This window comes from Streptomyces sp. NPDC015125 (genome assembly GCF_043080045.1).
GTDB lineage: Bacteria > Actinomycetota > Actinomycetes > Streptomycetales > Streptomycetaceae > Streptomyces.
Window position 1 is genome coordinate 171235 of sequence record NZ_JBIBVF010000010.1, and the last position, 56859, is coordinate 228093.

The window sequence follows — 56859 nt, forward strand, 5'->3', positions numbered from 1 at the left end:
TCTTCGGCGACGACGGCGGTGCCGATGCCGCCACCGAGGCCGCCACCGGGACGGTGACCGGAGCCGCCGCCGAGGCCGCCACCACGCCGGACACCGCGAATGCGGTGGTCGTACAGCCCGACCCGGTGGCACCGGGCGCCGCCTTCTCCGTCTCCGACGGCGGGCAGTGCTCCGGCGACACCGCGGAGGCCACCTTCGACGATGCGAACATCCCCGCGCTGGAACTCTCCGACCGGAGCGGGCGGCTCGGCGGCACCGCGATCCTGCCGGAGGGCACCGCGCCCGGCTCCTACCGGGTCACCCTCACCTGCGGCGGCACCTCCCGAGCGCGGCAGAGCGCCCTGGACACCGGCCGGGCGGGCGACGAGGAGGACGGCGCGGTGCGCGGCGGGGAGGACGGCGAAGGCCGCGGCGGCGGACGCGGCGAGGAGTACGGGACGCAGTCCGGCGACGGCCGGAAGACCCTCACCGGCACCATGAGCGTCTCCGGCGGTGCCGACGAGGTCGTGCCCCAGGGCGGCGCGGACACCGGCCTCGGCGGCGCGAGCGGCACCGGCCGGGCGGCCACGACCGCGGGCGGATTGCTGTTGCTGGCCGCGGCCGGCTGGGGAGCCCTCGCCCGCCGACGGCACCCCCGCGGCACCGGGAGCTGACGGCGGTGAGCGCAGATCCACCACGGCGCGGCCCGGTCATCGGCCTCGTCACCGCCCTCATCACGGCTCTCACCCTCGCGGGCGTGTGCACGCTCGCCGCCGTCCACCTCCGCGCCCGCGACGCCACCAGCGAGGTCGACGACGGTACCCACACCGTGCTCCGCACCGAGATCGCCAGAACGCTCAGCGGCCAGCTCACCCTGCCCTTCCGCAACGGGCCCGATGCGGTGCACTGCTCCGGCGACCTCCGGCCCGTGCCGTACGAGGTGGTGCGCTGTACGGCCCACTTCCCCCTCGGCCTGGACCGCCACCTGACCGTCGAGGTCACCCAGGTCCGCCACAACAAGGTCACCTACCGGCGCCACGCCCTGCCACGCTGAGCCGCGCCCTGCCACGCTGGGCCGCGGCGGCCGTGCCGGCCGCGCCGAGCGGCGCCTCGTGCACTGGCCGGGGGCGGACGCCGGAGCGGGCAGGGATGCCCCGTTTCCTACGGCTTGAGGTCCAGGGCAGCGCGCCCCGACCCGTCCATCAGGAACGGCACCGAGCTATGCGTATGCGTGATCTTCCAGGTGCCGTCGATCTTGCGGAGGCCGACGGTCGCCCGGCTCCACAGCTCCACCTCGGAGCCGTCCGTCTTCGTCCCGTGCATCCGGTTGATGCTGTGGCCGAAGGCGACATCGTCGCCGACCGTGATCTCGACCTGGGTCAGCGACACCTCGATCGGTCCCTCCCAGGTCGCGTACCAGGCCTCGACGGCCTGTTGGTCCAGCGCCTGTGGCCCCGTGAACTGCAGCGGAGGAGCGAGACTGAAGTCCACCAGGTCCGGCGCGCAGACGGCGAGGAACCGCCGCGCGTCCCGCTTCGTCGTCGCGGCCGCCCGGTCCTCCAGCAGCTCCCGGATCTGCGCCTCGTCCGCTCTACGTGCGATGTCGGTGCTACGGGCGGTGTCGGTGGTCATGAGAGGCCCTCCCGTCGGACGGCGCCGCAGCGCCCGGAATATCTGTACAACGGGTAGACGCCGCCACCCGCACAAACTCATCGGCGGGCCTCGCGCGAGCATCGGTGGGAGGTGACCCGCCCGACCCGGTGCAGTCGAAGCTGTTCCTCACCGACCTCACAGGCCCCTCGCGAGGACCCTACGGCGCGAGTCGCAGCGCCCTCGGCTCCCGGGTCAGCCAGGCGTTCGCCGCCTCGACCCGGCCGCCCACCTGCAGCTTTGCGTAGGCGTGTTCCAGATGCTTGTCGACCGTGCGCGGGCTGATCGCCAGCCGGCGGGCGATCTGCTGGTTCGTCAGACCGCGGGCGAGCAGGGTGAGTACGGCGGACTCGCGGCGGGTGACGGGGGACGGCGCAGGCGTGGGCGTGGGCGGTGCCAGCCGGTTGAGGACGCGGCTGAGCCGGGTGCGCAGCAGGGCAGCGGCCGCCACATCGTCGTCGGAGAAGTCGCTGCCGCTGCGGCTGATCGCCACACACACCTTCCGCGGAACACCGGCCGCGTAGCCCGCCGGAAACGACATCGCGAGCTGCTGCTCGGCGTCCAGCGGCCGGTAGACGTCGGCATAGGCGGCGAGGGCATGGAAGGCGCTGCGGGTCTGCAGCGTGGAGCGACGCATCGGGGTGCCGGGGCCGAGCGTGGTGTGGGTGACGAGCGAGTCGGCCGCCGACTCGCGGGCGAACGCCTCCCGTATGTCCTGGGTCAACAGGCCGGCGGGCAGGGTGAGCGGCCGGTCGGCGCAGCCGGCGCGGGGGGACCAGATGATGCTGTCGCCGGGAATGGCACCGAGCAGCAGCGGCAGCAGCGCCGGGACAAGGGTCTCCTCGTCGACGGCATCGATCAGGAGGTCCACGACGGCGAGAATGCGCCGCAGGCCGGCCTCCGCGGCCGCGCTCATACCTCCAGCGTGCCGACGGGGCACAGGCCCGTCAAACGAGGGCCACCCGGCCGGCCGGGGGAAGACCGGCCGGGCGCGTCAGGCGCATCAGCGCCCGACGGCATAGACGCGGTTGACGAGGCTCTGTGCGGCGAGTCGCCAGTGATGGAGTCCGGCTTCGTCGGCGAGCTGCCGCATCACCTCCTCACCCGCGTGGTTGCCCAGTGCCTGCGGGCCGTGCTGGGCGAGCGCGGACGGCAGACAGATGGCAACCGAGCTTGCGGTCAGCGCCCGGCCGACGGGGTTGGCGTTCTCCTGGGCGTTCGCCGAGGCGTTCGGCTCGACGACCATGCAGGTGCCGCCGTCGGCCAGGGCCTGCTCGGCGTGGTGCAGCGCGGCGCCCGGGTCACCGGTGTCGTGCAGGCAGTCGAAGAACGTGATCAGGTCGAAGTCCTCGCCCGGGAAGTCCTGGGCGGTGGCGACCTGGAAGCTGACCCGGTCGTCCAGTCCCCGCTCGGCCGCGATGCCGCGGGCCGCTTCGATGGACGGACGGTGGAAGTCGAAGCCCTCGAAGCGCGACCGGGGGAATGCCTGTGCCATGAGCGTCGTGGAGTAGCCGTAGCCGCATCCGACGTCCGCGACCCGCGCGCCGCGCTCCAGCTTCTCCACCACACCGTCCAGCGCGGTCAGCCACTCCGGTACCAGCGCGGCCGAGTAACCGGGGCGGAAGAACTTCGCGGTGCCGGCGAACAGCGCCGTTCCGTGTTCCTCCCAGCCGACGCCCTCGCCGGTGCGGAAGGCCTCCATGAGGATGTCCTCGGTGGCGTAGACGGCCTGCAGCACGGTGGAGAACCCCGCCGCGTACGTCGGCAGATCCGGGTCCGCCAGGACGGCGGCGTGCTCGTCGGGCAGCAGGTAGGTATCGGTATCGGGCGCGTAGCTGACGTACTCGCCGGCGACCTGGGCGGTCAGCCATTCGCGTACATAGCGCTCGACCAGCCCCGTGCGGGCGGCGAGTTGTGCGGAGGTGAGGGGGCCGGCGCCCGCCATCGCGCGGTACAGGCCGAGCCGGTCGCCGAGCGAGGTGCACAGGCCGGCGACCGCGGCGCCGCTGTCGGCGATCACTCTCTCCAGGAACTGCTGCACCCGGTCTTCGTCCACCGTGGCGCCGGGGGTGACATCGGCGGAGGCCGTCATGGCTCTCACCTCCTCGTCCTCAGCTCACTGCAGCAGGCCGGCCGCCCCGCGCGCCATACGGGATTCGCCGTATACAGCGGGTGGTGGCCCCGGCCGACACTGGGGGAGAGGAGGGGATGAGGAGGGGATGAGGAGGGGATGAGGAGGTGCACCATGCGCAAGAAGATCGACTGCCGGGATCAGCCCAGCGAGATGAACTGCACCCTCGTCATCGCCGGCGAGGAGGAAGAGGTGCTCCGCGCCGCCGGTGAGCACGCGGTATCCGTCCACGGACACAAGGACGGCCCGGAGCTGCGGGAACAGATCAAGGCGGCCATGAAGGACGAGGTTCCGCAGCACGCCTGAGGCGCGGCAGTGGACGCCGTCCCTGTTACGGGGTTAAGGGGTTACGGGGTTACGGGGCGGCGATGTGGTGGTGTCCGGATGCGCCGTCCGGAGGTGGCTGTCCGGATGCGGCCGCGCGTGGACCGCGGCCGGCCCGGGCTACGACCGGCGGCGGGGCTTGCCGCGCTTGGCGCCCCTCGCACCGCCAAAACCGCTCCGTGGACTCTTGCCGACCGGCTTCCCGGCCGTTTTCCCGGCAGATTTCCCGGCGGTCTTCCCGGCCGCGGGCTTCCGCCCCGCACCGCCCGTATCGGGGCGCTTCCCCTTCGATTGCGCCGGGGCCGAGGCCGGGGCCGGGTCCGGGCGGCGTCCGCGTGAGCTGTTGACCGTCCGCCCGCGGACGATCCCGATGAAGTCCTCCACCAGGTCGGTGGTCTCGTCCTGCGGCCACGACAGCGCGACCCGTGACACCGGGGCGTCCGACACCGGCCGGTAGGTGAGGTCCCTGCGGTGGTGCAGGCGGGCGAGCGACTGCGGGACGACGAGGACCCCCACCCCTGCCGCCACCAGCTCCACGGCGTCCGCGGTCGTGGCGGGGCGCTCGTTCGCGGGCCGCCCCGGCCGGTGCTCCCAGTCGAGGGTGTCGTCGAGGGGATGCAGCACGATCTCGTCGGCCAGGTCCTCGGCGGACACCTCGTCGGCAGCCGTCACGAGGTGGTCCTTCGGGATCACGACGACGGTCGTCTCGGTGTAGAGGGGGATCGCGCTGAGGTCCGCCCCGTCCACCGGCAGCCGCACAAAACCCGCGTCGGCGCTGCCGTCCCGCAAGACGTCGAACGCCTCGGTGGCGGACACCGCGACGAGGGTCAGGGGAACGTCGGGAAGCCGCTCGTTCCAGATCCGCACCCACTTCGCGGGCGTCACCCCCGGGACATACGCGAGACGGAACGAAGGGGGTACTTCCGAGCCAGTCACTTGGACAGGTTACCGGTCGTGGTCGGAGGTAGCGCACACGATCGATACCCTTGACACCATGACGTCGCACCAGACCACCCAGACGATGAAGCCCGCGACCGCGGCGAAGAAGCTGGGTGTGTACCTCGAGGCCACCCCCGCCGAGTTCCAGGAGGGTGTCGTCTCGCGCACCGAGTTGAACGCCCTGCAGGCCGATCCGCCCCAGTGGCTGCAGGATCTGCGGCGCAACGGCCCGCACCCCCGGCCGGTGGTCGCGGCGAAGCTGGGCATCTCCATCTCCGGCCTCGCGCGGGGCGGTGTCACCGAGCCCCTCACCACGGAGCAGATCGACGCGTTGAAGGAGGACAGCCCCGAGTGGCTGCAGCAGGAGCGCGCCACCCAGGCCGGGGTCCGCAAGGAAGCGGCCCGTATCAAGGAGAAGAACGCGGCCCGAGGCGAGCAGCCCGGCCGGCCGCGTTCCTGATCCCGCTCCTGCCCCCGCTCCTTTCTCGCCGGGCCGCCCCGGTCCCGTAGCGGCAGTGGGGCGTGCTCAGGCGTCCGTCGGGGGAAGGAGGTGCGCGAGCCCCTCCGCACAGTCCTTGGCGGCCTCGGCCGAGCGCGGCAGCATGACGCTCTCGTACGCACGGACGGCATCGTCGACGCCGGGTTCGGCGACGAGGGCGTGGGCCAGTTCGGTGCCGTCCAGCATGGCGAGATTGGCACCCAGCCCGAGCGGCGGCATCAGGTGCGCGGCGTCGCCCAGCAGGGTGACGCCGGGGACGTGCTCCCAGGTGTGCGGGACGGGCAGCGCGAAGACGGGCCGGTGGACGAAGTCGCCGTCGTTGTCCCGCAGGAGAGCGAGCAGGCGCTCGTCCCAGCCCTCGAACATCGTCAGCAGGTGCGCCCGCACGGCGGCCGTGTCACCCGGCTCCACGCCCGCGGTCACCTGCCAGTCTTCCGGTCCGCGGAATCCTATGTAGGTGCGGATGTGGCCGTTGCTGTTGCGCTGGGCGAACAGGACCTTGCTGTCGGCCTCGGCCACCATGGTGCCGGCGCCGACCATCCGCGCAAGGCCGGGATGACGGGTGTCGCAGTCGTCGAAGCCGGCCTCGACGAGGGTGACACCGGTGTAGCCGGGTACGGCGTCCGACAGGGCCGGGCGCACCCGTGACCAGGCGCCGTCGGCGCCGATCACCAGGTCGAAGTCCTCGGTGGTGCCGTCACCGAAGAGCAGGCGGCCGGTGCCGTCCCCGAGCGGGGTGACCCCGCTGACGGCACGGTCCCATCGCACGCTGCCCGCGGTGAGGGACTCCAGGAGCAGACCGCGCAGCTGACCGCGGTCGATCTCCGGCCTGTCCTCCTCGCCGTGGTCGTCCGGTGGGCCCTGAGCAGGCAGGACGGCGGCGGTGACGGGGTCGAGCAGGCGCCACTCCTGGCCTTCGGGACGGGAGAGGGCGTGGAAGCGGTCGAGCAGCCCCGCCGCGCGCAGGGCGGCCTGGCCGGTGCCGGCGTGCATATCGAGAGAGCCGCCCTGCGGGCGGGCTCCGGTCGAGGCCTCCCGTTCGAAAACGGTGACGGTGCGGCCGTGGCGCTGCAGGACCCGGGCGCAGGCAAGGCCGCCCAGGCCGGCGCCGACGACGGCGACGCGGGGGTCACGAGTGGAGTTCATGGGGTTGGTCCCCTCGGAAGTGGCTGATCCGCCGGGAGGTCCGGCAGCACCAAGAAAGCACACCCACTAAATAAGTGCAATCAGTTAACTTTCTCAGTGGATACGCTTTATGGTGCCCTTCGGGATACGCTGCGACGGTGACCGAACCGACCGGGCGCCGTGAGCGCAAGAAGGCCCAAACCCGCAAGTCGCTGGCCGACGCCGCCCTGGAGCTCTTCCTCGACCGCGGCTACGACCAGGTCTCCGTCAAGGACGTTGCCGACGCCGCCGACGTGTCGGTGACCACCCTGTTCAAGCACTTCCCCGGCAAGGAAGCGCTGGTTTTCGACGAGGAGGAAGACATCGAGGCGGCGCTCGTCGCCGCCGTGCGGGAACGCGCCCCCGGACAGTCGATCCCGCACGCGCTGCGCGAACACCTCCTGCTGACACAGGACCTCGCCAAGGATCCGCGGTGCGCCCCGTTCCTGCGCATGGTGGCGGACACTCCGACGCTTCGGGACTACGCCCACCGCATGTGGATGCGCCACGAAGCGGCCGTGGCACAGGCCATCACCGAGGAGAGCGGTGCCCCCGAAGGCGACGTCACCTGCGCCGCCCTGGCCCGTTTCGCACTGGAGGCCCGCGTGCTCATCCAGCGGCACACCGACCCGCGCCGCGCCGCCGAAGAGGCCTTCGCCCTGCTCGAACACGGCTGGGCGGCGAGCCACCCGGAGGGCTGACCAGCTCTTTCCGGGGCGAGAAGATCGGGAATCCCGCACGGACCGGCGTCACACGCGGAATACTTCCGGCGTCACACACGAAATACCCGAGGTCCCTGTGTCGGAAGTTTCTGGGGGTACACATGGAAGCCGGTCAGCCGAGCCGGACCGCGATGATGGCAGCGCACGCCCGTGCGCGCCACCAGGCCGATCCCCAGCGGTTCTTCACCGACCCGCTGGCGTCGAAGATCCTCCACCTCGATCCCGACGCGTTGCTGCCACCGCCCGACGACCCGATCGCCCGGCACAACATACGGTTCGTCGCCGCGCGCAGCCGCTTCGCCGAGGACTCGCTCGCCTCCGCCGTGACCGCCGGCACCCGGCAGGTCGTGGTCCTCGGTGCCGGCCTGGACACCTTCGCCTACCGCAACCCCCACGCCGGCCTGACGGTGTTCGAGGCCGATCATCCGGACACCCAGGAGTGGAAGCGGCAGCAGATGGCCGCGGCCGGGATCGCACTCCCGCCCTCATTGGCCTTCGCCCCGATCGACTTCGAACGCGACACCCTCGCCGATGCCTTGGACGCGGCCGGGCTGGACCGCACCCGAGCGGCGTTCTTCATCTGGCTCGGGGTCACGCCCTACCTGACACGGGACGCCGTCCTCACCACACTGCGCTGCGTGGCCGGCCACACCGCGCCCGTACAAGTGGTGTTCGACTACTACCCCGAACCGTCCTCGGCGATGGCGCCGGAGCTCCGCGCCGCCTACGAGGCCTCCACACGGCGGGTGGCGGAGTTCGGCGAACCCTGGCTGAGCCACTTCACCCCGGACGGCATCGCCGACGAGCTGCGCGCGATGAAGCTGGACGACATCGACGACCTCACGGGGCCGGAACTGCTCGCCCGATACCTGGGCGAACCCACTCCCGGCGCCGGTGCCGACGCCGGTGCCGACGCCGATGCGTTCAGCGGCCATGTGATCCGCGCCGGGCGCTCCACCGCCCGATAGACGCTCCACGCCCGGTAGGCGCTCCACCGCCCGATAGGTACCGCACCGCCCGGTAGACGCTCCGCCGCCCGGACGGTGCGTCATCCGGCAACCGAGCTATCTCTGCCCGCATCAGGGCATGCCCGACGCATGCCCGACGCATGCCCGCCACCCGCCAGGAGATACGCGGGCGGGTGGCCGCCGGGGCCCGGTGAAGGCGAGGCGTCCGAATCGGCCGAGGCCTCGATCAGTTCGGTCCGGTGGCCAGTCCCCGCCCCGGCCCGGGGGCCGGAAGCGGGCCGGACCGGTCGCGCCCCGATGGATCACTCGCCGGGCGGAGCCCGGCCCGGTGGGCGAGGCTGAGCCTGGAGGTGGGTCATGGAACGGGTGCAGGCAGACGTGTGCGTGGTGGGCGCCGGGTTCGCCGGACTCGCAGCCGCGAGACGACTGGTCCAAGCCGGTCATGAAGTGGTGGTGGTCGAGGCAAGGGACCGGGTGGGCGGCCGGGTGTGGAACCGTGAGCTGCCCGACGGGACCGTGGTGTCGGCCGGCGGCACCTGGCTGGGCAAGGGGCAGGACCGGATGTTCCAGCTCTGCCGGGAACTGGGACTTGAGGTGTACCGCCAGTACGAGCGGGGCGATCACATCCTGCGCCTGGACGGAGTCAACCACCGGTACCACGGTGCCCTCCCCGCCACCGGCCCCAGGACACTCCTCGCCCTCGGCCTGGCGCTGGCGCGGCTGCATCTGATGGCGCGGCGCCTCCCGGCGGATGCCCCGTGGTCTGCCCGGGGCGCCCGGGCGTGGGACGCCCGCACCCTCGGGCAGTGGCTCTCCGACCCGCTCAATGTGCCCTCGGCCACCGCCCGCACCCTGCTCAGATCGACCATGAACCTGCTGTTCTGCGCCGACCCGGCGGAGGTCTCGCTGCTGGGCGCCCTCACGCTGGCCCGGGGCGGCGGCGGTTTCGGCTACTACACCGACACCCGAAAAACCGAATCGCACCTCGTGGACGGCGGAGCCCCCGAAGTAGCGAGGCGCATGGCCGCGCACCTGGGGGCAAGGGTGCACCTGTCCAGCCCCGTTCAGCGGATCGCGCACGACGGCACCGGCATCGAGGTCGTTTCCGCCCCGCTCACCGTGCGGGCGCAGCGGGTGATCGTGGCGACGCCCCCGGTGCTGGCGGGGCGGATCGCCTTCGATCCGCCGCTTCCCGCTCGCCACAGCCATCTGCTGCAGCGCGTGGTGCCGGGGGCGATCATCCGGGTGCACACGGTGTACCCACAGCCGTTCTGGCGCGAGCAGCACCTGTCGGGACAGACACTCGCACCCCGGTCGCCCGTCCCGATCACCATCGACCAGACGCCGCGGTCGGGAGGACCAGGAGTGCTCAGCAGCTACGCGTTCAGCACCGGAGCCCTGCGCCTGGGACGCCTGGACCCGGCCCGGCGGCGAGATATCTGGCTGGACGCGCTGGCCGAGCGGTTCGGACCCGAGGCGCGTCACCCCGCCCAGTATCTGGAGACCGACTGGTCCTCCCAGCAGTGGTCGCTGGGCGGGATGATCGGCTACTTCCCGCCGGGCACCCTGACCAACTACGGCAGTGCGCTGCGTGAGCCGGTGGGACGGATCCACTGGGCCAGTACCGAGTCGGCCACGCTGATGCACGGCCTGATGGAGGGAGCGGTGCGTTCCGGCGAGCGAGCCGCCCAGGAAGTCCTGGTCGCCCTGTCGCGCGGCCGGCACCCCGTCGGCCTGCCGGACCGTTCTCCCTGACCGCCTGCTCCGACCGCCTTTGCGGCTCGATGGAACCCCGCAGCCCTCGCCTGCCCACCCCTCCGCGCACCGACGTCAAAGGAACCGCTCGGCGAACGGAAGCACGACCATCATCACGAGCGCGGCGGCTGCCGCGACCGCCGCACCCACGGACAGTCTGCTGAGCAGCCACAGCAGTGCACCCCAGGGTTGCGGATTCGCGCCCAGCCGTGCGCCCTTCCCGAAGGAGACCCGCAGTGGCATCAGACACAGGAAGAGCAACAGTGCCGCCGCGCCGCTCACGATGCCGAAGACGACCGCGAGATCCATCGCGGCACGCGACGAAAGGGGCTGGGTGTAACCGCCGTCGGACCGGCGCTGCAGCCTTATGGCGCTGTTGTCGATGCGCGCGACCTCGTAGGCGCGTGCCGAGGTATCGGTGAAGGTGCCCTTCCGGGCGACGAACGTACCGGTGCAATCGCGTCTGCTGTACTTTCCGCTGACGGTGACGTGGCAGTGGGCCGCGGTGAGGGTGCCCGGAGTGCCGGCCAGGGCCGTGCGATAGGTGAACGGGCCCCAGGCCAAGGACACCAGCCATGCCGCAAGGGCGATCACGCCTGTGGCGAGGAGCAGGCCGAAGACGGTCAGCGGCAGGCTGGGCGACAGACCGGGCTTTTCTTTCCTTCCCGCGTTATATCCGCTGTCCGCCGAGTGTCCCGGCGGTCGCGTGGCGAATCTGTACAGGACATTGACGCGCGCGCCTCCGTGATGCGGCGCGGGGCCGGGACAGGTCCCGGCTCTCCGGGCCAACCGCTCGCTCAGCCGGCGGCAGCGCCGAACCACCGGGGCAGCCGGCCGAGCAGTTCGTGCTGATCGTCACCGACCCACGCCACATGGCCGTCCGGCCGCAACAGCACCGCGGGCACGTCCAGTTCCGTACCGACGTCGACGACGTGGTCGACCCGGTCCGCCCAGCCCGCCACCGAGAGCAGGCCGGTCCGGTCGAGCAGCAGCCCGCGGCCGTCGTGCATCAGCTCGTAGAGGCGCCCCTGCTTCAGCTTCACGTCCCGCAGCCGCCGGCCGAGCAGTTCGTGGCCCTCGCCGAAGTCGTAGCGGACCCCGACCGCGGTGATCATCCCGGTCACGTACCGGTTCACCTCCTCGAAGTCCATCAGCTTCGAGAACAGCCCCCGCAGCGCGGTCGCACCCGGATCGGTCCCCAGCAGTGTCATCTGTGCGCGGGTGTTGTCCAGCACGGTGGCGCCCACCGGGTGCCGTTCGGCGTGGTAGCTGTCCAGCAGCCCCTCCGGCGCCCAGCCGCCGACCTCGGCGGCCAGCTTCCACCCGAGGTTGAACGCGTCCTGCACGCCGAGGTTCAGCCCCTGCCCGCCGGTCGGCGGGTGGATGTGCGCCGCATCGCCGGCCAGCAGGACCCGGCCCACCCGGTAGCGCTCGGCCTGCCGGGTGGCGTCGCCGAACCGGGACAGCCAGCGCGGCGAGTGCACCCCGAAGTCGGTGCCCGCGGTCGCCCGCAGCTGCTGTGTGAACTCCTCCAGGGTCGGCGCGGTCGCACGGTCCTCGGCCACCCCGTCGGCGGGCACGATGACGCGGCACACCCCGTCCTCGGCGGGGCTGACGCCGAACCGCAGTTGGGTCTTGCGGACTTCCTCGACGACGGCGGCGATCGTCGCCGGATCCTCGGTCACCTCCATTTCACCCAGCAGCGTCTCGACCGTGGCGGGTTCACCGGGGAAACCGACGCCGAGCAGCTTGCGCACCGCACTGCGGCCGCCGTCGCACCCGACGACGTAGCGCGAGCGCAGGCGGGCGCCTCCCCCTGTCCCGGTGGCTACGCCCCCATTGCCCGGGGTGCCCCCACTCGCCAGCTCGACGGTCACCCCGTCCTCGTCCTGGCTCAGCCCGACCACTTCGCAGCCGCGCCGGATCTCGGTACCGAGTTCGACGGCGCGCTCGTGGAGCAGCCGCTCGGTGACCGGCTGCGGGGTGGCGAGGGCGTACGGGTGAGCCGTGTCCAACCGGTCGGGCCACGCCTTCATGATGCCGCCGAAGAGCCCGCCGGCCTGGAACTTCTCACTGACCGCGAGGAACCGGTCCAGCAGGCCGCGCTGGTCCATCAGCTCGACGCTGCGCGCGTGCAGCCCCTGCCCGCGGGACTCCCCGGTCGGCTCGGTCAGCTTCTCCAGCACGACCACCTGCACGCCGTGCAGCCGCAGCTCGCAGGCCAGCATCAAGCCGGTCGGCCCGCCGCCGACCACGATCACGTCAATCATCAAAATGCCCCGTTCCCACGAGATGGGATGTCGACCGGCTACTCTGCGCAGTCCGGCGGCCCACGCACCTCGCGAATCTGTCATTTCCGCAGGTCCTGGCCTTGGCCGAACATTCTGCGGCACCCCCCGGGCCTTGCCGCAAGCCCCCCGGTGCGCTATAAGTTAAGAGTGGCAAGGAGTGGCTGATCTCCTTGCCTTTGCCTTTTGTTGCCGGTGCCGACCGTGAACGGTGGACGGACAAGCTCCTCGGCGATGACGCCCGTTCCCGCGGCCGCGCGGCGCTGCCGTTGGGTCCCGTGAACGTTTGTCTCAACGGCACCCACGGCGCGGGCAAGACGACGACCAGTGCACTCGTGCTGCAGCTGATCCCGGATTCACGGGTGTTCGACGCCGAGAAGGTCGGCGAGACGCTCATGGACATGACGCCGGGGCTGTCCAGGACGGACAACTTCGAGTACTGGCCGCCGTGGCGGCCGCTCGTGGTCGAGACCGCCCGCCGCGTACTCGACTACACCGGCGGCACTCTGGTGATTCCCATGGCTGTCCTGGTCGAGCAGTACTGGCGCGAGATCAGCACGGGCCTCGCCCAACATGCCATTCCGGTACGGCATTTCGTCCTCCACGCTGACCAGGACACCCTCCGCAGACGCATCGCGGGTGACCCTGTTCTTGGCCCCAACCCCCCATTCCGTCTCAAATACCTTGAGTCCTACAGGGGGCTGGCCGGTTGCTACGCCTGGTTCGCTGCCTGCTTGACGGTCTTGATCACTGGTGCCGTTTCGAGGTGGGTGATGGCTGGGAGTGCCGCGACCCGGGTGGTCAGGTACCGGTACAGCTCCCGTTGGTTCGTGCACACCACGCTCGCGTACAGGTTGGTCGGGCCGGTCGTGGCGGCGGCGAACGCGATCTCCGGATGTCCGGCCAGCGCCTGACCGGCCTCCTCCAGGTGCGCGGGGGCGACCGAGAGCCAGAGCAGGGTTCGGGCGTTCACGCCGAACATGCGCCAGTCGACGTCGATGTCGAGATAGAGCAGGCCGTGTTCGCGCAGCTCCGTCATCCGGCGCCGGACCGTCGTCGGCGACCAGCCGGTGGCCGCGGCCAACTGTTCGAACCCGGCCCGGCCGTCGGTGGCGAGCAGGGCGAGGAGCTTGCGGTCACCGTCGTCGAGCCGCACCGGTCCCCGTCGATGCGGCACCGGAGGCGGGCGCAGTCGCTCGATCGCCTCCGCGTCCAGCGACCCGAGCTTTCCGACCAGGTTGTCCGGACCACCGTAGAAGGCGTGCAGCACGGAGTGCGCGGTCACGCCCTCCACCCGCGGGGTGCGGGGGAGTTTGGCCAGCAGCAGGGCCTCGCTGTCCGCCTCGCTCTCGGTACGGACCACGCAGGTGATCTCGGTCCCGCCGGAGCTGAGGCTCACCCAGGAGGTGTCGGGGCGTCTGGCCAGGGCCTCGGCGATCGGGAGCGACGCGGCGGGCGCACATCGCACCCGCAGGAACCACTGGATGGAGCCCAGCGCGGTCGGGTCGACCCCGCCCAGCACTCGTACCGCCCCGGCCGACCGCAACCGGGCGTACCGGCGGGCGATGGTGCGATCCGACACCCCGAGAACCTCGGCGATGGTGCTGAACGGGGCACGGCCGTCGATCTGCAGGGCGTGCACGAGCCGACGATCCAGCTCGTCGTAGTCGGATTCCACCGAACCGAGGTTAGGCAGTGTCAGATCTCAGCGCAATCGAGCCGGTTTCTGGCTCAGGCGGCTCGGCCGACGGAGCGTTGCTTCTGTCCTGATCAACACAGTCAGAGGAGAGTTCATGGACACCGAGGTGCTCATCGTCGGCTCCGGCCCGACCGGAATGACGCTGGCCAACGAGCTGCTGATAGCGGGGGTGTCGACCGTGCTGGTCGACAAGCTGTCGCAGCGCAGCGACCTGTCCAAAGCAGGCGGCGTGCAGTCACGCACGCTGGAGGCGCTCGACCAGCGAGGGCTGCTGGAGCCCTTGCTGGCCACCGGAGATCATCCCGTCACCACTGGCCACTTCGCGGGTATCCCACTCCCGATCCACTCCGACCGGCACCGTCTGCCATGGCGGTCCGTGCCGCAGGTGGTGATCGAGGGATTCTTCGAGCAACACCTCGCCGCGCACGGACTCCACGCCCGGAGGGACCACGAACTGGTCGGCCTCGCCCAGGACCACAACGGGGTCACCACGACCTTCACCAACGGCGCCACCCTCCGTTCCCGTTACCTCGTCGCCGCCGACGGAGCCCACAGCACCGTACGGCCGCTACTGCGGGCCGGATTCCCCGGTCAGCCCGGTACGGTGACGATCACCGCCGCCGACGTGCGGCTGGGCGGCGCCGATCCGTCCACGTCGCACACCTGGAACGAGGACGGGCACTGGGTGGCCCTGTTCCCGCTCGGCACCGATCCGCAGGGCAGGCAGCTGCGCCGACTGGTCCTCGGGGGGCCGGGCCGGTCACTGTCGAGGGAGATACCGGTCACCGAGGACGAAATCCGTCACGGCCTGAGCGCCGTGTTCGGAACGCGGGTGCACCTGCTCGAACTGCGCTACGCCCGCCGTATCACCAACGCGTCACGGCAGGTCGAGCAGTACCGGCACGGGCGGGTGTTCCTGGCGGGCGATGCCGCCCATGTCCACCTTCCGCTCGGCGCGCAGGGCATGAACACCGGGATGCAGGACGCGCTCAACCTCGGTTGGAAGCTCGGCGCCGCCGTGCACGGCTGGGCACCGAAGAACCTGCTCGACACGTATCACGCGGAACGGCATCCGGCCGGGGCCGCCGTATTGCGCAACGTCCGGGCACAGAGCCTGCTGATGGACTGGGCCGGCACCCGCGATCCGGACGTGCTGGCCGCCCGGGAGATCTTCACGGCGATGGCCCAACTCCCGGACGTTCAGCACCATCTCGCCGACCTGATGTCCGGGATGGCCGTCCGCTACCCGATGCCGGGCACCGAAACCCATCCGCTCGTCGGCCGGCCCGCACCGGACCTGGACCTCGGCCCGGCCCGGGTGCACGAACTGCTGCGGTCCGGGCACGGCATCCTGCTGGACCCGGCCGACACGTTCGCCAGGATCGCCGGCCCCTGGTCGGACCGGGTGGACCGGGTGGGCCAGGGCGCCGACACCGAGCCGATGCTCATCCGGCCGGACGGCTATGTGTGCTGGGCCGGCGCGGATGACCTGGAACCGGCGCTCGACCGCTGGTTCGGCGGGCCCCGCTGAGCCGACGTTCAGGAAGCCGGCCGTCGTGGCGAGGATGGTGGCCATCCGTGGGCGCGATGGTGACCACCCTCGTGCTTCGGTTCATGTCCTGGGGCACGGAACGGATCAAAGGCCGATGCTTGACCGCTCGTGCGGGCGCTCGTCCGCCGCTCCGGAGCTTCGGGCGGCGCGGCGTGGCTGCCCGCTCCATCGGCAGCGCATAGCCTCACCCGGTGATGCCGAAGATCGACCTCGGCGACCGTCACTGTGATCAGCTCGCCTTCGCCGACGAGTTGGGCGGGGTCTTCCACTGGCTCGTCGGTCAGCTCTGAGAGGTGAAGGCGCCCCTCAACGTCCGGAGCAAGCTGCACGAACACACCCAAGGGAATGATCTTCGTGATCGACCCTATGGCGACCCGGTCGACCCGGTCGACCTGGTCCGCGAAGCGGATGAGCGGATCTTCCTGCAGAGCCTTCAGTGAGACTGCGACCTGTCCGGAACGCGTCTCGGCGACGCTCACCTCCGCCGTGATCCGCTGGCCGGCTTCGACAGCGTCGGAGGGGTGGTCGATCCGGGACCATGTCAGGTCCGGCACTCGGATGAAGCCGGTGCGCAGGCCCTCGGGCTCGCCGTCGATGTGGACGAAGATCCCGAAGGTGTGCACCTCGGCAACGGTTCCGGTGACCACCCGTCCGCGTTCCATCGCGAGGAGAAGGGCCCGCAAGGCCGAGATCTCGCACGCCCTGGCGGACAGGTGAAGCAACTGAAGCGCAACGTCAGACTCCTCCGGGCGGCCTCGATCACACCCCATTGCATAAAACTGCCGCTATCCGTATAGTCATGCCATCAAGGAGGAGAGGTCCATGACGGTACGAGCAGCAGTGGCCGGGGCGAGCGGGTATGCGGGTGGTGAAGTGCTGCGCCTGCTCCTGGGGCACCCGGAGGTGGAGATCGGGGCGCTGACCGGGCACTCCAACGCCGGGCAGCGCCTGGGCGGGCTGCAGCCGCAGCTGGCCCCGCTGGCCGACCGGGAGCTCCAGCCGACCTCCGCCGAGGTGCTGGCCGGGCACGACGTCGTCTTTCTCGCGCTGCCGCACGGCCAGTCCGCCGCGGTCGCCGAGGAGCTCGGGCCCGAGGTGCTCGTCGTGGACTGCGGCGCCGACTTCCGGCTCGGTGACTCCGCCGACTGGGAGGCGTTCTACGACTCTGCCCACGCGGGCACCTGGCCGTACGGCCTCCCGGAGCTTCCCGGGGGCCGCGCCGCGCTCCAGGGGACCCGGCGTATCGCGGTCCCGGGCTGCTACCCCACCGCCGTCTCGCTCGCCCTGTTCCCCGCCTACGCGGACCGGCTCGCCGAGCCCGAGGCCGTGATCGTCGCGGCCACCGGCACCTCCGGCGCCGGCAAGGCCCTCAAACCGCATCTGCTGGGCTCCGAGGTCATGGGCTCGATGAGCCCGTACGGCGTCGGCGGCGGGCATCGGCACACCCCCGAGATGATCCAGAACCTGAGCGCGGTGGCCGGTGAGCGGATCAGTGTCTCCTTCACCCCGACCCTGGCCCCCATGTCGCGCGGCATCCTCGCCACCTGCTCGGCGAAGGCGAAGCCCGGCGTGGACGCCGGTGCCGTACGGGCCGCGTACCAGAAGGCGCTGGCCGACGAGCCGTTCGTGCGGCTGCTGCCCGAGGGCCAGTGGCCGTCGACCGCCGCCGTGTACGGCTCCAACACCGCACAGATCCAGGTGACGCTCGATGCGGCGGCCGGCCGGATCATCGCGATCAGCGCCCTCGACAACCTCACCAAGGGGACCGCGGGCGGCGCGGTGCAGAGCATGAACATCGCCCTGGGCCTCCCCGAGGAGACCGGGCTTTCGAAGGTCGGGGTCGCTCCGTGAGACGGACGGACCCGGGGCACAGCATGACCGGCGGGGCGGCCGGCGAAGCGATGGAGGAGAAGAAGCAGTGAGCGTCACGGCAGCACAAGGGTTCACGGCGGCGGGCATCGCCGCCGGGCTCAAGGAGAACGGCAACCCGGACCTCGCCCTCGTGGTGAACAACGGGCCGCGACTGGCCGCCGCCGGTGTCTTCACCTCCAACCGCGTCAAGGCCGCACCGGTCGTCTGGTCCGAGCAGGTCCTCAAGGGCGGCACGGTCTCCGCCGTCGTCCTCAACTCCGGTGGCGCCAACGCCTGTACGGGCCCGCTCGGCTTCCAGGACACCCATGCCACCGCGGAGAAGGCCGCCGAGGCGCTCGGGCACAACGCCGGTGAGGTGGCGATCGCCTCCACCGGACTGATCGGCCTGCGGCTCCCGATGGACAAGCTGCTGCCCGGAATCGACCGCGCCGCGGCCGAACTGACCGAGCACGGCGGTGAGAAGGCCGCCATCGCCATCAAGACCACCGACAGTGTGCACAAGACCTCCCAGGTCACCGTCGGGGGCACCACCGGTCCGGAGGCCGGGGGAGGCTGGACCGTCGGCGGGATGGCCAAGGGCGCCGGCATGCTCGCCCCGGGCCTGGCCACCATGCTCGTCGTCCTGACCACCGACGCCGATGTGCCGGCCGCCGACCTCGACACGGCGCTGCGGGCCGCGACCCGCACCACCTTCGACCGGGTCGACTCCGACGGCTGTATGTCGACCAACGACACGGTGCTGCTGCTCGCCTCGGGCGCCTCCGGCGTCGTACCGGACACCGCCGCGTTCGCCGAGGCGGTGCGCACGGTCTGCGACGACCTGGCACGGCAGCTGATCGGGGACGCCGAGGGCGCCAGCAAGGACATCCGGATCGAGGTCGTGGGGGCGGCCGACGAGGACGACGCGGTCGAGGTCGGCCGCTCCATCGCCCGCAACAACCTCCTCAAGTGCGCCATCCACGGCGAGGACCCCAACTGGGGCCGGGTGCTCTCCGCCATCGGCACCACCTCCGCCGTCTTCGAGCCGGACCAGCTCAATGTCGCCATCAACGACGTCTGGGTCTGCAAGAACGGCTCGGTGGGCGAGGACCGCGACCTGGTCGACATGCGCTACCGGGAGGTACGTATCACCGCCGACCTCGCGGCCGGCACCGCGTCCGCGGTCATCTGGGCCAACGACCTGACCGCCGACTACGTCCACGAGAACAGCGCGTACTCCTCATGAGCGAGCGCATCCATCACCGGCGCGTGCCGGGCTCCCGGCACGCCCCCAGAAGCGAGGCCGGCACATGAGCACCCGCAAACACACCGCGCTCCCCAAGGCCCGCACCCTCATCGAGGCGCTGCCCTGGCTGACCCGGCACCACGGCAAGACCGTCGTCATCAAATTCGGCGGCAACGCCATGATCGACGAGGAGCTCAAGCGGGCCTTCGCCCAGGACGTGGTCTTCCTTCGGCACGCCGGACTGCGCCCCGTCGTCGTGCACGGCGGCGGCCCGCAGATCAGCGCCCAGCTGGACCTGCTCGGCCTGGAGTCCGAGTTCAAGGGCGGCCTGCGGGTCACCACGCCCGAGGCGATGAACGTCGTACGGATGGTGCTGGCCGGCCAGGTGCAGCGCGAGCTGGTGGGGCTGCTCAACGAGCACGGCCCGCTCGCCGTCGGCATGACCGGCGAGGACGCCCATCTGATGACCGCGACCAAGCACTTTGCCGAGATCGACGGCGAGCGGGTGGACATCGGCCGGGTCGGCGAGATCACCGGCATCGACCCCGGTGCGGTCCACGCGCTCCTGGACGACGGCCGGATCCCCGTCATCTCCTCGATCGCCCGCAGCAGCGACGCGGAGGACGCGGCCTCAGGGGCCTCAGGGGCCTCCGGAGTCTTCAACGTCAACGCCGACACCGCCGCGGCCGCGCTGGCCGCGGCCCTCGGCGCCGAGACGCTGATGGTGCTCACCGACGTCGAGGGCCTCTACGAGGACTGGCCCCAGAGCGACGAGGTGATCTCCCGCCTCACCGCCACCGAACTGGAGAAGCTGCTGCCCGACCTGGCCAGCGGCATGGTCCCCAAGATGCGGGGCTGTCTGCACGCCGTCCGCAACGGCGTCCACACCGCCCGGGTCATCGACGGGCGGGTCCAGCACTCGATCCTGCTGGAGATCTTCACCGACGAAGGAATCGGCACGATGGTCGTGCCGGACGCGAACACGATCGAGGGGGCGACATGAACGACGCGGCACACCGCCACGGCCCGGTGACCAACGCAGGCCTCGCCGGCCGCTGGCAGGGCGCCATGATGGACAACTTCGGCACCCCCCGTTTCCCCCTCGTCCGGGGCGAGGGCGCCAAGGTGTGGGACGCCGACGGCAAGGAGTACCTCGACTTCCTCGGCGGCATCGCGGTCAACGCCCTCGGCCATGCCCACCCCGCGGTGGTCCGCGCCGTCTCCGACCAGGTCGCCACCCTCGGTCATGTCTCGAACTTCTTCGTCGCCGAGCCCACCGTGGCCCTCGCCGAGCGCCTGCTCACACTGGCCGGACGGCCCGGCCGGGTCTACTTCTCCAACTCCGGCGCCGAGGCCAACGAAGCCGCCTTCAAGATCGGCCGGCTGACCGGGCGCCGCCACATGGTCTCCACGGCCGGCGGCTTCCACGGCCGCACCATGGGCGCCCTCGCCCTCACCGGCCAGCCCGCCAAGCAGGCGCCGTTCGCGCCGCTGCCCGGCGACGTCGACTACGTCCCGTACGGGGACGTCGAGGCACTCCGCGCCGCCGTCACCACCGATACCGCCTTCGTCATCCTGGAGCCCGTCCAGGGCGAGAGCGGCGTCATCGTCCCGCCGCCCGGCTACCTCCAGGCCGCCCGCGAGATCACCGCCGCCACCGGCACCCTGCTGGTCCTGGACGAGATCCAGACCGGCATCGGCCGGACCGGACACTGGCTGGAGTCCCAGGCGCAGGGCGTCGAGGCCGACATCATCACCCTCGCCAAGGGCCTGGGCGGCGGTCTGCCGATCGGTGCCACGCTGGCCTTCGGCCCGGCCGCCGAGCTGCTCACGCCCGGTTCGCACGGCTCGACCTTCAGCGGCAACCCGGTCGTCTGCGCCGGCGCCCTCGCCGTCCTGGACACCATCGAGGCCGACGGCGTCCTGGAGAACGTCAAGCGGGTCGGTGAGCGGCTGAGGAACGGGACCGAGGCCCTGGGCCACCCATTGGTCGGCCAGGTCCGCGGTGCGGGCCTTCTCCTGGGTATCGTCTTGACGGAGCCGCTCGCGCCACAGGTGCAGCAGGCGGCTCAGGACGCGGGCCTCCTGGTGAACGCGGTCGCGCCGGATGTCATCCGGCTCGCCCCGCCGCTGATCGTCTCCGACGACGAAGCGGAAGTGTTCCTCCACAAGCTCCCCGGCGTCCTGAACACGGTCCGCCAAGGGGCCGACGGGGAACAACGAGCCGGAGACTGACGACAACGATGACCGAGCCGCAGGCCAACGAGCTGCAGGACAACGAGGCGCAGGACAACGAGGCGCAGGACAACGAGGCGCAGAACGGCGGCCAGGCCGTGCCGCAGACCCGCACCGCCCGCCACCGCCGGATCGTGGACATCCTCAACCGGCTGCCGGTCCGCTCCCAGAGCCAGCTCGCCAAGCTGCTCGCCGACGACGGCCTGTCCGTCACCCAGGCGACGCTCTCCCGCGATCTGGACGAGCTGGGCGCGGTGAAGATCCGCAACACCGGCGGCGAGCTGATCTACGCGGTGCCCAGCGAGGGCGGCGACCGCAAGCCGCGGGCGCCGCTGGGCGGGTCGGCAAAGGAGGAGCGGATGCGCCGCCTCTCCGGCGAACTCCTCATCTCCGCCGAGGCCTCCGCCAACCTCGTGGTCCTGCGCACCCCGCCGGGCGCCGCCCAGTTCCTGGCCTCGGCCATCGACCAGGCCGAACTCCACGACATCCTCGGCACCATCGCGGGCGACGACACCCTGATGCTCATCAGCCGCGACCCGGCCGGCGGCCAGGCCCTCGCCGACCATCTGCTGCGCCTGGCGCAAAAGGCGCACTGACACCGCCCGCGCCGCTCCCCGCGCCTCTCGTCACCCCGGGGAGCGAGCCGCCTCGCCCCCGCGGCGGCCGTGCGGCACCGTGCACCATCGCACACCCGAGCCACCCGTTGCCTGCCGAACCCCATACGGCAGGATGGCAGTTCGCGCCGGGACGTCCGCGGATGTCCCGGCGCCTTCGCAGCCCTAGAGACGAGCAGGTGGCATGGTGACGAGACATCACATCCGGCTGATAGCAAGGCCGCTCCTTCCGGCCGCAGGGGGATCCGGCCGGTGAACCGCGCTGTGACACTGCACGATCTGATCGTGGCCGGGGCCGCGCTGGCGGCCGGCATCGTGGCGGGCCTGCTGCTGCGGGTCGCCCTGCGGTGGCTGGGCAAACACGCCCTCAAAACCCGGTGGAGCGGGGACGACATCCTCGTCGACGCGCTGCGGGCAGTGGTGCCCTGGGCGGCGGTCACCGGCGGTCTGGCGGCGGCGGCCGCGGCGCTGCCGCTGACGGAGGCGGTCGGACACACCGTCAACCGGACACTGACCGTGCTGCTCATCCTGGTCGTCACGCTCACCGCGGCCCGGGTGATCACCGGAGTGGTGAAGTCCCTCGCGCAGTCCCGCTCCGGGGTGGCCGGATCGGCGACCATCTTCGCCAACATCACCCGCATCATCGTCCTGGCGATGGGTTTCCTCGTCGTCCTGCAGACCCTGGGCATCTCCATCGCCCCGCTGCTCACCGCTCTGGGCGTGGGTGGCCTCGCCGTCGCCCTGGCCCTTCAGGACACCCTCGCCAACCTCTTCGCGGGCGTGCACATCCTCGCTTCGAAGACCGTGCAGCCCGGTGACTACATCCGGCTCAGCAGCGGCGAGGAGGGCTATGTCGTCGACGTCAACTGGCGTAACACCGTGGTGCGCCAGCTCTCCAACAACCTGGTGATCATCTCCAACGCCCAGCTGGCCGGCACCAACATGACCAACTTCACCCGTCCGGAACAGAAGCTGACGATCCTGGTGCAGGTGGGCGTCGGCTACGACAGCGACCTCGGCCATGTCGAACGGGTCACCACCGAGGTCGTCGAGAGCGTGATGAAGGACGTCGACGGCGGCGACCCCGACCACGAACCGGCCGTCCGCTTCCACACCTTCGGCGACTCCAGGATCAGCTTCACGGTGATCCTGGGGGTCGGCGAGTTCAGCGACCAGTACCGGATCAAGCACGAGTTCATCAAGCGGCTGCACCAGCGTTACCGGGCCGAGGGCATCCGGATCCCCTCCCCGGCCCGGACCGTGGCCCTGCAGAAGCCGGAGGAGATCGCGATACCGCACCAGCGGGACGTCTCGGCCCCGGTCCCGCCGGTGCCGTAGCCCCCGCGGCCGCGAACCCGGCCGCCCCGCGCGGACCTTCACCCGCCGGGGCGGCACGGCGTCGCACCGCACCGCACCTCACCTCAGCCGTCACGCCGCTCCTCACGGGGAACGACCACCGTCAGCCGGCCGGGGACGTCGCAGAGCCAGTGGCCCGGCCCGTTGTCCGGACGCAGCACATAGACGCCCTCGCGTACATCGCTGACGATGCCGGTCCGGCCGGTCCCCTCGTCGTGCACCAGATCGCCCACCCAGGGCTTGTCCGCACCCTTCACCGGCCGTCCTTCCCGTGCAGTTCGCCCCAGACCCGCTTGCCCCAGGGGAGCCGGTCGGTACCCCAGGCGGCCGTCAGTCCGGCCACCAGCACGAGGCCCCGCCCGCTGTCGTCCTCGTTCCCCGGCGGGCGGTGCCGCGGAGGGGCCTTTGACTTGTCCACCACTCCGATCCGCACCGTTGCCGGGCCGGGGCGGCTGACGGCCAACCGGATCACCTCGCTCCGCGCGTGCTGCACGGCATTGGTCACCAACTCGGAGACCACCAACGCTCCGTCGTCGGCCAGTTCCTCCAGGTCCCAGGCCGCCAGCGCGGTCCGCACCAGGCGGCGGGCGGTGGCCACGCTCTCGGGTCTGCGCGGCAGCGTTTCGCTGTATCCGGGGTGTCCGGTGGGGCGGGATGCGGTCATGGTCATCGGGACCTCGTCGGTGGTGGGCGGTGAGGTGCGGCCCGCTGCCCCGAAGTGGGGGCGAAGGCGGGCTTCTCTCCTTGGCGCCGCCGTACCGTCCAGGTCGGCGACGCCCTGTATGCATCCAACGACGGGCTGTCATATGCCGTACGGAAATTCCGCTGCCGCGTGCCGTGCGGCGGACCGGAAATTTCGCCGCCGTCCGGGATGGCGGCGCGCGCGATCTGGATACCGTGCAGGGGTGAAGGCGAACGAGAGTCTTGCCGACGCCCTCGGAGAAGCGGGCCTCACCCAGGCCGAGTTGGCCGATGCGGTGAACGACTACCTGCGGTCGCTCGGCCGGGCGGGCACCGTCAGCGACCGCACCGTGCGCCACTGGCTGACCGGAAAGACGCGGTGGCCGCACCCTCGGCAGCGGGAAGCCTTGGAAGCAGTATTCGGATGTACCGCCGAGGAGTTGGGCTTTGCGCCTCCGGCGGGCAGACGTGGCCCCCACAGGACGGAGGATCCCGTGCGTCGCAGGCACTTCCTCACCACCGCCGCCGGAACAACGGCCGCCGTCGTACCCCTGGTAGCCGCCCGGCCGTATGCCGTCGGCACCTCCGAGGTGATCCGCCTCCGCAGCGGCCTGGACGCCCTTACCGCCCTGGACGCCGCCAAAGGCGGGCACGAGGCCCTGGAGCGGGCCGCCTTGGCGGGTGCCGCCGAAGCGCTGGAGTTGCAGAAGCGGGCGGCGTCCCAGCGCATCCGGCAGCGGCTCTTCAGTGTGGCTGCGAACTACACGGCGTCGGCGGCTTGGTCGGCCGTGGATGATCGTCAGAGCGACCGTGCGCAAGCTCACCTCAACCGGGCGCTGTATCTGGCGGGTATGGGGAATGACCCGTTGGCGGAACTGCGCGTGTGGAACTCGCATGCCATGCTGGCGGTCCATCGCGGGGAATTCTCGCAGGCCGTGGACGCGGGCCGGGCTGCGCAGGCGACCGCCGTCACGCGCCGCGACCCGCTGTTCGCGTCCCTGGCCCACGCGCGCACGGCGATCGGGCACTCAAGCGTCGGGGATCGGCGGGGCGCCCTGCGGTCCCTGGGGTGCGCGGAAGAGGCGCTGGCAAACGCGTCCACGGACGAGCCCCGGCCGTCCTGGGTGGCCTTCTACGGTCCGGCCGAGTTGATGGCCATCACTTCCATTGTCCGGGATCACCTCGGGGACGCCGCAGTGGCCGAGGCGGCGTCACACCGTGCCCTGGCGGCCATCCCACAGCAGTTCCGCCGGAACCGCGCTCTGGCCTCGCTCCGGCTTGCTCTCGCGCAGCTTCACCAACGGGACGAGGAGCAGGCGTGCGCCACGGCGGAGCGGGTGTTCGTGCTGATGGATGGCGATCCCCTGCCGGGCCGGATGCGCTGCTACCTAGGGGACTTCTACCGCGACTTGACCACCCTCGCGCCGGACTCAAGCATCGCGCGCGAGTGGAAGGACCGCTACCGATCAGAATGGAGCCACACCTGATGACCTCCGCTTTGGAACTGCGCCACTACAGCCACGGCGACCTGCCGGAGATCCGGCAGACGCTGCTCGACGTGCACGCAGACGTGCACGCCGACCAGATGTCGGACGACGAGTTCCGGCAGAAGTTCCCCTGGTTCGTCGACCACTGGGGCGGACACCCCGAGTTCTCCTGTGTGATCGCGTACGACGGCGACGAGGCGGTGGGCTTCGCCTACGGTGCCCCCGGAACCGAGGGCCGCGAATGGTGGCGTGAGCATCTGGACCCGGCGCCGGAGAAGAGCCGCACGTTCCATTTCTCGGAACTGATGGTGCGCGAGCGGTGGCGGAAGACAGGCACGTCCGAGCGGCTGCATAGGGCGTTGATGGACGCCAGGGAGGCGGACCTCGCGGCGCTGCTGGTGGACGTGACGCACCCCAAGGTCCAGGCTCTGTACGAGTCCTGGGGGTACCAGAAGGTGGGCGAGCGCCAGCCCTTCCCCGACTCCCCGGTGTTTGCGTTGATGCTGGTGGGACTGCCGCTCCCGTGACCCGGGGGCGTCCGCGGAGAGTCGCCCGCCCACCTGCTTCCGTACTTCCGTCCCCCTCACTTCCGTCCCCCTCCCCGAGGAGTTGTGCCCCATGGCAGAAGAGTTCACGGTCGTGCCCGTCGCCCATGTGGTGGGTGGGCGCGTCGAGCCGACGGACGACTACTGGGGCGGCACCCGCTCCGTCATCCGTATCGACCCGGCGCAGTTCACCAAGGAGTCGGTCGTCGGTCTGGAGGCCTTCTCCCACCTAGAGGTCGTCTTCTGCTTCCATCTGACCGACCCCACCGATCTGCCCCCCGAAGCCCGGCACCCCCGCGGCAATCCCGACTGGCCGGCCGGCGGCTCCTTCGCCCACCGCAATATGCGCCGGGTGAACCGGCTGGGCGTCTCGCGGTGCCGCCTGGTCGCGGTCGACGGCCTGGATCTGCACGTGGAAGCGCTGGATGCCGTGGACGGCACACCGGTGCTGGACATCAAGCCGTGGTTCAGCGTGATGGGACCGCAGGGCGACGTGCGCGAGCCCGCCTGGCCCTCGGAGATGCTGGCCGACTACTACGCGGATCCCCGCGCGTAAAGGCCCGCCGTGTGGGTAAGGCACCCGCCCCGCGCGTAAGGCACCTGCCGAAAATGATCAAGGGCCTTGTTTCCGCCGAAGCGGGAACAAGGCCCTGACCTGGGCTCCAAGCCCTTACTGCACCGTCGGGACGACAGGATTTGAACCTGCGACCCCTTGACCCCCAGTCAAGTGCGCTACCAAGCTGCGCCACGTCCCGGTGCTCGTGCCGACCGGAGGACTCCCGGCCGGGGCGTGCAGAAGAAAAATACCCTGTCCGGGGCCATGAATCCAAAGCGGGGCCCGCAGGCGGCGCTTCCCGGCCTCCCGGCGAGGCTCCCGTGGTCGTGTTTCGATGGGGTATGGGTGAAAAATTCCCCGCGGATGCCCTCCGGGTGCGCCGGGTCTATGAGGCGCCGGAGCCGGCGGACGGGGCGCGGGTGCTGGTCGACCGGCTGTGGCCGCGCGGGCTGTCCAAGACGGACGCGCAGCTCACCGAGTGGTGCAAGGACGTGGCGCCCTCGTCCGAGCTGCGCCGCTGGTTTCATCACGAGGGACCGCGGTTCGCGGAGTTCGCCGAGCGGTATCGCCAGGAGCTGGCGCGGGAGGCGGTGCAGCCGGCGTTGGAGGGGCTGCGGGAGCGGGCCGCGCAGGGGCCGCTGACGCTGCTGACGGCGACGAAGGACGTGTCGGTGAGCCATGTGAACGTCCTGGTCGAGGTGCTTCAGAAGGGGCTCTGAGGTCCGCGCTGCGCCGGCGACCCGCCCGTTGACCTGCATGTTCATCTTCCCGTTGACGAAACATACGGTGGAGTGCATACTTATACCCATCAGCGTATGCACCGTAAGGAGAAACCCGTGACCGAGCGCGTCGTACTCGCCTACTCGGGCGGCCTGGACACCTCTGTCTGTATCGGCTGGATCGCCGAGGAGACGGGCGCCGAGGTCATCGCCGTTGCCGTGGACGTCGGCCAGGGCGGCGAGGACCTGGACGTCATCCGTAAGCGTGCGCTCGACTGCGGCGCGGTCGAGGCCGAGGTCGCGGACGCCAAGGACGAGTTCGCCGACGAGTACTGCCTCCCGGCGATCAAGGCCAATGCCCTGTACATGGACCGCTACCCGCTGGTCTCCGCGCTTTCGCGGCCGACCATCGTCAAGCACCTGGTGGCCGCCGCCAAGAAGCACGGTGCCACCACCGTCGCCCACGGCTGCACCGGCAAGGGCAACGACCAGGTCCGCTTCGAGGCCGGTATCTCCTCCCTCGCCCCCGACCTGAAGTGCATCGCCCCGGTCCGTGACTACGCGATGACCCGGGACAAGGCGATCGCGTTCTGCGAGGAGAAGAACCTCCCGATCGCGACCACCAAGAAGTCGCCGTACTCCATCGACCAGAACGTCTTCGGGCGGGCCGTGGAGACCGGCTTCCTGGAGGACATCTGGAACGCGCCGATCGAGGACGTGTACGAGTACACCGAGAACCCGGCCACCCAGCGGGAGGCCGACGAGGTCGTCATCTCCTTCAAGGAGGGCGTCCCGGTCGCCCTCGACGGCAAGCCCGTCACCGTCCTGCAGGCCATCCAGCAGCTCAACGAGCGGGCCGGCGCCCAGGGCATCGGCCGGATCGACATGGTCGAGGACCGGCTGGTCGGCATCAAGTCCCGCGAGGTGTACGAGGCGCCCGGCGCCATCGCGCTGATCACCGCGCACCAGGAGCTGGAGAACGTCACCGTCGAGCGCGAACTGGCCCGCTACAAGCGGCAGGTCGAGCAGCGCTGGGGCGAGCTGGTCTACGACGGCCTGTGGTTCTCGCCGCTCAAGCGCGCCCTGGAAGGCTTCATCAACGAGGCCAACCAGCAGGTCAGCGGCGACATCCGGATGACCCTGCACGGCGGCCGCGCGGTGGTCACCGGCCGGAAGTCCGACCAGTCGCTCTACGACTTCAACCTCGCGACGTACGACACCGGCGACACCTTCGACCAGTCGCTCTCGAAGGGCTTCATCGAGCTCTTCGGCATGTCGAGCAAGATCGCGGCCAAGCGCGACCTGGCCTGAGCCCGTCTCGTTACGTCCGTACGACGGCCCGCCTCCCCGCCCTCGCGGCGGGGGTACCCCCTGGTCCCCGGGACTCAGGGGGAGGTCGCGTATCCGAAGCAGCCTTGAGGAGCAGCAGTGAGCAGCAACAGCGGTGACGTCCGGCTCTGGGGCGGCCGTTTCGCCGATGGACCGGCCGAGGCGCTCGCCCAACTGTCGGCGTCCGTCCACTTCGACTGGCGGCTGGCCCCGTACGACATCGCCGGTTCCCGTGCGCACGCCCGGGTGCTCCACAAGGCCGGGCTGCTCACCGAGGACGAGCTGACCCGCATGCTCGCCGGCCTCGACCGGCTCGCCTCGGACGTCGCCGACGGCTCGTTCACCGGCACCATCGCCGACGAGGACGTGCACACCGCTCTGGAGCGCGGGCTGCTGGAGCAGCTCGGCCCGGACCTCGGCGGCAAGCTGCGGGCCGGCCGGTCGCGCAACGACCAGGTCGCCACGCTCTTCCGGATGTACCTGCGGGACCACGCCCGGATCGTCGGCGGGCTGATCGCCGACCTCCAGGAGGCGCTGGTCTCCCTCGCCGAGGCCCACCCGGACGTGGCGATGCCCGGCCGCACCCACCTCCAGCACGCCCAGCCGGTGCTCTTCGCCCACCATGTGCTGGCGCATGTGCAGTCGCTGTCCCGGGACGCGGAGCGGCTGCGGCAGTGGGACGACCGCACCGCCGTCTCCCCGTACGGCTCGGGTGCGCTGGCCGGCTCCTCGCTCGGCCTCGACCCGGAGGCGGTCGCCGCGGACCTCGGCTTCGAGCACGGCTCGGCAGGCAACTCCATCGACGGCACGGCCTCCCGTGACTTCGTCGCGGAGTTCGCCTTCATCACGGCGATGATCGGGGTGAACCTCTCCCGGATCGCCGAGGAAATCATCCTCTGGAACACGAAGGAGTTCTCCTTCGTCACGCTCCACGACGCCTTCTCGACCGGCTCGTCGATCATGCCGCAGAAGAAGAACCCGGACATCGCGGAACTGGCGCGGGGCAAGTCGGGGCGTCTCATCGGCAATCTGACCGGTCTGCTGGCGACGCTCAAGGCGCTGCCGCTCGCCTACAACCGCGACCTCCAGGAGGACAAGGAGCCGGTCTTCGACTCCTGTGACCAACTGGAGGTGCTGCTCCCGGCGTTCACCGGCATGATGGCCACGCTGACCGTCAACCGTGAGCGCATGGAAGAGCTGGCCCCGGCCGGCTTCTCGCTGGCCACCGACATCGCGGAGTGGCTGGTCAAGCAGGGCGTGCCGTTCCGGGTGGCGCACGAGGTCGCCGGTGAGTGCGTCAAGGAGTGCGAGGCGCACGGAATCGAGCTGGACCAGCTCACCGACGAGCAGTTCGCCAAGATCTCACCGCATCTGACCCCCGAGGTCCGCAGCGTCCTCAACGTCCCCGGCGCGCTCGCCTCGCGCAGCGGCCGGGGTGGCACCGCGCCCTCCGCGGTGGCGGTCCAGCTCGCCGAGGTGCGGGCCGATCTGGTGAAGCAGCAGGAGTGGGCGGTGGCCAAGAAGGCCACCGAGCTGCCCTAGGGGGAGACGCCCCTAGCCGCAGGAGTGTGTGACGGCGGCCCGCCCCCGGGAGAGACCGGGGGCGGGCCGCCGTCGTGCGTGTCGCGAGGGTCACGTGAGACATCAATGTCTCATTCAGCTATTGTGTGTCTCATGGCTGTGGATCGTGAACGGGTACTCAAGGAAGCCGCCGCGTTGCTCACGCGCCGGGCGTCGACACCGATGGACGAGATCGCCCGCGCCGCGGGCATCAGCCGCGCGACGCTGCACCGGCACTTTGCCGGACGGGACGCACTGATCAGGGCGCTGGAGGAGCACGGGATCGCGCAGTTCGCGCAGGCGATGGACGCGGCGCGGCTGGAGGAGGGGGACGCCGCCGAGGCGCTGCGCCGGCTGATCGCCGAGGCCGAACCGGTCGCCGCCGTCCTGGCCTTCCTCTTCACCGAGAACCAGCTCTTCGAGGACGGCGAGATCAACGCCGGCTGGGCGGAGCTGGACGCCCGTATCGCCGCCCTCTTCCGCCGCGGCCAGGAAGAGGGCGACTTTCGCATCGATCTGAGCGCCGCCTGGCTCACCGAGGCCCTCTACGGCCTGATCGGCGCCGGCGCCTGGGCCGTGTACGAAGGGCGCGTCGCCCGCAATGACCTCAACCACTCGATCGCCGAGCTGCTGCTCGGCGGCATCCGACGGAGCATGGAGAAATGACCGAGACCATAGCGTCAGAACCGGCCGGTTCGGCTCATGTGGACGACCAGCCGCGGCCGGGACGCTGGCTCGCGCTCGCCGTCCTCGTCCTCGCCGTCCTGCTGGTCGGCGTCGACGCCACGGTTCTCGGACTCGCCACCCCCTTCCTCAGCGAAGACCTCAAGCCGTCCGGGACACAGCTGCTGTGGATCGGTGACATCTACTCCTTCGTCATCGCCGGCCTGCTGGTCTCCATGGGCAGCCTCGGCGACCGCATCGGCCGGAAGAAGCTGCTGCTGATCGGCTCGGTCGGCTTCGGTGCCATGTCGGTGCTCGCCGCGTACGCCAGCACCCCGGAGATGATGATCGTCGCCCGTGCGCTGCAGGGCGTGGCCGGTGCCACGCTGATGCCGGCCACCCTGGCGCTCATCCGCAACCTCTTCCACGACCCCAAGGAACGCAGCCTGGCCATCGGCATCTGGGGCGCGATGGCCTCGGCCGGTATGGCGGTGGGGCCGGTCCTCGGTGGTTTTCTGCTCGGGCACTTCTGGTGGGGTTCGGTCTTCCTGATCAACCTGCCGGTGATGGCGCTGCTGGTGGCCGTCGGCGCCAGGGTCATCCCGGAGTCGCGTAATCCGGATCCCGGTCCGTGGGACATCCTCAGCGTCCTGCTGGCCCTGGTGGGCATCGTCGCCGTCGTCTACGCCATCAAGGAAGCGGCGGTCGAGGGCTACCGCTGGGACATCGCGCTGGCCGCCGTCATCGGCGTGCTCGCCCTGCTCGTGTTCGTCCGGCGGCAGCTCACCCTCCCTTCGCCGCTGCTGAACATGAAGCTCTTTCACCACCGCGGGTTCTCCGGGGCGGTGCTGGCCGACCTGCTGACCATCCTCGGACTGTCCGGCCTGGTCTTCTTCCTCTCCCAGTTCCTCCAGATGGTCCAGCTGCGCTCGCCGCTGAACGCCGGGCTCACCGAACTTCCGGCCGCGATCGGTGCGGTGGGCGCCGGTCTGGCCGCCGGCTGGGTCGCCCGTCGGCTGTCCGTACGGATCGTGGTGGCCGGCGGCCTCGCCGTGGTCGGGCTGGCGCTCGTCGGCTGCACCACCCTGCACGGCGACACCGGCACCGCCGCACTGTGCCTGATCCTCTTCGTCGTCGGCATCGGCGCCGGTTTCTCGTTCACCGTCACCGCCGATGTGATCCTCTCCAGCGTCCCCAAGGAGGAGGCGGGCGCCGCCTCCGCGGTCTCCGAGACGGCCTACGAACTGGGCGCCGCGCTCGGCATCGCGCTGCTGGGTTCCATCGTGACCGGTATCTACCGGGGCTTCGCCGCCCCGCCCGGGGTCCCGGCACCGGCCGCGGACGCCGCCCGCGAATCGCTCGGCGGCGCCTTCGAGGCGGCCCGCCATCTCCCCGCCGACCAGGCCGCGGCACTGGTGAAGGCCGCACAGCACTCGTTCGTCGCGGGGGTGGACGCCGCGGCCGCGGTGGGCGCGGCGGTCCTGCTGTCCGCCGCGGTGGCCGCCTGGTTCCTGCTCCGTGACCAGGAGCTGGCGAACAGCTAGGGGGTTTCTGCCCGGTCTGCCGGTCTGCCGGTCTGCCGGTCTCGTGGGCCCACGAGACCGGGCAGACACCGTCGGCCGATCCGCCGGACGGCGGGCACCCACCGCGCCTCAGGGCGTGTCCTGTGGATCACGGCGCCGTGCACCGGCCATGATCCACGGGACACGCCCTGGGGGCGACTGTCCCTCGCCCGTTCACGCCCGGTATGTGTGCTGGTGACCGGCCGTCCGGCGCGGCTTGTTTGACTCTCCCGTCGTCCCCCTACGGACGGCTCGCTCAGGAGAGTGACGCAGTGCGCGACATCGGACGACGCTCCTTCTTCACCGCAGCGGGGGCCCTGGCCACCGCGAGCGCCATCGGCAGCAACGCCTACGCCACCGGCCACGCCCGCGACGCGGCCACCGCCGACGAATACGTCGACGTCCAGCTCCTCAACATCACCGATCTGCACGGCTATCTGCAGGGCGCCCCGGGCGCCAACTCCCTCATCACCGGCGCCGGCGGAAAGACGTACACCGTGGGCGGCGTGGCCTATATGGCCGCCCACCTGGAGCGGCTGAGGGACGGCCGCAGCAACTCGCTCTTCTTCGCCCCCGGCGACCTCTTCTCCGGCTGGGAGTTCGACGCCTCCTCCTTCGCCGACGAGCCCACCATCGAGGCGCTCAACGCCATGGGTCTGGACTTCGCCTCGGCAGGCAACCACGAGTTCGACAAGTCGGCGGCCTTCCTGACCTCGCACATGGCGGAAGGCGACGACTTCCCGGTCGTCGGACGGGACGACGACTTCAAGGACTCCACCGGGCGCCGCTTCGAGGGCGCGCAGTTCCCCTACTACAGCGCCAACATGGTGTGGAACGCGACCGGAGAGTCCGTGCTGGCGCCCTACAACATCGAGTACGTGGACGCCGGCCGGGGCCGCCGGCTGGCGATCGGCTTCATCCATCTGACCGCCATCGGCACCGAGTCGTTCCCCGGCTCCTACCAGCCGGGGCTGCGCACCCTGGACGAGCTGGAGACCGCCAACCGCTGTGCCGCGGAGCTCAAGAAGCGCGGGGTCCATGCGATCGTGCTCAGCATGCACGACGGCGCGGTGGCCGGCAGCGACTTCTCCAGCGGCAAGAACCCCTCGGGCCCCGCCTACGAACTGGCGCTGCGTGTCTCGCCCGACATCGATGCCATCGTCACCGGCCACTGGCACCGGGCCTTCACCATGATGCTGCCCGACCCCAACGGCGACCCCCGCCCCTTCGTCGAGGCCGGCTGCTACGGGCAGATCATCAACGAGATCAATCTGCGCCTCGACCCGGACACCGGAGCGGTGATCCGGGACCTGACCACCTCCACCAACCACCCCAACACCCGCGATGTGACGCCGGATCCCGAGCTGCGCTCGATCGCCGGCTACTGGGCGGACTACGCCTCCCGGCGCGCCCGCACCAAGATCGGCACCCAGACCGCCTCCTTCACCCGGCGGCGCAACGCGCTGGGGGAGTCCACCATGGGCAACCTCGTCGCGGACTGGGCGCTGTGGGCGGGCCGGCAGCCGCACGGTCCGATGGACGACCCCGCCGACCACCCCAACACCCCCGCGGACCTCGCCGTGATCGCGGTCGCCCCGCGCGTCGGCCAGGCGGTGATCGCCGGCGATCTGATCCGCAACCAGGAGACCGACGGCACCGTCACCTTTGCGCAGGCCTGGAACTCCGTGGGCTTCGGCGACCCGATCCTGACCGTCACCGTCACCGGACGGCAGATCCATGACGCGCTGGAGGAACAGTGGGCGCCGACCGCCGGCGGCGGCCTCGGCTTCTCACCGCTGGCGGTCTCCGCAAACGTCCGCTACACCTTCGACGCCGCGGGGCCGGTCGGCCGGCGGATCGACCCCGACGACGTCTTCATCGACGGCACCGCACTCGACACCGGCCGCCGCTACCGCCTCGCCGCCCCCTCGTACACCCTCATCAACCAGGACGGCTTCAGCGCCTTCACCGGCTTCACCGCACCGGTCCGGCACACCCGCGACTACGAGAGCTTCATCTCCTTCGTCCGCACCAAGAAGCAGCTCACGCCCGCACCGTTGAACCGGGTGCGGGTCAAGAACGCGGGGGTGCCCGGCGCCCGCACCGGTACCGTCACCCAGCGCCAGCAACTGCTGCAGGCCGACGGCAGCGTGGTACCGCGGCCCGAGGCGGCGCTGCGTACGGCGCTGACCGGCGGCGCCGAGGGCCAGCGCGCCCCCGGCGGCTTCCGGGTCCCCTGCTGACCCGAGGCGGGAGCACCGCACGCACCACGGGCCCCGTCCGGGAAGCGGACGGGGCCCGGCGGACGGGGCGAGGCGGACGGGGCGAGGCGGGTCAGGCGGCCCTGGCCTTGGTGGCGTAGATGTCGACGTACTCCTGGCCGGACAGCTCCATCACGTCGCTCATCACCTCGTCGGTGACCGCCCGCAGCACATAGCGGTCGCGGTCCATGCCGTCGTAGCGGGAGAAGTCCAGCGGCTCACCGAAGCGGACCGTCACCGGGGCGATGTGCGGGCGGCCCTTGCCGCCGGGCTGCACCTTGTCGGTGCCGATCATCGCGAACGGGACGACGGGCGCGCCGGTCATCAGGGTGAGCCGGGCGATACCCGTACGGCCGCGGTAGAGACGGCCGTCGGGGGAGCGGGTGCCCTCGGGGTAGATACCGAAGACGCTGCCCTCCTCCAGGATCCGGCGGCCGGTCATCAGCGCCGCGACCCCGCCGTGCCCGCCGTCGCGGTCCACCGGGATCATGCCGGAGCTGGTGAAGAACCAGGCCATCAGCCGGCCCTTGAAGCCCTTGCCGGTGACGTACTCGTCCTTGCCGATGAAGTACACCGGGCGCTTGACCACCAGGCTCAGGAACAGCGAGTCGATGAAGGTGACGTGATTGCCGGCCAGGATCACCGGCCCGGTCGCCGGAATGCGCTCCATGCCCTCGACCTTCGGGCGGTACAGGACACGCATGACGAATCCGAGAATCGCCTTCAGCACAATGCGGGACAACGGGCCCTCCGGGTCGCGACTGGTCAACGTCAAGCGGGCGCAGATCTCTGCAGCCCAGGACAATACTCGCGGGTCACTCCGGCTCGCACATCGGGTTCACGAGGTCGATACGCACAGTTGACCCACAGTTGACGTGTGTTACCTCCATGTTCCCCCCTATGTTGGTGGCCGTCTCCCCGGCGTGACCCGTCCGTGCTTACGATCAGCCCGGTTCCGTGGGTCGGTGTGCAACACGCCTCACCGCACGCCGGAAAACACCCGGAAGCACCTGGAACACACGAAAACACCTCGGACAAGGAGCGTGCGCATGCACAAGTGGCAGCAGCCGGGACGACGGACGGTGCTGGGGGCCGCGGCCCTCGGCGCGGGAGCGGCGGTATTCGGCGGAGCCGGCCAGGCGAGCGCCCGTGCCCGCGAGGGCGCGCCCCAGGAGCTGCCGGTGCCGCTGATCGTCGGCCACCGCGGCGCCAGCGGCTACCGCCCCGAGCACACCTTCGGCTCCTACCAACTCGCTCTCGACATGGGCGCGGACGTCATCGAGCAGGACCTCGTCCCCACCAAGGACGGGCATCTGGTCTGCCGTCACGAGAACGACATCACCGCCACCACCGATGTCTCCGCGCACCCCGAGTTCGCGGACCGCAAGACCACCAAGACCGTCGACGGGCAAAAGCTGACCGGCTGGTTCACCGAGGACTTCACGCTCGCGGAGCTCAAGACCCTGCGCGCCAAGGAGCGCATACCGGGCACCCGCCAGCACAACACCCTCTACGACGGTGTGTGGGAGGTGCCGACCTTCGAGGAGGTCCTGCAGTGGGCCGAGCGCGAGGGCCGCAAGCGCGGCCGCCGCGTCTGGCTGCACATCGAGACCAAGCACCCCACCTACTTCCGCAAGCTCGGCCTCGGCCTGGAGGAACGGCTGGCCAAGGCCCTGCGCGCGCACGGCCGGCACAAGAAGAACTCCCCGAACTTCCTGCAGTCCTTCGAGCCCAGCAGCCTCCAGCGCCTGGACAAGCTGGTCGGCTGCCCCAAGATCGTCCTTCTGGACACGCCCGACACCCGGCCCTGGGACTTCACCGAGGCAGGGGACCCGCGCAAGGTCGCCGATCTGATCAAGCCCGAGGGTCTGAAGTGGCTCGCCGGGTTCGCCCAGGGCATCGGCCCGGACCTGACCGTGATCATCCCGCGGGACAAGGACGGCAAGCTCGGCAAGCCCACCTCCGTCGTCAAGGACGCACACGCCGCCGGGCTGGTGCTGCACCCGTACACGGTCCGCAACGAGAACACGTTCCTGCCGGTGAACTTCCGCCGCGGCTCCGACCCGAACGCGTACGGTGACTCCCTGGCCTACTTCAAGGCACTTCTGGGCACCGGTATCGACGGCCTGTTCTCCGACAACTGTGACACCGCGCTGCTGGCGGCCGCGGAGTTCCGCAAGCGCTGACCCGCAGCGGCCTTGAGCGGCCCGTGCGGTTGACCGCCGCGTGGCGGAGTCCGGACCGGCACCCTCCCCTGCCCTCTCATCTGAGTTGGGAATGTCACAGGAGAGCTCGGTGCCGGTCCGTTCCGTCTGCCCCATATGCCTGCGCAGAATGCTCGCGGTGGAGATTGCCGCTGCCACCTACCGGGGAACCCGGAAGAAGCAGTGTCAGCCACGCCATGGCGGCGACGGGTACCCCACGGCGCCGTCTGTCAGGGCACATCGTTCCGGGCGCACCCCTCTCACCCTCGGCGCCCGGACCAACGAACCGAATAGGGGAGGCATACGCGCATGGGCACGAGCGTGACCATCTCTGCGGCGACCGACCAGGACGCCGAGCAGGTCCTCAAACTCCAATACCTCTGCTACCAGCAGGAAGCCGCGCTGTACGACGACTACGGCATCGAGCCGCTGACTCAGACGCTGCAGGCGCTGCGCGCCGAACTGGGCGAGGGCTGCGTCATGGTGGCCAGGCTCGGCGAGGAGGTGGTCGGGTCCGTACGCGGCACGGTCGACGAGGACGGCACCGCGCGGATAGCCAAGCTCATCGTGCACCCGCGGATGCAGCGGCACGGCCTGGGAGGACGGCTGCTCGACGCCGTCGAGGAGCGGCTGGCGGCCGAGCGGTCGGCCACGCGCTACCGCCTGTTCACCGGCCACCGCAGCGAGGGCAATCTGCGGCTGTACCGCAGCCGCGGCTATGCGCCCGTGGGCACCGAGCAGCTCACTCCCCGGCTGAGCGTGGTGACGCTGGAGAAGGAGCTCCGCGCGGAGGCCGCCGCGGTGGGCACGCCCTCCGGACCGAGCCAGGGAGAGTTCGCTGCCCAGGCGTGAAGCCGCGCCAGGCGTGAAGCCGCTCCAGGCGTGAAGCCGCTCCAGGCATGAGAAGGGGAGTACGGGCCCGGCCGCGTGGCGGGCCCGTACTCCCCTTCCCTCGTCAGCTAGGCGGCGGACTGCTCCGTACGGGCCCGGCGCAGCCACAGCAGGCCGGTGACGGGCAGGATGACCGGAATGAAGAGATAGCCCATGCCGTAGTCCGACCAGACCGTGGCGTCGGGGAAAGCGGACCGGTCGAGCAGCGTCCAGGTGCCGATGCCGAGCACCCCGAGCAGCTCCAGCGCACAGCAGGCGATCGCGGCGCGGCGGGCGCCCTCACCACCGCGCACCAGTGAGAAGGTGATGAACCCGTAGACGACCGCGGAGAGCGCCGAGAGGCTGTACGCCAGCGGAGCCCGGTCGAACTGGGCGATCAGCTGGTAGAGCGAGCGGGATGCCGCCGCGACGGTGAAGACGCCGTAGAGCGTGACCAGCAGGCGCCCGGGGCCGGTGCCCAGGGAACGCCTCGCCGGGGCGGTGGCCGTGGTGCCGTCCGCCGCCGTGGTTGCCGTGGTCTCAGGCACTGCCGCCTCCCCAGATGTCGAACAGCCGCACTTCCAGTACCGCCAGCACCACGGCGCCCGCTGCGGCGGTGGCCGAACCCCAGCGGGTGCGCTCCGAGAGCGACATGAAGCCGGTCGCGGGGACACAGGCGGCCGCCCCGAGCAGATACGAGACAAAGAGCGCGGTGCCCTTGTCCGGTGAGGATCCGCGCGCCAACTGCACGAAGGCGATGACCAGTTGGACCAGGCCGAGCACCGACACCAGGGCCATGCCGATGAAGTGCCAGTCCTTGGTGGGCTGGTCGCGGAACGCGGCGAAGCCGCACCAGGCGGCGAGGGCGAGAGCGGTCACCGCGACCGTGATCGTCAGCGCGTCGATCACCGGGACCTCCGGGCCACGTGGCTGCGCGCCGTGGAGTTGTGGGGCATGGGGCGATGCTAATCGGCGGCGGACGGGCGGCCGCGTCCGGCCCCGCCGTGGCACGTAGGCTCGTGAAGCATGAAGATCACCGCTGATGCGCTCCTTTTCGACAACGACGGCACCCTGATCTCCTCCCTGGAGTCCGTCTATCGCTGCTGGACCCGGTGGGCGAAGGAGTACGGCATCACCGAGCAGGACTTCGCCCGGGTCCAGCTGCACGGGCGCCCGGCGGCGGAGATCGTCGCCGATCTGCTGCCCGCGGACCGGGTTCCCGAGGCGGTGGCCCGGATCGAGCACCTGGAGGTCGAGGACGTCGCCGGGGGAGTCGTGGCACTGCCCGGCACGCTCGCCCTGCTGGAGAGCCTGCCCACCGAGCGGTGGGCCGTGGTGACCTCCGCCACCCGCCGGCTGGCCGAGGCCCGTCTCGGCGAGGCCGGGATCCGTACCAAGATGCTGATAGCCGCCGATGACATCAACAGGGGTAAGCCGGACCCGGAGCCCTTCCTGCTCGCCGCCGAGCGGCTGGGGGTGGACCCGGCCCGCTGTGTGGTCTTCGAGGACGCACCGGCGGGACTCGCGGCGGGCCGCGCGGCCGGGATGGTGACCGTGGCGTTGACCACAACCCACCGGGCGGAAGAGCTGTCGGCGGACGCCGTCGTCAGCACGCTCGCGGAGGTATCCGCGCAGGCCGTGGACGGATCGGTGGAGATCACCCTCGCGCCATGAGGCGCTGTCCACGGGTTGGTCAGGCATGTCCGCCATCCGGACTGGCTTGATCGGGCCGTCCCGCTGTCTGGTTTACTTGCCGCCATGACCACGACGAGCAACCGCACCCCTGCGACCGAGGCGTACCTGACGCCCGGTGCTCGTTGCATGTGTCGAATGTGTGACCGCTGAGGGCCCCCGCCTGAGCCTCGCGCCCCGAAGCGAGACCCGCCCCGCGCTCCCGTGGAGCAAGGGGGACCCCACCGTGCCGCGCATCGCCCCCCGACGACGCCGGCCGGCTCGCGTCACCGGAACCCGGAGCCGGGCCCCGCGCCCGCCGCCGCTCCCCGTTCCCCTCTGCCGCACTCGCAAGAATGCCCCGTGCCCGGCGGGCGAGCCGCCGAGCACTCGACAGTGACGGAATTCCCTAGTGATCACCACAACGGGCCTGACCAAGGTCTACCGTTCAGGAGACCGCGAAGTCACCGCCCTGGACGGCGTCGATCTGCACGTCCGCGAGGGCGAGGTGTACGGCGTCATCGGCCAGAGCGGCGCCGGAAAATCCACCCTCATCCGCTGCCTCAACCTCCTGGAGCGCCCCACCTCCGGCACGGTCACCGTCGCCGGCCAGGAGCTGACGTCCATCGCCGGGCGCGGCAAGCGCGCAAGCGCCCAGCTCCGGGCCGCCCGCAGCCACATCGGCATGGTCTTCCAGCACTTCAACCTGCTCTCCTCGCGCACCGTGCAGGACAACGTCGAACTGCCGCTAGAGATCCTCAAGGTCGACCGCAGGGAGCGCTCGCGCAAGGCGCTGGAGCTGCTGGACCTGGTCGGCCTCGCCGACAAGGCCAAGGCCTACCCCGCCCAGCTCTCCGGCGGCCAGAAGCAGCGCGTGGGCATCGCCCGCGCGCTGGCCGGCGACCCCAAGGTGCTGCTCTCCGACGAGGCCACCAGCGCCCTGGACCCGGAGACCACCCGCTCCATCCTCCAGCTGCTGCGCGACCTCAACCGCAAGCTGGGCCTGACCATCGTGCTCATCACGCACGAGATGGACGTCGTCAAGACGATCTGCGATTCGGCCGCGCTGATGAAGAACGGCCGGGTGGTCGAGCAGGGCACCGTCGCCGAGCTGCTGGCCACCCCCGGCTCCGAGCTGGCCCGGGAACTGTTCCCGGTCGGCGGCGAGCCGTCGGCCGACGACCGCACCGTCGTCGACGTCACCTTCCACGGCTCGGCCGCCACCCGCCCGGTGATCTCCGAGCTGTCGCGCACCTACAACGTCGACATCTCGATCCTCGGCGCCGCCATGGACACGGTCGGCGGCAAGCAGGTCGGCCGGATGCGCATCGAGCTGCCCGGCCGCTTCGAGGAGAACGTCGTGCCCATCGGCTTCCTGCGCGAGCAGGGGCTCCAGGTGGACGTGGCGGACGTCGACGGCAGCGCCGCGGCGCCCGCCGCCGACGCCGACGACCGGCCCAAGACCCCGGCGCCCGCCGCCACGCTGCAGAAGGAAGGTGCCAAGTGACCTGGGACGAGATGCAGCCGCTGCTGTACGACAACACCCTCGACACCCTGTTCATGGTGTGGTGGTCGACGTTCTACGCGGTGCTCATCGGCATCCCGGTCGGTGTGCTGCTGCACCTGACCCAGCGGGGTGCCATCCTGCAGAACGTCGTGGTCAACAAGGTGCTCGGCGTGATCGCGAACATCGGGCGGTCCTTCCCGTTCCTGATCCTGATCGTGGTGCTGATCCCCTTCACCCGCCTCCTCGTCGGCGTCTCGATCGGCCCGACCGGCGCGGTGGTCCCGCTGGCCCTCGCCGCCATCCCGTTCTTCGCCCGGCTGGTGGAGGCCGCGCTGCGCGAGGTCGACGGCGGCCTGGTCGAGGCCGCCCACGCCATGGGCGGCGGCACCTGGACCATCATCTTCAAGGTGCTCCTCCCGCAGGCGCTGCCCGCGCTGATCGCGGGCGTCACCACGCTCGTCATCCAGCTGATCGGCTACTCCGCGATCGCCGGTGCGGTCGGCGGCGGCGGCCTGGGCAACCTCGCCTATACCTATGGCTACCAGCAGTACGAGACCTCACTGATGATCGCCACCGTGGTCGAGCTGATCCTCCTGGTCTCCCTCGTCCAGCTGCTCGGTGACCTCGTCGTCCGCCGGCTCGCCGAGCGCGGCACCCGTACCTCCTCCCTGCGGGTCGGCCTGCGCCGCACCCGCGCCGAGGAACCGGCCGCCGTCACCGAGGCCGCCTGATACCGGAGCCACCGCTCCACCCCGCAGCCCGGACCCTTTGCCGGGCGGACATCACGCGTGAACGTGCGCGTGGGAACAAGAAAGAGGCACTCTTCGTGCGCAACACCGTCAAGATCTCCGTCGCCATAGCCGCCGCCTCCGCCGTCGCCCTCGGCGCGAGCGCCTGCAGCGCCCCCTCCGACACCACCGCCAGCACCGGCAAGGGCGACAAGAACGCCCCCCTCGTCGTTGCCGCGAGCCCCACCCCGCACGGCGCCATCCTCGACTTCGTCAAGAACGAGCTGGCGGCGAAGGCGGGCCTCAAGCTGGTCGTCAAGCCGTTCAACGACTACAAGATCCCCAACAAGGTCACCGACGACGGCCAGGTCGACGCCAACTTCTTCCAGCACAAGCCGTTCCTCGACACCTTCAACAAGGAGAACGGCACGCACATCGTGCCCGTCCAGAACGTGCTCATCGAGCCGCTCGGGGTCTACTCCAAGAAGATCGACAAGCTGTCCCAGCTCAAGTCCGGCAGCACCGTCTCGGTCCCCAACGACCCCTCCAACGAGGGCCGGGCGCTCAAGCTGCTCGCCGACAACGGGGTGATCACCCTCAAGCCCGGTGTCGGCTCCGACGCCAAGCTGACCGACGTCAAGGACGACAAGGGCATCAAGATCACCGAGCTGGAGGCCGCCCAGACCGCGCCGCGCATCGACGACGTCGACGCCGCGATCATCAACGGCAACTTCGCCATCGGCGCCCACCTCAAGCCCTCCACCGACGCGCTCGCCCTGGAGAAGGCGAAGGACAACCCCTACGCCAACTTCCTCGCCGTCAAGAAGGGCAACGAGAACGACCCGCGGATCAAGAAGCTGGCCAAGCTCCTGAACTCCTCCGAGGTCAAGAAGTTCATCGAGGACAAGTACACGGACGGCTCGGTCATCCCGGCCTTCGGCCCCGCCAAGAGCTGATGCCGCCGCTCCTGTCCTGAGGTTTTCCCCGCCGCCCACCCCTCTTCGGGGGGTGGGCGGGTGTGGACGTGGGGTCGCCCGTACGCAGGTCACCGGAGGGTGGCCGTCCGTACGCGCGGCCACCGGGCCCCGGATCCGCGCAGCACGCGGCCGGGGCCCACGCGCGTGGCACACCCGCGGGCCGATGCTGCATGCTGGTGCATTCAAGACGGTCAAGACGGCCCGTGACCTCGCGGTCTCACAGCCCGCGACGTTCCGGAACACCACAGTCAACGGCGTGGGAGCAGCGGCATGACATCCACCTTTCCGGACATCTCCATCAGCACGGACCGGTTGGTGCTGCGCCCCTTCGAGGAGGCCGACGTGCCGTCCCTCACCGCCATGATGAACGACGAGCTGGTCGCCGCCTGGACCGCGATACCCCAGCCGTACACCGAGGACGCCGCGCGCACCTGGACCACCGGGAACGCCCCCGCCGAACGGGTCTCGGGCCACGGCATCGACTTCGCGGTCACCGAGTTCCTCACCCAGCGCCTGGTCGGCGTGATCCAACTGCGCCACACCGACTGGCGGATCCGCTCCAGCGAGATCAGCTACGTCGTCGCCTCCTGGGCCCGCGGTGAGGGGTATGCCTCCGAGGCTTCGCTCGCCGTCGCCCACTGGCTCTTCCACGACCAGAAATTCGAACGCATCGAGTTGCGCACCGCAGCCGGCAACACCGCCTCCCAGCAGGTCGCCCAGAAGATCGGCTGCATCAGCGAGGGCGTGCTGCGCAACGCCTGCATCGTCCGCAGCCGCACCGAGGACGGCGGCTGGACGGACATCCGCACCGATCTGATCGTGTGGAGCCTGCTGCCCGAGGACCTCGACGGGCTCCCGGGCCGGCCGGCGGATGCGAACGCATTTTCCTACCCCGAGTGGAACTGACCCACGCCCGCACTCCGGCCCGTACCTCTCGGGGTACCCTCGGCCTGCCGCGCACCTGCGCGACCCGCGCGGACCAGCGCACCAGCGGCACCTCACCGGTCTGCGGCCGCCCGCAGCCGGCCCGCCTGCCGACCCCGCGCGTAACCACAGCAGCCCCAGGAGACTGACGAGCATGGCCGACCGGGTCACGGTGATCGGATGGGACGGCTCCGCGCTGACCGCCGCCGCCCGCTCCGCCCTCGGCGCCGCCACGCTGGTGGCCGGCGCCGCCCACCACCTCGCACTGCCCGAAGTCCCGCCGAACGCCGAGCGGATCCGGCTCGGCAGCGTGACCCTGGCCGCCCGCCGCATCGCCCAGCACCGCGGCACCGCCGTCGTGCTCGCCGACGGCGACCCCGGGTTCTTCGGCGTCGTCCGCACCCTGCGGGCACCCGAGCACGGCCTGGAAGTCGAAGTGGTACCGGCCGTCTCCTCCGTCGCCGCCGCCTTCGCCCGGGCCGGTATGCCCTGGGACGACGCCCAGGTCGTCGTCGCCCACAGCCGCGATCTGCGCCGCGCGGTGAACGTCTGCCGCGCCCACACCAAGGTCGCGGTGCTCACCTCGCCCGGCGCCGGGCCCGCCGAACTCGCCCTGCTGCTCGGCGGCGTCCACCGCACCTTCGTCATCTGCGAGGATCTGGGCACCGACCGGGAGCGGGTGACGGTACTCACATCGGACAAGGTCGCCGACCATGTCTGGCGTGACCCCAATGTCGTCATTGTCGTCGGGGGTTCGCCCGGCGGCGCCGCGGCCCAGGGGACCGGCTGGATCGCCGGCCGCGAGGTCGGCCATCCGACGGGCGCGCGCGGCTGGGGGCTTCCGGCCGGTGCCTACGGCGGTGCCCTGGGCGAGGGTGAGTCCGTCCAGCTGCGTACCGCACAACTCGCCCGCCTGGGGCCGCAGGTGGGCGACCTCGTCTGGGACATCGGAGCGGGCAGCGGAGCCGCCGCGGTGGAGGCCGGGCGCTTCGGCGCCGCCGTCATCGCGGTGGACGCCGACCCCGACGCCTGCGGCCGCACCGCCGCCCTCGCCCGCCGCCACGGCGTCCAGCTCCAGGTCGTGCACGGACGGGCGCCACAGGCCCTGGAGGACCTGCCCGAGCCCGATGTCATCCGGGTCGGCGGCGGGGGAGCGGAGGTCGTCACCGCCTGCGCGGCCCGCCGTCCCGAACGGATCGTCACCCACGCCGCCACCCGTGACGAGGCCGAAGCGCTGGGCCGCGCGCTGGCCGACGGCGGCTATGAAGTCGAGTGCGCGCTGCTGCAGTCCGTGGACCTGGACACCTCCGTCTGGGTCGAACGCGAGCGGTCCGTGGTGTTTTTGCTCAGCGGCTATCGCGTTCCTCACCCATGACCAGCACGGCAACCCGCGCGAGGTAGGCTGGCGGATCGTTGCGCCGCCGTTCCGCATTCAGCTTCGTACACCAATATCCGGAAAATGCCGTGGTTTTGGCCGAATATGAAGCTCTGGAGAGCGGACGTGCCGCGAGGCGTGCTCGCTCGTTCTAGCTATCGGGCGTCGGCGCGCCCCGGTCGAGCGCGTCGCACGAGCGGTTGGAAGGAGCACTACCAATGGGCGAGGGGTACGCATGACCGACACCGGCCAGGTCCCGGGCGAGGGACAGCCGGAGAACGCAGGCGGACATCCCGGGCAGCCGCAGCCGGCGGCCGCTCCCTCCCCTGCCGACGCCGGACCGACGGAGCTACCGGGTGTGGTGCCCCCTCCCGGTGCATACCCCTATGCCGACCAGGCCGACGGCGTCGTCGAGGACGACGACCTGCTGCTGATGCCGGGTGCCCAGGGCGCTTGGAGCGAGCAGTCGGCGGCCCAGCCGCTCCCGCAGCCGCAGGAGACCCACCAGGGTCCCGACCAGCAGCCCCAGCAGGGCGCGCCGTACGACGCGGCCGCCCAGGGGGCCACCGGCTTCGAGCCGATGCCCGCCCAGACCGGTGACCACGAGAGCGGCGGCCGGGATTCCGGTGCGGTCGACCTCAGCGCCGTCCGCATCCCGCAGCCCGCGGCACCGCAGCAGGCCCGTGCCGCTGCCCCCGCCACGCCCCAGCGCCGTCCGCTGCACATGGGGCCGCCCGTCCCCGACGCGACCGGCGGCGTGGTCCGTTCGCTCGCCGACCGCGGGCCGGCCGACGCGCCCGCGCAGTCCGCCGCGCGGCACGCGGGACCGCCCACCGGCGGACCCGAATACTTCGACGCCCCGGCCGAGGCACCCGAGGCCACGGTGGGCGAACAGCCGCCGGCCGACGCGGGCCTGCCGTACGCCGAGCAGCCCTTCGGGGAGGCGGCCGTGGCGGAGCAGGGCTTCGCGGCGTCGTCGTACGCCGGGCAGCCCTACGGCGAGCAGCCGTATGGCGGGCAGTCTTACGGCGGGCAGTCCTACGGTGGGCAGTTGTCCGCCGAGCAGACCTACGGGGCCGCGGGCCAGGGCCCGTTGCCCGGCCCGCAGCTCGGCGAAATCCCGTCGCAGGTGCCGTCGTGGAACGAGGCCCCGGCCCAGGCCGCGGTGTCGGCCCCGCTTGCAGAAACGGTCGCCCCCGAGGCGCCTGTCGCACCCGTTGCCGAGCCCGCGCCGCCCGTCCCGCAGGACACGGCGCCGCCCGCCGAACAGCCGCAGCCGATGCCGCTGCCGGCCGAGGACGCAGTCATGGGCGGTGACGGCGCGGCCGTCGCCGCGGAAGCCGCCGATGCCGTGCAGGACGTGCCGGACCCGGCGGACGTGCAGGCCGCGGCCGAGGCCTCGGCGCAGCCGCAGGACGCGGCTGCGGACGCACTGCCGGCTGCGGCCGTGCCCGGTCAGGAGGGAACTGCCGCGGTGGAGGCCACCGCGCCGGATGCCGCCGTGCCGGATGCACCCGCATCGGAGGTGGCCGCACCGGAGGTGGCCGCACCGGACGCCGCCGCCGTGGACGTCCAGCAGCCCGAGACGGCCGCCGCCGAGGCCCTGCAGCAGCCCGCGGAACAGGACCACCCCGCCGAAGCCAATGCCGGAGCCGAAGCCGGAGCCGAGCCCGAGCTGTCGGCGCAGCCCGCCGGTGCCCCGGGCCCCGTCGCGGCCGAAGCCGCCGACCCGGCCGGGGAGCCCGACGCCGAGCAGCCGTTGGCCGACATCACCGCCGACCCGGCTCCGGCACCACAGGACGAGCAGAGCGCTGACCAGGAGCAGACCGTCGCGCCGACCCCCGCCGTGGACGAGCCCCAGCCGCAGCCCGACGCCGCCGCGCCCGAGGCCGCCCCCGCCGAGGCTTCCCCCGCCGACGCCGCCCCCGTCGAGACCTCCGCTACCGACGTCCCCGTTGCCGAGCCCGCCCTCGCCCCGGCCCCCGGCCCGGCGACTCAGGGCCCCGCCGCGCCGCCCGTCACCGAGGATGGCGCGCCCCTGGAGCAGACGGTCATAGAGCCGCCCGAGGCGCAGGAACCGGCCGCCGGCGAGCCGCAGCCCGGTGCCCCCGTGGACGCCGCCGGGCAGCAGACCGCCGAGGTGCCCGCACCTCAGGCCGCCCCGCAGGACGCGGACGCGGCCGTCGTCGACGAGCAGCCCGTAGCGGCCGGCCCCGACGACCTGGACCGGCTCGGCGAGCCGCACGACCCGACGGCCGAAGCGACCGCGGACACCGGCTCCGCCGTGGACGAGACGACCGACGAGCCCGCCGGGACCGACGAGCCCACCGGGCCCGCAGAGACAGCCGGGACCGAAGAGCCCACCGGGACCACAGAGACAGCCGGGACCGAAGAGCCCACCGGGACCACAGAGACAGCCGGGACCACAGAGACAGCCGGGCCCGCGGACACCGTCGAGCCCCAGGTCCCCGGGGACCTGCCCTCCGACGCCCCTCCCGTTGCCGTCCACATCCCGGCCCAGGCCTCCGGCGAGCCGTCCACCGTGGACGCCCCGGCCCCGCAGGCCGAGGCAGCAGAGCCCCCGGCGGCCGGGCCCGCACCCGACAGCACCCCCGCACCCGACAGCACCCCCGCTGCCGACGCCCCAGCCGACGAGACGCAGGACGAGACGCCTCAGCAGGACGAGATGCCCCAGCAGCAGGACGCCGCCGAACTCGTCCAGCTCGGCGACGACCTGCCGGGCGAGGCAGGTCAGCAGCCCGCCGAGGCGCCCGACGGCTTCGACCCCGCGGCGCCCGACGCAGCCGATATGCCGTCCCCGGCCGCCGGGTACGACGACTCCGAGCGGGCCGCCGTGCACCGTGTGATGCGCGAACGCCGCGACATCCGCAATGGCTTCCGCGGTGACCCGATCCCCAACGAAGTCCTGCTGCGCGTCCTGGAGGCGGCGCACACCGCCCCCAGCGTCGGCCACTCCCAGCCCTGGGACTTCGTCGTCATCCGCTCGGACGAGACCCGCGAGAAGATGCACCAGCTCGCGACGGCGCAGCGCGAGGCCTACGCCAAGTCGCTGCCCAAGGCGCGCGCCAAGCAGTTCCGCGAGCTGAAGATCGAGGCCATCCTCGAAACGCCGGTGAACATCGTCGTCACCGCCGACTCCACCCGTGGCGGCCGGCACACCCTCGGCCGGCACACCCAGCCGCAGATGGCCCCGTACTCCTCCGCGCTCGCCGTCGAGAACCTCTGGCTCGCCGCGCGCGCCGAGGGCCTGGGCGTCGGCTGGGTGAGCTTCTTCGACGAGCGGGAGATGGTCCGCGAACTGGGCCTGCCCGAGCACCTCGAAGTCGTCGCCTACCTGTGCATCGGTTACGTCGACGAGTTCCCGGAGGAGCCCGAGCTCCTGCAGGCCGGCTGGTCCAAGCGCCGCCCGCTGTCCTGGGTCGTCCACGAGGAGACCTACGGCCGGCGCGCGCTGCCCGGCGAGAGCCCGCACGACCTCCTCCAGGAGACCCTGCAGGGCATCCGCCCGCTGGACGCCAAGGCGCTCGGCGAGGCCTGGGAGCGGCAGAAGCGGATGACCAAGCCCGCCGGGGCGCTGGGCATGCTGGAGATCATCTCCGCCCAGCTGTCCGGGCTGTCCCGCAAGTGCCCGCCGCCCATCCCGGAGCCGGCCGCCGTCGCGATCTTCGCCGGTGACCACGGTGTGCACGCCCAGGGCGTGACCCCCTGGCCCCAGGAGGTCACCGGCCAGATGGTCGCCAACTTCCTGGGCGGCGGTGCGGTCTGCAACGCCTTCGCCAACCAGGTCGGCGCCGAGGTCTGTGTCGTGGACGTCGGTGTCGCCAGCGACCTCCCGGCCACCCCCGGTCTGCTGCCCCGCAAGGTCCGCCCCGGCACCGCCGACTTCACGGCGGGCCCGGCGATGACCCAGGAGGACGTGCTCAAGGCGATCGAGGTCGGCATCGACACCGCCCGTGACCTCGTCGCGGCCGGCAACAAGGCGCTGCTCACGGGCGAGATGGGCATCGCCAACACCACCACCTCCGCCGCACTGATCTCCGTCTACACCGGCGTCGACCCGGTCGAGGTCACCGGCCGCGGCACCGGCATCAACGACGAGACGCACGCCCGCAAGGTCGATGTCGTCCGCCGCGCCCTGGAGCTCCACCAGCCCGACCCGGCCGACCCCATCGGTGTCCTCGCCGCGGTCGGCGGCCTGGAGCACGCCGCCCTCGTCGGACTGATCCTCGGCGGCGCCTCGCTGCGTACGCCGGTCATCCTCGACGGAGTCAGTGCCGGCGCCGCCGCCCTGGTGGCCCGTGCCATCGCACCCGAGGCGCTGGCCGCCTGCATCGCCGGGCACCGCAGCGCCGAGCCGGGCCATGTCGCGGCGCTGAACAAGCTGGGGCTGCGCCCGCTGGTCGACCTCGATCTGCGCCTCGGCGAGGGCACCGGCGCCCTGCTCGCGCTCCCCGTGGTGCAGAGCGCCGCCCGCGCCATGCACGAGGTCGCCACCTTCGACTCCGCCGGAGTCACCGAGAAGAGCTGAGCGGGGCAGCCACCGTCCCCGCATGACCCCCGGCCCGCAGCCCCATAGGCTGTGGGCCGGGGCCGTACCGCCCCGGGGCCGTACCCCCTTCACCAGCCGCTCCGGCGCCGCAGCGGCTGAGCCGGCCGCCGCATTCGCCTCATCCGCACAAGGAGCCGTACCGCCATGGCTGAGCACGCCGCCGAACACGCCGCCTACCCCGTCGGACTGCGGCTGTCCGGCCGCCGGGTGGTCGTCCTGGGCGCCGGACAGGTCGCCCAGCGCCGGCTCCCGTCCCTCGTCGCCGCGGGCGCCGATGTCCTGCTGATCTCGCCGTCCGCCACACCCTCCGTCGAAGCGATGGCCGACGCCGGTGAGATCCGCTGGGAGCGGCGCCGCTACCAGGGCGGCGACCTCGCCGACGCCTGGTACGCACTGATCTCCACCGACGACCCGGAGGCCAACGCCGCCGCGTCCCAGGAGGCCGAGGACCGCCGGGTGTGGTGCGTACGCTCCGACGACGCCGAGGCGGCCACCGCCTGGACCCCGGCCACCGGCCGCAGCGAGGGCGTCACCGTCGCCGTGCTCACCGGCCGCGACCCGCGCCGCTCCGCCGCCGTGCGCGACGCGATCGTCGAGGGCCTCCGCGACGGCAGCATCGCCGCCCCGCACCACCGCCGCCCGCACACTCCGGGCGTGGCGCTGGTCGGCGGCGGCCCCGGCGACCCCGATCTGATCACCGTCCGCGGCCGCCGGCTGCTCGCCGAGGCGGATGTGGTGATCGCCGACCGGCTCGGCCCCCGCGATCTGCTCGCCGAACTCCCGCCGCACGTCGAGGTCATCGACGCCGCGAAGATCCCCTACGGCCGGTTCATGGCCCAGGAGGCCATCAACAACGCGCTGATCGAGCACGCCAAGGCCGGCAAGGCCGTGGTCCGGCTCAAGGGCGGCGACCCGTTCGTCTTCGGCCGCGGTATGGAGGAGGCCCAGGCGCTCGCCGAGGCCGGTATCCCCTGCACGGTCGTTCCCGGCATCTCCAGCACCATCTCCGTGCCCGGCGCCGCCGGCATCCCGGTCACGCACCGCGGAGTCGCCCACGAGTTCACCGTCGTCAGCGGCCATGTCGCCCCCGACGACGAGCGTTCGCTCGTGGACTGGCCGTCGCTCGCCAAGCTGCGCGGCACCCTTGTGGTCCTGATGGGTGTGGAGAACAGCGGCGCCATCGCCGCCAAGCTCATCGCGCACGGCCGGCCCGGCGACACCCCGGCCGCCGTCATCCAGGAGGGCACCACCGCCGCCCAGCGCCGGGTCGACGCCACTCTCGCCACGCTCGGCGACACCGTACGGGCCGAGGGCGTCCGTCCCCCGGCGGTCATCGTCATCGGCGACGTCGTCACCGTCGCCCCCGCTCCTACCCCCAGGTAACCGATCCCGGACGCGGCATTGGCACCCCGACACCGACAAGGCACTCTCTTCCCGTGGCAGAAATCATCACCGTCGACGATCCGGACGACCCCCGGCTGGCCGACTACACCGGCCTGACCGACGTCGAGCTGCGGCGCCGGCGCGAGCCCGCGGAAGGGCTCTTCATCGCCGAGGGCGAGAAAGTCATCCGGCGCGCCCGGCAGGCCGGTTACGAGATGCGCTCGATGCTGCTCTCGGCCAAGTGGGTCGACGTCATGCGCGATGTGATCGACGAGGTCCCGGCCCCGGTCTACGCCGTCAGCCCGGACCTCGCCGAGCGGGTGACGGGCTACCACGTGCACCGCGGCGCGCTGGCCTCCATGCAGCGCAAGCCACTGCCGGACGCCACCGAACTCCTCGCCGGGGCCCGGCGCATCGTCGTCATGGAAGCGGTCAACGACCACACCAACATCGGCGCGATCTTCCGCAGCGCGGCGGCCCTGGGCATGGACGCGGTGCTGCTCTCCCCGGACTGCGCCGACCCGCTCTACCGCCGCTCGGTCAAGGTCTCCATGGGCGCGGTGTTCTCCGTGCCCTACGCCCGCCTGGAGAGCTGGCCCCGGGACCTGGCCGCCGTACGGGAAGCGGGCTTCACCCTGCTCGCCCTCACCCCGGCCGAGAAGGCCACCGGCATCGCCGAAGCCGCTCCGCACACGCTGGAGCGCGCGGCCCTGATGCTGGGCGCGGAGGGCGGCGGTCTGAGCACCGGCGCGCTGCGGGCCGCCGACGAATGGGTCCGTATCCCGATGGCGCACGGCGTGGATTCGCTCAACGTCGGAGCGGCCGCCGCGGTGGCGTTCTACGCGGTGGCGACGGGCCGGCCCGCTTAAGGGAGGGCGGGGTTGCGCCCCGTTGGGGTGCGTCCGCGGCCGCGTGCCCGAGCGGGCCGCCCCGGCCGCTCCGTCCGCCCGGGCAGTGCCCCCTCGGGCACGGGAACACCGCCCCGAAGCCCAGAGGAATACCGTCCCGAACCCACGGGAAGGCCGCGCCAAACGCCGTAGGAATACCGTCCCGAACGCCCGGGAATGCCGCGCCGAACGCCACAGGAATACCGTCCCGAACCCACGGGAATACCGCCCCGAACCCGCCGCGTTGAGGCCCGCAGGGGGCGTCCGCCCCCCTTAGGGGTTCTGTTCCCCCACCCCGTAGGGCGCGCCCCCACCCCCGGACGCGGCAACCGGCCCCGGCTGCTCCACACCGAGCCCGCGGGCCGGCCCCTGGCACCCCTGGGCCGCCGCGATACCGAGCGCCACCAGCAGGGTCACCACCACGAACACAATGACGCGCTGGCGCAGCAGCCGGCGGTCGGGGCCGGGCCGGCGCCCGCCCGACGTCGTACGCACCGGAGCGCGCTTACCGCCCGGCCCCGCGGGCCGTGCGGCCGGGACGCGTCGCACCGTGCGTCCGCCGGTCTTCCGCGGATTCTTCCCCGCGGCCGAGGCCGGGCCGGACGGCCGGGAGACCGCGTCATGTGAAGCCGGGGGGCGGGACGGGTGCGGACGCGGCGAGGAATTGCCGGCCGTCCGCCGCTCGGTGCGCTGGCGGGCGTATTCCTCGGCACGCTGCCCGGTCGGCCGGTCCGACGGACGGCGCTCCGCGCGCTGCCAACCGGCTCCCACGCCCGCCCCGTTCTCCAGCGGTCCGCCCGACGGGCCGTGTGCCTCACGGGCCGCGATCTCCTTGAGGCGCAGTGACAGCGACAAGGTGCTGGGACGGTCCGCCGGATCCTTGGCCAGGCACGAGGCGAGCAGCGGGGCCAAGGCGTCCGGCACCCCGGCGAGCTGTGCCTCCTCGTGGACCACGCGGTAGAGCATGACCTCCGAACTTCCCTGCCCGAAGGGGGAGTCCGCGGTACAGGCGTACGCGAGGGTGGCGCCCAGCGCAAAGATGTCCGTCGCCGGTGTCACCGCGGCCCCGCGCACCTGCTCCGGCGCCAGGAAGCCCGGCGAGCCGACGGCCGTACCGACATGGGTCAGCGTGCTGGCGCCGGTCGCCCAGGCGATACCGAAGTCGATGATCCGCGGGCCCTTGGGCGACAGCAGAATGTTGGACGGCTTCAGGTCGCGGTGCACCACACCCGCGTCATGGACGGCCAACAGGCCCTCGGACAGCGCGGCGCCGATGGCGGCGACCTGCGCCGGGGACAGCGGACCGCCCTCGTTGACCTTGTCGTGCAGCGAGGGCCCCGGGACGTACTGGGTGGCGAACCAAGGGCGGTCCGCGTCGAGATCGGCCGCGACCAGCCGGGCCGTGCAGCCGCCGCGGATCCGCCGGGCGGCCGAGACCTCCCGCGCGAACCGCGAGCGGAATTCCTGGTCCTCCGCCAGGTCCGGCCGGATCACCTTGAGCGCCACCCGCTGCCCACGTTTGTCCGAGCCGAGATAGACCACGCCCATCCCGCCCGCGCCGAGCCGGCGGTGCAGCCGGAACGTCCCGACGACACGCGGGTCCTCGCGTCGGAGCCGCATCATCGCCATGTCCGTCCCCTACCTGCGGTGGGGAGCCCCCTCCGCTGCCAACCGTCTGACGTGGCACAGCTTACGGATTGACGGCTCGCTGTGCTGAGAGGCCGCGCATGCGTCGGCTGCCGGATTGCCGGTGGCGGGTGCGACTCCCGAAGCGCGCGAGGGAAACCGGCCGCCGGGCGTCCCGCCTTACCGTGAGGGATCCCAATGATCCGCCGCAGAAGGAAGATTGGCGGGATGAAGGGGGATCGGGGCAGGTTGGTCGTGGATGCCGGGGATGCGGTCAAGGGGCGGAAAGCGGGGGTGTGCGCGGCGGTCCGCAGGGGCGGGACCGCGGTGCTCGGGCGGGCGGACGGCGTGAGCGAGGTCACCCTCAGGAGTGCGCGGGCCGAGAAAGCGCCACGGTCCCCCTTGGGGGAGATCCTCAAGGCCTGGCGCCGTCTCTCCACCCAGGGGAGTACGCGAGGCGCCGAGCCGTCATCCTCCCGGAGGCCGACCAATCGGTACGACGGCATGACGCCCGCCGCCGGTCACATGCCTACTGTTGTGTTCAAGCGGCGGGCGCAGCACTCGTCCCCCGAGGTAAGACGCCCGCCGCCCCAGTCACGACGGGAGCGGGACGATGGCGCAGACCTCAGGGCGGACGGCCCTTCGGGCGCAGGGGCGGCGAGCCGCCGCGCCCGGCGTCCGGCAGCCCTCGGGCACGCGCCATCCCCTCGTCGCGGTGGCCATGGTGCTGCCGCTGGCCTGCGTTCTCGCCGTGGCCTTCGGCGGCTGGGAGGCCGTCATGACACAGGCGTCGTCCGTGGTCGGAATGTTGGGGCGCTGAGCGGCGCCCCGGTCCCGGGAGAGCGGCCCGGGACGGGACCTCCGGCTGAAAGCCCCGTGGGGACGGGGGTGCGGCGGACGGCACGACGGCCGGGCATCTGGGGAGATGCCCGGCCTTCGAGCTTTCCCGGCCGCTGTCCTGCCCGGCCCGCCCGCACCACGCGTACGATCCCCCTCCGGGCCACCCACAGCTCGCACCACCACACACGGCCCACGGCCCACGGCCCACCACCCACGGCCCACCACTCACGGCCCACCACCCACGGCACATCCGGCACGCGCAGGACCAGGGGGAACGATGGCCACCTCACTGCTCGACCGCCTGGCCGAGCTGTCCGCAACGACGGCCCGGCGCGGCGCTGAGGCCACCGCTCCCGTTCCCGCCCCCGCCCCCGAGGTGCTCGCCGACCGCCCCGACGGCACGGTCGTCCGCAGCGGCCGAACGGTCGCCAAGGCGCACGCCCCCGAGGGCGACCCGGGCGACCTGGCCGCCCGGCTGCGGATCGCCGCCCACCCCCTTCTGCACGGCATCCTGCTGCCCCCGCTCCCGGTCACCGCCCCCGGCGGTTTCCTCACCTTCACCGAGGACGGCCGCGCCCTCACCCGCTGGCCGTACGGCAGCCCGGTTCCGCCCGACGACCCCGACGCCGCGCCCTGGGAGGACGCCGCCCGCCTACTGGCCCGTCTGCACACGGTCGACCCGAGCCAACTGCCCGGCCCCGTACCGCCGATGCGCGGCCCCGCCAAGGCCGCCCGCGCCCTGGCCCGTCTGCGCACCGCCCTGGCCGTTGCCGGCGGCCCGCCGCCCGCACTTCGGCCCGGCCCGGGATCGCTGCCCGCGGCCGCCGCAGCCGTCGAGCGAGCCTGGGCACTGCTGCCGCCGTGGGCCCGGGGCGCCGCCCCGTCGCCGCGCGCCGGCACCCTCTGCCACGGCGATCTGCACCTCGGCCAGCTCGTCCGCCACCCGGCCACCGACGGCCCCTGGCTCCTCATCGACATCGACGACCTCGGCACGGGCGACGGCGCCTGGGACCTGGCCCGCCCCGCCGCGTGGTTCGCCGCCGGCCTGCTCGGACCGGACATCTGGACGCGCTTCCTCGCCGCCTACCGCGCCGCCGGCGGCCCCGCCGTCCGGCCGTCCGGCGATCCCTGGCCCGACCTGGAGATTCCGGCCCGCGCCCTGACCGTGCAGACCGCCGCGCTCGCCGTCGCCAAGGCCGCCACCGCCTCCCGTCCCCTGGACGAGACCGAGGCGGTGGTCGTCGGCGCCTGTACCCGGATGACGTCCCTGCCGGACCGGTTGGCGTCTGTCGGCCCGGACGTAAGGTGAACACCCCGCCGCCGGGCGGCCGTTCCGGCGGCGCCGCAGTGAGCAGTGCCGGACGACAGGAGTGGAGCCGACGATGCAGTGCCCCAAGTGCCATGCGCCGATGCAGACATACCACCGCAATGGCGTGCAGATAGAACAGTGCGCCGGCTGCCGGGGGATCTTCCTGGACTACGGGGAGCTGGAGGCGCTGACCCGTCTTGAGTCACAGTGGTCCCAGCAGCCCCCGCCGCCGCCCGCCCCGCAGGCCTACCCCGCCGCCCCCGCCTGGGGCGCCCCGCACCAGGGCCACCACGGCCACCATGGACACCACGGTCATCACCACCGCAGCTTCGGCCACATGCTCTTCTCGTCCTGACCGGTCTCGTTCTGACCGATCTCGCCCTGACCGGTGTAGTCCTGACCGGTGTAGTCCTGGACAACGACCGAGGGCCGGAGCGAAATGCTCCGGCCCTCGGGATCAGGTGTGGACGATACTGGGATTGAACCAGTGACCTCTTCCGTGTCAGGGAAGCGCTCTCCCGCTGAGCTAATCGTCCTCGGGACCACGGATCGCGAAGATCCGCAGCTGCGTGCGCGATACTGGGATTGAACCAGTGACCTCTTCCGTGTCAGGGAAGCGCTCTCCCGCTGAGCTAATCGCGCGGGACGGACACCCCGGTCAAGCACAGTCGGGGATCCAGTGGACGATACTGGGATTGAACCAGTGACCTCTTCCGTGTCAGGGAAGCGCTCTCCCGCTGAGCTAATCGTCCTTGGAGGTGGAGACGGGATTTGAACCCGTGTAGACGGCTTTGCAGGCCGTTGCCTCGCCTCTCGGCCACTCCACCAGGAGTGAGGGGGTTCGGGAAGATCCCCCACATCGAGCGGACGACGAGACTCGAACTCGCGACATCCACCTTGGCAAGGTGGTGCTCTACCAACTGAGCTACGTCCGCAGTTGTCTCTCCCAGACTACGTCCGGGAGCTACGCGGCCTCCGGGGCGCTTGTGCGTCCCGGCGACGTGTTGAACTCTAGCGGATTCCGGGGCCAGTACAAAAACGCGTTTGTGCAGCGTGCTGCGCTGCTCGCTCGGCACAGGCGGCCTCGGGGCCGCCGCCATAGACTCGCTGACGTGCACGACTTCGCTCCGATGGCACGCTTCGGCGGCCTGATAGCCACCGACCTGCTGGATGTGACCAGCGATCCCGCGGCTCTGGACTCCACGGGCTGGTGGGCCGTGGCCGCCGATTTCGAGGGCGCGGTGGTCTGCGCCCGCTTCGGCGACGTACGGCCGGCCACCGCGGCGGACGGGCCTGCCCCCGACGGCTGGCGCGGCCCCGCACCCGGCGCCTGGACCAGCTCCCTGGACCGCGACGCCTATACCGGCGGTGTGCGGCGTATCCGTGAACACATTGCGGCCGGCGACGTCTACCAGGTGAACCTCTGCCGGGTGCTGACCGCGCCGCTGCCCGACCCCGGCCGTGCCGACGTGGACGCGCTGTCCGCGGTGCTGGCCCGCGGCAACCCGGCGCCGCACGCGGGGACGATCCGGCTGCCCGGTCATGGCGTCGAGATCGCCAGCGCCTCCCCGGAGCTGTATCTGCGGCGCGAGGACCGCACCGTCGCCTCCGGCCCCATCAAGGGCACCGGCCGGACCGCGGCGGACCTCTCGG

The 56859-nt window shown here is 71.6% G+C and carries 53 protein-coding genes, 6 tRNA genes and 1 pseudogene (2 of these 60 cut by a window edge); 39 read left to right on the forward strand and 21 right to left on the reverse strand.

Annotation, left to right across the window (positions count from 1 at the left end):
• A protein-coding gene (locus tag ACF088_RS22335) for a hypothetical protein (protein ID WP_392377523.1) crosses the window boundary here: on the forward strand, positions 1-653 show its 3' portion. It extends 64 nt beyond the left edge of the window; only the last 653 of its 717 coding nucleotides appear in the window; its start codon lies beyond the left edge, outside the window; its stop codon occupies positions 651-653.
• Between the two features lie 5 nt (positions 654-658).
• The gene (locus ACF088_RS22340) at positions 659-1033 is read left to right on the forward strand and encodes a DUF4333 domain-containing protein (RefSeq protein ID WP_392377524.1); all 375 of its coding nucleotides are present in this window, start codon (positions 659-661) and stop codon (positions 1031-1033) included.
• Between the two features lie 107 nt (positions 1034-1140).
• Here the strand turns inward: ACF088_RS22340 and ACF088_RS22345 are convergent, their stop codons facing one another.
• From ACF088_RS22345 to ACF088_RS22355, 3 genes are all read right to left on the reverse strand, one after another.
• A complete protein-coding gene (locus ACF088_RS22345) occupies positions 1141-1611 on the reverse strand; it encodes a YybH family protein (protein WP_392377525.1) in 471 nt (156 codons plus the stop codon).
• 178 nt (positions 1612-1789) lie between these two features.
• Positions 1790-2545 (reverse strand): response regulator transcription factor, encoded by a 756-nt coding sequence (locus ACF088_RS22350; protein ID WP_392377526.1) that lies wholly within the window; start codon positions 2543-2545, stop codon positions 1790-1792.
• Between the two features lie 87 nt (positions 2546-2632).
• Positions 2633-3721: a class I SAM-dependent methyltransferase gene (locus ACF088_RS22355; protein ID WP_392377527.1), complete on the reverse strand. Its 1089-nt coding sequence runs from the start codon at positions 3719-3721 to the stop codon at positions 2633-2635.
• Positions 3722-3874: 153 nt separating this feature from the next.
• Here ACF088_RS22355 and ACF088_RS22360 point away from each other — a divergent pair, with 153 nt between their 5' ends.
• A complete protein-coding gene (locus tag ACF088_RS22360; RefSeq protein WP_392377528.1) occupies positions 3875-4066 on the forward strand; it encodes a DUF1059 domain-containing protein in 192 nt (63 codons plus the stop codon).
• 138 nt (positions 4067-4204) lie between these two features.
• On the opposite strand, the gene ACF088_RS22365 is transcribed toward ACF088_RS22360, so the two are convergent.
• Entirely contained in the window at positions 4205-5020 is an 816-nt protein-coding gene (locus tag ACF088_RS22365; RefSeq protein WP_392377529.1) for a LysR substrate-binding domain-containing protein, read from the reverse strand.
• A gap of 58 nt (positions 5021-5078) precedes the next feature.
• Between ACF088_RS22365 and ACF088_RS22370 the strand changes: the two genes are divergently transcribed.
• The gene (locus tag ACF088_RS22370) at positions 5079-5483 is read left to right on the forward strand and encodes a DUF5997 family protein (RefSeq protein WP_392377530.1); all 405 of its coding nucleotides are present in this window, start codon (positions 5079-5081) and stop codon (positions 5481-5483) included.
• Between the two features lie 66 nt (positions 5484-5549).
• On the opposite strand, the gene ACF088_RS22375 is transcribed toward ACF088_RS22370, so the two are convergent.
• Positions 5550-6668: an FAD-dependent oxidoreductase gene (locus ACF088_RS22375; RefSeq protein WP_392377531.1), complete on the reverse strand. Its 1119-nt coding sequence runs from the start codon at positions 6666-6668 to the stop codon at positions 5550-5552.
• A gap of 137 nt (positions 6669-6805) precedes the next feature.
• Between ACF088_RS22375 and ACF088_RS22380 the strand changes: the two genes are divergently transcribed.
• The 3 genes from ACF088_RS22380 to ACF088_RS22390 all read left to right on the forward strand — a co-directional run bounded on the left by ACF088_RS22380 (position 6806) and on the right by ACF088_RS22390 (position 10131).
• Complete coding sequence (locus ACF088_RS22380; protein WP_392377532.1) at positions 6806-7387, forward strand: TetR/AcrR family transcriptional regulator; 582 nt, start codon at positions 6806-6808, stop codon at positions 7385-7387.
• A gap of 122 nt (positions 7388-7509) precedes the next feature.
• Positions 7510-8376, forward strand: coding sequence for a class I SAM-dependent methyltransferase (locus tag ACF088_RS22385; protein ID WP_392377533.1), 867 nt, complete (start codon positions 7510-7512; stop codon positions 8374-8376).
• Positions 8377-8733: 357 nt separating this feature from the next.
• The gene (locus tag ACF088_RS22390; RefSeq protein ID WP_392377534.1) at positions 8734-10131 is read left to right on the forward strand and encodes a flavin monoamine oxidase family protein; all 1398 of its coding nucleotides are present in this window, start codon (positions 8734-8736) and stop codon (positions 10129-10131) included.
• 75 nt (positions 10132-10206) lie between these two features.
• On the opposite strand, the gene ACF088_RS22395 is transcribed toward ACF088_RS22390, so the two are convergent.
• Together ACF088_RS22395 and rox are read right to left on the reverse strand one after the other, a co-directional pair.
• Complete coding sequence (locus ACF088_RS22395) at positions 10207-10725, reverse strand: hypothetical protein (protein ID WP_392377535.1); 519 nt, start codon at positions 10723-10725, stop codon at positions 10207-10209.
• Positions 10726-10928: 203 nt separating this feature from the next.
• Positions 10929-12401, reverse strand: a complete 1473-nt coding sequence (gene rox / locus ACF088_RS22400; protein ID WP_392377536.1) for a rifampin monooxygenase — start codon at positions 12399-12401, stop codon at positions 10929-10931.
• 296 nt (positions 12402-12697) lie between these two features.
• Here rox and ACF088_RS22405 point away from each other — a divergent pair.
• Positions 12698-13114: pseudogene (locus ACF088_RS22405) on the forward strand (ATP-binding protein); the annotation flags it as partial.
• Positions 13115-13131: 17 nt separating this feature from the next.
• On the opposite strand, the gene ACF088_RS22410 reads toward ACF088_RS22405, so the two are convergent.
• Positions 13132-14097 (reverse strand): Lrp/AsnC family transcriptional regulator, encoded by a 966-nt coding sequence (locus ACF088_RS22410; protein WP_392377537.1) that lies wholly within the window; start codon positions 14095-14097, stop codon positions 13132-13134.
• Positions 14098-14212: 115 nt separating this feature from the next.
• Between ACF088_RS22410 and ACF088_RS22415 the strand changes: the two genes are divergently transcribed.
• Complete coding sequence (locus ACF088_RS22415) at positions 14213-15649, forward strand: FAD-dependent monooxygenase (RefSeq protein ID WP_392377538.1); 1437 nt, start codon at positions 14213-14215, stop codon at positions 15647-15649.
• An 8-nt stretch (positions 15650-15657) separates the two neighbouring features.
• Here ACF088_RS22415 and ACF088_RS22420 read toward each other — a convergent pair whose 3' ends face one another.
• Positions 15658-16317, reverse strand: coding sequence for a S1 RNA-binding domain-containing protein (locus tag ACF088_RS22420; protein ID WP_392377539.1), 660 nt, complete (start codon positions 16315-16317; stop codon positions 15658-15660).
• A 175-nt stretch (positions 16318-16492) separates the two neighbouring features.
• Here ACF088_RS22420 and argC point away from each other — a divergent pair, with 175 nt between their 5' ends.
• The 6 genes from argC (at position 16493) to ACF088_RS22450 (ending at position 22954) form a co-directional block, all read left to right on the forward strand.
• Positions 16493-17521: an N-acetyl-gamma-glutamyl-phosphate reductase gene (argC, locus tag ACF088_RS22425; RefSeq protein ID WP_392377540.1), complete on the forward strand. Its 1029-nt coding sequence runs from the start codon at positions 16493-16495 to the stop codon at positions 17519-17521.
• 67 nt (positions 17522-17588) lie between these two features.
• Positions 17589-18767 (forward strand): bifunctional glutamate N-acetyltransferase/amino-acid acetyltransferase ArgJ, encoded by a 1179-nt coding sequence (gene argJ / locus ACF088_RS22430; protein ID WP_392377541.1) that lies wholly within the window; start codon positions 17589-17591, stop codon positions 18765-18767.
• A 64-nt stretch (positions 18768-18831) separates the two neighbouring features.
• Positions 18832-19770 (forward strand): acetylglutamate kinase, encoded by a 939-nt coding sequence (gene argB / locus ACF088_RS22435; protein ID WP_392377542.1) that lies wholly within the window; start codon positions 18832-18834, stop codon positions 19768-19770.
• The gene (locus ACF088_RS22440; RefSeq protein ID WP_392377543.1) at positions 19767-21002 is read left to right on the forward strand and encodes an acetylornithine transaminase; all 1236 of its coding nucleotides are present in this window, start codon (positions 19767-19769) and stop codon (positions 21000-21002) included. The genes argB and ACF088_RS22440 overlap by 4 nt, the downstream gene beginning before the upstream one ends.
• Before the next feature lie 8 nt (positions 21003-21010).
• Positions 21011-21598, forward strand: a complete 588-nt coding sequence (locus tag ACF088_RS22445; protein WP_392377544.1) for an arginine repressor — start codon at positions 21011-21013, stop codon at positions 21596-21598.
• Between the two features lie 270 nt (positions 21599-21868).
• Positions 21869-22954, forward strand: a complete 1086-nt coding sequence (locus tag ACF088_RS22450; RefSeq protein WP_392377545.1) for a mechanosensitive ion channel family protein — start codon at positions 21869-21871, stop codon at positions 22952-22954.
• Between the two features lie 83 nt (positions 22955-23037).
• Here ACF088_RS22450 and ACF088_RS22455 read toward each other — a convergent pair whose 3' ends face one another.
• Both ACF088_RS22455 and ACF088_RS22460 read right to left on the reverse strand, forming a co-directional pair.
• Positions 23038-23229, reverse strand: a complete 192-nt coding sequence (locus tag ACF088_RS22455; RefSeq protein ID WP_392377546.1) for a hypothetical protein — start codon at positions 23227-23229, stop codon at positions 23038-23040.
• Complete coding sequence (locus ACF088_RS22460; protein ID WP_392377547.1) at positions 23226-23642, reverse strand: ATP-binding protein; 417 nt, start codon at positions 23640-23642, stop codon at positions 23226-23228. The genes ACF088_RS22455 and ACF088_RS22460 overlap by 4 nt, the downstream gene beginning before the upstream one ends.
• Positions 23643-23877: 235 nt before the next feature.
• On the opposite strand from ACF088_RS22460, the gene ACF088_RS22465 reads away from it, so the two are divergent.
• From ACF088_RS22465 to ACF088_RS22475, 3 genes are all read left to right on the forward strand, one after another.
• A complete protein-coding gene (locus ACF088_RS22465; protein WP_392377548.1) occupies positions 23878-25140 on the forward strand; it encodes a helix-turn-helix transcriptional regulator in 1263 nt (420 codons plus the stop codon).
• The gene (locus ACF088_RS22470; protein WP_392377549.1) at positions 25140-25667 is read left to right on the forward strand and encodes a GNAT family N-acetyltransferase; all 528 of its coding nucleotides are present in this window, start codon (positions 25140-25142) and stop codon (positions 25665-25667) included. The genes ACF088_RS22465 and ACF088_RS22470 overlap by 1 nt, the downstream gene beginning before the upstream one ends.
• A 91-nt stretch (positions 25668-25758) precedes the next feature.
• Positions 25759-26241, forward strand: a complete 483-nt coding sequence (locus ACF088_RS22475; RefSeq protein ID WP_392377550.1) for an SAM-dependent methyltransferase — start codon at positions 25759-25761, stop codon at positions 26239-26241.
• A gap of 125 nt (positions 26242-26366) precedes the next feature.
• Here ACF088_RS22475 and ACF088_RS22480 read toward each other — a convergent pair.
• Positions 26367-26440, reverse strand: a tRNA-Pro gene (locus tag ACF088_RS22480).
• Positions 26441-26582: 142 nt separating this feature from the next.
• Between ACF088_RS22480 and ACF088_RS22485 the strand changes: the two genes are divergently transcribed.
• The 6 genes from ACF088_RS22485 (at position 26583) to ACF088_RS22510 (ending at position 34317) form a co-directional block, all read left to right on the forward strand.
• On the forward strand, positions 26583-26960 hold the full coding sequence (locus tag ACF088_RS22485) for a DUF488 domain-containing protein (RefSeq protein WP_392377551.1): 378 nt from the start codon (positions 26583-26585) through the stop codon (positions 26958-26960).
• Between the two features lie 117 nt (positions 26961-27077).
• Positions 27078-28271, forward strand: a complete 1194-nt coding sequence (locus ACF088_RS22490) for an argininosuccinate synthase (protein WP_392377552.1) — start codon at positions 27078-27080, stop codon at positions 28269-28271.
• 117 nt (positions 28272-28388) lie between these two features.
• Positions 28389-29831, forward strand: a complete 1443-nt coding sequence (gene argH, locus ACF088_RS22495; protein WP_392377553.1) for an argininosuccinate lyase — start codon at positions 28389-28391, stop codon at positions 29829-29831.
• 132 nt (positions 29832-29963) lie between these two features.
• Positions 29964-30515 carry a TetR/AcrR family transcriptional regulator gene (locus ACF088_RS22500; protein ID WP_392377554.1) on the forward strand — a complete coding sequence of 184 codons (552 nt, stop codon included), beginning with the start codon at positions 29964-29966 and terminating at the stop codon, positions 30513-30515.
• Positions 30512-32056 (forward strand): MFS transporter, encoded by a 1545-nt coding sequence (locus ACF088_RS22505; RefSeq protein WP_392377555.1) that lies wholly within the window; start codon positions 30512-30514, stop codon positions 32054-32056. Before ACF088_RS22500 ends, ACF088_RS22505 begins: the two co-directional genes overlap by 4 nt.
• A gap of 290 nt (positions 32057-32346) precedes the next feature.
• On the forward strand, positions 32347-34317 hold the full coding sequence (locus tag ACF088_RS22510) for a bifunctional metallophosphatase/5'-nucleotidase (RefSeq protein ID WP_392377556.1): 1971 nt from the start codon (positions 32347-32349) through the stop codon (positions 34315-34317).
• Between the two features lie 91 nt (positions 34318-34408).
• On the opposite strand, the gene ACF088_RS22515 is transcribed toward ACF088_RS22510, so the two are convergent.
• Positions 34409-35077: a lysophospholipid acyltransferase family protein gene (locus tag ACF088_RS22515; RefSeq protein ID WP_392377557.1), complete on the reverse strand. Its 669-nt coding sequence runs from the start codon at positions 35075-35077 to the stop codon at positions 34409-34411.
• A 307-nt stretch (positions 35078-35384) separates the two neighbouring features.
• On the opposite strand from ACF088_RS22515, the gene ACF088_RS22520 reads away from it, so the two are divergent.
• The gene (locus tag ACF088_RS22520; protein WP_392377558.1) at positions 35385-36521 is read left to right on the forward strand and encodes a glycerophosphodiester phosphodiesterase; all 1137 of its coding nucleotides are present in this window, start codon (positions 35385-35387) and stop codon (positions 36519-36521) included.
• A gap of 327 nt (positions 36522-36848) precedes the next feature.
• Positions 36849-37391: a GNAT family N-acetyltransferase gene (locus tag ACF088_RS22525; RefSeq protein ID WP_392377559.1), complete on the forward strand. Its 543-nt coding sequence runs from the start codon at positions 36849-36851 to the stop codon at positions 37389-37391.
• A gap of 107 nt (positions 37392-37498) precedes the next feature.
• Here ACF088_RS22525 and ACF088_RS22530 read toward each other — a convergent pair whose 3' ends face one another.
• Together ACF088_RS22530 and ACF088_RS22535 are read right to left on the reverse strand one after the other, a co-directional pair.
• On the reverse strand, positions 37499-37957 hold the full coding sequence (locus ACF088_RS22530) for a hypothetical protein (protein ID WP_392377560.1): 459 nt from the start codon (positions 37955-37957) through the stop codon (positions 37499-37501).
• On the reverse strand, positions 37950-38318 hold the full coding sequence (locus ACF088_RS22535; protein WP_392377561.1) for a hypothetical protein: 369 nt from the start codon (positions 38316-38318) through the stop codon (positions 37950-37952). Before ACF088_RS22535 ends, ACF088_RS22530 begins: the two co-directional genes overlap by 8 nt.
• A 117-nt stretch (positions 38319-38435) precedes the next feature.
• Between ACF088_RS22535 and ACF088_RS22540 the strand changes: the two genes are divergently transcribed.
• The 9 genes from ACF088_RS22540 to ACF088_RS22580 all read left to right on the forward strand — a co-directional run bounded on the left by ACF088_RS22540 (position 38436) and on the right by ACF088_RS22580 (position 51413).
• Positions 38436-39083, forward strand: coding sequence for an HAD-IA family hydrolase (locus tag ACF088_RS22540; RefSeq protein ID WP_392377562.1), 648 nt, complete (start codon positions 38436-38438; stop codon positions 39081-39083).
• A gap of 409 nt (positions 39084-39492) precedes the next feature.
• Positions 39493-40587, forward strand: a complete 1095-nt coding sequence (locus tag ACF088_RS22545) for a methionine ABC transporter ATP-binding protein (protein ID WP_392377563.1) — start codon at positions 39493-39495, stop codon at positions 40585-40587.
• Positions 40584-41318 (forward strand): methionine ABC transporter permease, encoded by a 735-nt coding sequence (locus ACF088_RS22550; protein WP_392377564.1) that lies wholly within the window; start codon positions 40584-40586, stop codon positions 41316-41318. The genes ACF088_RS22545 and ACF088_RS22550 overlap by 4 nt, the downstream gene beginning before the upstream one ends.
• 95 nt (positions 41319-41413) lie before the next feature.
• Entirely contained in the window at positions 41414-42271 is an 858-nt protein-coding gene (locus ACF088_RS22555; protein ID WP_392377565.1) for a MetQ/NlpA family ABC transporter substrate-binding protein, read from the forward strand.
• Positions 42272-42562: 291 nt separating this feature from the next.
• Positions 42563-43198, forward strand: coding sequence for a GNAT family N-acetyltransferase (locus tag ACF088_RS22560; protein ID WP_392377566.1), 636 nt, complete (start codon positions 42563-42565; stop codon positions 43196-43198).
• A gap of 172 nt (positions 43199-43370) precedes the next feature.
• Positions 43371-44591, forward strand: coding sequence for a precorrin-6y C5,15-methyltransferase (decarboxylating) subunit CbiE (gene cbiE / locus ACF088_RS22565; RefSeq protein WP_392377567.1), 1221 nt, complete (start codon positions 43371-43373; stop codon positions 44589-44591).
• Between the two features lie 235 nt (positions 44592-44826).
• Positions 44827-49140: a nicotinate-nucleotide--dimethylbenzimidazole phosphoribosyltransferase gene (gene cobT, locus ACF088_RS22570; protein ID WP_392377568.1), complete on the forward strand. Its 4314-nt coding sequence runs from the start codon at positions 44827-44829 to the stop codon at positions 49138-49140.
• Between the two features lie 165 nt (positions 49141-49305).
• Positions 49306-50544 (forward strand): uroporphyrinogen-III C-methyltransferase, encoded by a 1239-nt coding sequence (gene cobA, locus ACF088_RS22575; RefSeq protein WP_392377569.1) that lies wholly within the window; start codon positions 49306-49308, stop codon positions 50542-50544.
• Positions 50545-50597: 53 nt separating this feature from the next.
• Entirely contained in the window at positions 50598-51413 is an 816-nt protein-coding gene (locus tag ACF088_RS22580) for a TrmH family RNA methyltransferase (RefSeq protein WP_392377570.1), read from the forward strand.
• A 291-nt stretch (positions 51414-51704) separates the two neighbouring features.
• Here ACF088_RS22580 and ACF088_RS22585 read toward each other — a convergent pair whose 3' ends face one another.
• Positions 51705-53060 (reverse strand): serine/threonine-protein kinase, encoded by a 1356-nt coding sequence (locus ACF088_RS22585; protein ID WP_392377571.1) that lies wholly within the window; start codon positions 53058-53060, stop codon positions 51705-51707.
• 610 nt (positions 53061-53670) lie between these two features.
• Here ACF088_RS22585 and ACF088_RS22590 point away from each other — a divergent pair.
• The 3 genes from ACF088_RS22590 to ACF088_RS22600 all read left to right on the forward strand — a co-directional run bounded on the left by ACF088_RS22590 (position 53671) and on the right by ACF088_RS22600 (position 55561).
• Positions 53671-53877 carry a hypothetical protein gene (locus tag ACF088_RS22590; RefSeq protein WP_392377572.1) on the forward strand — a complete coding sequence of 69 codons (207 nt, stop codon included), beginning with the start codon at positions 53671-53673 and terminating at the stop codon, positions 53875-53877.
• Positions 53878-54174: 297 nt separating this feature from the next.
• Positions 54175-55206 (forward strand): phosphotransferase family protein, encoded by a 1032-nt coding sequence (locus tag ACF088_RS22595; RefSeq protein ID WP_392377573.1) that lies wholly within the window; start codon positions 54175-54177, stop codon positions 55204-55206.
• Positions 55207-55279: 73 nt separating this feature from the next.
• Positions 55280-55561: a zf-TFIIB domain-containing protein gene (locus ACF088_RS22600; protein WP_392377574.1), complete on the forward strand. Its 282-nt coding sequence runs from the start codon at positions 55280-55282 to the stop codon at positions 55559-55561.
• A 109-nt stretch (positions 55562-55670) separates the two neighbouring features.
• On the opposite strand, the gene ACF088_RS22605 is transcribed toward ACF088_RS22600, so the two are convergent.
• From ACF088_RS22605 to ACF088_RS22625, 5 genes are all read right to left on the reverse strand, one after another.
• A tRNA-Val gene (locus ACF088_RS22605) sits at positions 55671-55742 on the reverse strand.
• A gap of 34 nt (positions 55743-55776) precedes the next feature.
• Positions 55777-55848, reverse strand: a tRNA-Val gene (locus tag ACF088_RS22610).
• 38 nt (positions 55849-55886) lie between these two features.
• Positions 55887-55958 (reverse strand) — tRNA-Val (locus ACF088_RS22615).
• Between the two features lies 1 nt (position 55959).
• A tRNA-Cys gene (locus ACF088_RS22620) sits at positions 55960-56033 on the reverse strand.
• Between the two features lie 35 nt (positions 56034-56068).
• A tRNA-Gly gene (locus ACF088_RS22625) sits at positions 56069-56141 on the reverse strand.
• 177 nt (positions 56142-56318) lie between these two features.
• Here ACF088_RS22625 and ACF088_RS22630 point away from each other — a divergent pair.
• Positions 56319-56859 carry the 5' portion of a chorismate-binding protein gene (locus ACF088_RS22630; RefSeq protein WP_392377575.1) on the forward strand. 527 nt of this gene lie beyond the right edge of the window, so 541 of the gene's 1068 nt are visible here — the first part of the coding sequence; it begins with the start codon at positions 56319-56321; its stop codon lies beyond the right edge, outside the window.

Excerpts from the sequence above, each read along its gene's own strand:
- ACF088_RS22345 (WP_392377525.1), bottom strand. The coding sequence starts at position 1,611 with ATGACCACCGACACCGCCCGTAGCACCGACATCGCACGTAGAGCGGAC.
- ACF088_RS22350 (WP_392377526.1), bottom strand. The coding sequence starts at position 2,545 with ATGAGCGCGGCCGCGGAGGCCGGCCTGCGGCGCATTCTCGCCGTCGTG.
- ACF088_RS22355 (WP_392377527.1), bottom strand. The coding sequence starts at position 3,721 with ATGACGGCCTCCGCCGATGTCACCCCCGGCGCCACGGTGGACGAAGAC.
- ACF088_RS22360 (WP_392377528.1), top strand. The coding sequence starts at position 3,875 with ATGCGCAAGAAGATCGACTGCCGGGATCAGCCCAGCGAGATGAACTGC.
- ACF088_RS22370 (WP_392377530.1), top strand. The coding sequence starts at position 5,079 with ATGACGTCGCACCAGACCACCCAGACGATGAAGCCCGCGACCGCGGCG.
- ACF088_RS22375 (WP_392377531.1), bottom strand. The coding sequence starts at position 6,668 with ATGAACTCCACTCGTGACCCCCGCGTCGCCGTCGTCGGCGCCGGCCTG.
- ACF088_RS22385 (WP_392377533.1), top strand. The coding sequence starts at position 7,510 with ATGGAAGCCGGTCAGCCGAGCCGGACCGCGATGATGGCAGCGCACGCC.
- ACF088_RS22390 (WP_392377534.1), top strand. The coding sequence starts at position 8,734 with ATGGAACGGGTGCAGGCAGACGTGTGCGTGGTGGGCGCCGGGTTCGCC.
- rox (WP_392377536.1), bottom strand. The coding sequence starts at position 12,401 with ATGATTGACGTGATCGTGGTCGGCGGCGGGCCGACCGGCTTGATGCTG.
- ACF088_RS22415 (WP_392377538.1), top strand. The coding sequence starts at position 14,213 with ATGGACACCGAGGTGCTCATCGTCGGCTCCGGCCCGACCGGAATGACG.
- argC (WP_392377540.1), top strand. The coding sequence starts at position 16,493 with ATGACGGTACGAGCAGCAGTGGCCGGGGCGAGCGGGTATGCGGGTGGT.
- argB (WP_392377542.1), top strand. The coding sequence starts at position 18,832 with ATGAGCACCCGCAAACACACCGCGCTCCCCAAGGCCCGCACCCTCATC.
- ACF088_RS22440 (WP_392377543.1), top strand. The coding sequence starts at position 19,767 with ATGAACGACGCGGCACACCGCCACGGCCCGGTGACCAACGCAGGCCTC.
- ACF088_RS22445 (WP_392377544.1), top strand. The coding sequence starts at position 21,011 with ATGACCGAGCCGCAGGCCAACGAGCTGCAGGACAACGAGGCGCAGGAC.
- ACF088_RS22460 (WP_392377547.1), bottom strand. The coding sequence starts at position 23,642 with ATGACCATGACCGCATCCCGCCCCACCGGACACCCCGGATACAGCGAA.
- ACF088_RS22470 (WP_392377549.1), top strand. The coding sequence starts at position 25,140 with ATGACCTCCGCTTTGGAACTGCGCCACTACAGCCACGGCGACCTGCCG.
- ACF088_RS22475 (WP_392377550.1), top strand. The coding sequence starts at position 25,759 with ATGGCAGAAGAGTTCACGGTCGTGCCCGTCGCCCATGTGGTGGGTGGG.
- ACF088_RS22485 (WP_392377551.1), top strand. The coding sequence starts at position 26,583 with ATGGGTGAAAAATTCCCCGCGGATGCCCTCCGGGTGCGCCGGGTCTAT.
- ACF088_RS22500 (WP_392377554.1), top strand. The coding sequence starts at position 29,964 with ATGGCTGTGGATCGTGAACGGGTACTCAAGGAAGCCGCCGCGTTGCTC.
- ACF088_RS22505 (WP_392377555.1), top strand. The coding sequence starts at position 30,512 with ATGACCGAGACCATAGCGTCAGAACCGGCCGGTTCGGCTCATGTGGAC.
- ACF088_RS22520 (WP_392377558.1), top strand. The coding sequence starts at position 35,385 with ATGCACAAGTGGCAGCAGCCGGGACGACGGACGGTGCTGGGGGCCGCG.
- ACF088_RS22525 (WP_392377559.1), top strand. The coding sequence starts at position 36,849 with ATGGGCACGAGCGTGACCATCTCTGCGGCGACCGACCAGGACGCCGAG.
- ACF088_RS22540 (WP_392377562.1), top strand. The coding sequence starts at position 38,436 with ATGAAGATCACCGCTGATGCGCTCCTTTTCGACAACGACGGCACCCTG.
- ACF088_RS22560 (WP_392377566.1), top strand. The coding sequence starts at position 42,563 with ATGACATCCACCTTTCCGGACATCTCCATCAGCACGGACCGGTTGGTG.
- cbiE (WP_392377567.1), top strand. The coding sequence starts at position 43,371 with ATGGCCGACCGGGTCACGGTGATCGGATGGGACGGCTCCGCGCTGACC.
- cobT (WP_392377568.1), top strand. The coding sequence starts at position 44,827 with ATGACCGACACCGGCCAGGTCCCGGGCGAGGGACAGCCGGAGAACGCA.
- cobA (WP_392377569.1), top strand. The coding sequence starts at position 49,306 with ATGGCTGAGCACGCCGCCGAACACGCCGCCTACCCCGTCGGACTGCGG.
- ACF088_RS22585 (WP_392377571.1), bottom strand. The coding sequence starts at position 53,060 with ATGGCGATGATGCGGCTCCGACGCGAGGACCCGCGTGTCGTCGGGACG.
- ACF088_RS22590 (WP_392377572.1), top strand. The coding sequence starts at position 53,671 with ATGGCGCAGACCTCAGGGCGGACGGCCCTTCGGGCGCAGGGGCGGCGA.
- ACF088_RS22595 (WP_392377573.1), top strand. The coding sequence starts at position 54,175 with ATGGCCACCTCACTGCTCGACCGCCTGGCCGAGCTGTCCGCAACGACG.
- ACF088_RS22600 (WP_392377574.1), top strand. The coding sequence starts at position 55,280 with ATGCAGTGCCCCAAGTGCCATGCGCCGATGCAGACATACCACCGCAAT.